Below are 46,169 nucleotides of genomic sequence, written 5' to 3'. Positions count from 1 at the left end.
CTAGTAGATTCAGATAATGAATCACAATTGGTATTTTGGCATAAGTTTACAACCTTTAATTCAGGACTGCCTCACGAGCATGGGAAATCGGGTCAAGATTTAATCAATCATGCAATTGAAGTAACCGGATTAATATTTGGTGGTGCTGCGACGACCAATTTAGATGACTCTGAAGTAGCTATAGCCTATTCATTAAGTGATAAAAATACATGGAAAGGTGAAGTAGTTGGTTTTGAAACAGAATGGGAGCAACCAGGGAACTGGACCGCAGGTCATGTGCCACTTGCATCCGAGGAAGTTTTAATTCCTGGAGGTTTAACCCATTATCCATCACTAACGGCTTCATCGAATGCAGTTGTTGGTACGCTTGAAATTGAGATAGGTGCATCTATTACAGCAAATTCATATATGTTAACAGTAAAAGGATCTGGTGGTGCTTGGAATAATCGTGGAGATTTTATTGCAGGTACGGGGAAAGTTTTGTTTGATCATGGAGTCCCAGCAGAGATTATGACCATAGCAGGTTCTACGGATTTCTATGATATTGAAGTTGGTCCAAACACCACAATGAAACCTGTTCCCGGGAATATATTAAGAATAGAAAACGTAGGTTCTGCTGATATGACTAGTATTGTCGATTTTTCTTCTGTTGATAATACAGTCGAATGGAATGGAGCAGACCAAACCATTGTTAATCCAAATGGAATTGATGGCAACAGTGGTTATTATAGACTTATCCTTAGCGGAAGTGGAACCAAAACAATGCCAACTACAGCCATGAATATTACTGATGAATTGGTTTTGAATGGGCCAATAAGTGCAACTGCTCAATCATCAATATCTATTGGAAATGAACTAGAAATTTTGGGAGGAGCTACATTTGCTACTAGTGCTTTTAATCACTCGGTAGGTGGTCATTTCGATGTAGGAGGTCACTTAAATGAAGGAACATTTATACCCACAGCTGGCTATTCAATAACTCTTAATGGTAGCGAAGTTCAACATATTTATGGTAGTAATGAGATTAATTTTGAAAATTTAATTATTGATAATAGCACGAGTATTGAAGTATTTACAGATATAACACTAAATGGAAATCTTACTCTAACTAATGGAATTTTGGATGTTGGAGCAACCAATTTAACAATAAATGGAGGTCTTATGAAGACATCCGGTTATATTGAAGTAAATTCATCATCTTCTTTAACCTTCGGAGGGACAACAGCTTTAACTTTACCAGCTTCTTTGTTTTTTTCAACTCCATCAGTTAATAATTTAACCGTTAATAGAACAGGTGGTCTTATCTTAAATTCCAATTTAACAGTACATGGTGTTCTTAACCTTGAAAGTGCCAATCCTTTAAGCACCATAGGGGCTCTTGATATGGGAGCCAGTACCCTAAGTATGGATGAAAATGCTACAACAATAGGAATAGGCGATGTAACAGGTATTGTAAAAAGGGAACATACATTTAATGTAAATACAGAATATTCTTTTGGAAGCCAATTTACAACTGTTGATTTTACAGATGGAAATACAGCTCCAACTTGGATTAGTGTTAAAATTTCTATTGGCTCTATCCCAACTTGGACTCCGTGGTCACCATCACCTAATGGAAAGATTAAAAGGCTTTATCAGTTTGCCTGTTCAGATAATTCATCAATTGCACAGACAAATATAAATATGCGATATCTTTTATCTGAATTAGATCTAACCTACAATAATGAGGAAGAACTTATTTTTTGGCATAAATTGAGTACTTATGACAGCGGTACACCGCACGAACACGGGAAATCTAACCAAGACATTACAAACCATATTATGGGGTTGACAGGACTTATTTTTGGAACTTGGGCAACAGATGATTTGGATGATTCTCAAATAGCAATGGCTTATACTTTAACTGCTAAAAACACATGGAAAGGAGAGGTTTTAGGTTACGAAACGGAATGGGAACAACCACAAAACTGGACTGCAGGTTATGTACCATTATCAACTGATGATGTGCTAATACCAGGAGGATTGAGTTATTATCCTTCGCTTACTGCTTCTGCAAATGCAGTAGCACAAAGTATTGAAATAGCAGTAGGAGGTTCTATTTCTGCCAATTCGTATACCATTACTATTTCTGGATCAAGTGGTGCTTGGATTAACCAGGGGACATTTAATGCAGGAACAGGAAAAGTGCTTTTTAATCATGGTGTTCCATCAGAGATTGTTACAATAGCAGGAACAACCAATTTTTATGATATCGAAGTAGCCGAAAATACTACGATGCAACCTACTCCTGGAGCAATTACACGAATCTCAGGAACAGGGACTGCTTATATGACAAGTTTAGTTGACTTTTCAACAGTGAATAATACCGTAGAATGGAATGGAGCCAATCAGACCATCGTTAATCCTACTGGAATTGGAGGGGGAAGTGGCTATTACAATTTAATTATTAGTGGTACCGGAACTAAAACGATGCCTACCACGGCTATGACAATTAACGGTGATTTTAGTACATCAGGAACTGCGAGTATTATGGTTGCTGATTCACTTTATATAAAAGGTAATACAACAATTAGTTTAGGGTCAATTTTCGAAAATGGAAGTGAAACCCATATCCTAGAAGGAAATTTTGAAAATAACGGAACATTTACGGCGGCTTCAAACGGAACAATTATATTTAGTGGAGAGACAGCTCAAACAATTTCAGGGAGTTCAATAACGAACTTTGATAAATTAACTATCAATAATAGTCTTGGAGTCACACAAGAATCTGATATCAACGTAAATAATGTGCTTACATTTAATGATGGAAACTTAAATGTTGGAGCAAATACACTAGGTATTAATGGTACAATTAGTAATCCATCAGGAAATATTGAAGTAAGTAGTTCATCATCATTATCATTTGGAGGAACAACTGGCCTTACTTTAAATGACAACTTGTTTAACGGTAATCCAACAATAAATAATTTAACCATTAATCGTTCAGGTGGTGTTACTCTTGGAAATGAAAGCATCACAATAAACGGAACACTAGCCTTAACTGTCGGAACAATAACAATTGGTGAAAATACTTTAACGCTGGCAGGAGCTTCGCCAACACGCACAAGTGGTACTATTGATGCCAGTAACTCACAGGCTACTTTGGCATTCGAAAACTCAGCTGCAATTACGCTTCCGGCATCTCTTTTTAGTACTGATGTAAATAATTTAACCATTAATGGTTCCGGAGGTATTACGGCAGGAGATGATATTACTATAAATGGTGTTCTTGATTTACAAAGTGCTAATCCATCTGCATCAAAAGGGAGTTTAGATATGAGTAGCTATACGCTGGATATGGAAGAAGATGCAACAACAATTGGACAAGGTGATGTGTCAGGGATTATAAGAAGAACAAGTATTGTACCCAATAAAACATACTCATTTGGACATCAATATTCAACAATTTCTTTTCCGGACGTTGGAACATTACCTACTGAGATTAGTTTAAAGGTGACTTTAGGTAGTGCGCCATCCTGGAGAACTGGTGCCATTGAGCGGGTGTATGATCTTATTCAAACAGGAGGAAGTGGAACACAGGCACTGATAAAAAACCATTATTTGGATTCGGAACTGAATGGTAGAAATGAGAATTCTCTTGGAGAATGGATGTATATTATTCCGTCAACTTTTACTATCGATTATGGAAGATCAGGTAGTAATACCAATGAAAACTGGATTACTATTTCCAATGTAAATATTGGGGTGTTTGCAAGCGTTTTTGGGGTTGTTGAAATTGGTATGGACGAATATGAAAATACAAATCTAACTTGGAATGGTTCTACAAGTACTTCTTGGGTTACGGCATCAAATTGGACACCAATGGGAGCTCCTTCAGATGATACCGTGATAACAATTCCAGCTGGAACACCAAATGACTTATCCATTCCGGAAATAGCTATATGTGGGGAAATGATCATAGAAACAGGAGCCATAGTAAACTCAATAAGTGGTGGGCAATTAACCGTAACAGGTTCTGGCAGTGCTTGGGTAAATAATGGAACATTTAATCCTGATACTGGAACTGTAATTTTCTCTCATGGTGACGAAACTGAAACGGTGACGATTTCTGGAACCACCAATTTTAATAATTTAGCTTTAGCAAACAAAACATACCTACAACCTGATACAAACTGCATCATTGGTATAGCTGGATTAGTCAGTGCTGATAGCCGTTCGGTCTTCGATTTCGATACATATCCAAATACAGTAGTATACAATGGAGAAAAAGAACAAGATATTATCAACCCAGGAGGTGGTCATAATTATTACAATTTATCTCTTAGTGTTGATGGTACAAAAATACTACCTGCAACTGATTTTCAAATAGTAGGGGATTTCAGTTTATCTGGAAATGCAAATACCACGTCATATTACGATTTAACGGTTGGTGCAGATCTTAATTTATCTGAAACTTCGATATTAACAATGGATGCTGTAACATCTCTTACAGTCTCAGGAGCAATTGTGAATACAGCAGGAAGTGAAGGATTTATTTTACAATCTAACATAAATGGTACAGCTTCTTTAATTCATTCTTCAGATAATGTTCCGGCAACCATTGAACGTTATATTTCTGGTGTTGAGGAGGATTGGCATTTTTTATCATCACCAGTATCAAATCAAACGATTATTGGTTCAAATTGGGTTCCTTCAGGTACGTATGGGAATGGAACAGGGTATGATTTATATGTTTGGGATGAGCCAACACCTTGTTGGGTATATCAATTAAATACTACAACCACTCCAAATTGGCCAACGGTGCATCCTTCAACTAGTTTTGTTCCAGGTAGGGGCTATTTATACTCAGTTCAAGATTTGAACCCTACAAATAATTTTGAAGGAAATTTAAATAATGGAACTATTAGTTATCCTTTAACAGCGAATAATTCTGAAGATCTAACATTGACAGGTTTTAACCTTATAGGGAATCCGTATCCTTGTGCAATAGATTGGAAAGCTTCTACTGGTTGGACTCGTTCAAACTTATTGGATTCAGGAGGAGGATATGACATGTGGATATGGAATCCAGCAGCAAATAATTATGGTGTGTTCAATTCAGCTGGTACAGTTGGAACAAATGATGTAACACAATATATTGCTTCAATGCAAGGTTTCTTTGTTCGAGCGGAAAGTAATGCAAATATAGTTATGACAAATGAAATTAGATTGCATACAGGAGCGAGTAATTGGATGAAGTTAAGTAATACTAAGCATTCTGTTAGTAATGTAAAAGTTAAAATTGCTTCAGATTCTGGCTTTGGTTTTGATGAGGTGTTACTTCAATTTGGACATTCAGAAAATATGGCTGGAGCAGCGAAACTATTTAGTACGGCTGATAATGCGCCATCAGTCTATATGCTTAAGGGAAAAGAAGAGTTATCAGTAAAATATGTAACTGATACCATTGATAATCCTTTCGTTCCATTGGTTTTTAAACCTGGTAGTGATGGAGATTATTCGTTAAATATAGATGTAGATGATATTAATTTTGAGTATGTAATTTTAGAAGACAAGAAATCGAAAAAAGTTCATAATTTATTAGAAAACCCTATATATCAATTTAATAGTTCAATAAATGATGATCCAAACCGATTTGTAATTCACTTTACGAATAAAGTAGTTAGTTCGGATGCTAATTTATCAGCACTTGTTTATTATGATGGAAACGATATTATTGTAGATCTTTCAATAGTACCTGAGCAAACGGAAGTTGTTATTTATGATATGCTTGGCCGAAGCGTTATAAATGAAAGCCTACAAGGTGAAACGATACATAGATTATTTATTCATTCAAAAAATCAGATTTATATTGTTTCAGCTAAAAGCGAAAATAAAATTATAAGAAAAAAAGTATTGGTATATTAAATTTATACAATTAATTAAGTATCCATATAGTAAGGTTTAATATTGATGCAAAAGTAACCCACAATAAGTATGGGATTAGTAAGTATGCTGCAACTTTATCTATTTTATAAAATGCTTTTATTGTTAAGAATATGAGTATCCAAAGAAAAATAATTTCTATAAATGCCATTTCTGGACTCATTATTCCAAAGAATAGAATAGACCACAATAGGTTTAATAACAGTTGAAGTCCATACAGCCATAGTGCTTTTTTAACTTGAATTGTTTTTCGCTTTCTCCAAATCATAAAGGCCGCTATTCCCATTAGAGCATAAAGAAGTGTCCAAACGGGGCCAAAAACCCAAGATGGTGGATTCCACACTGGTTTGTTTAATGTTAGATACCAATTATTTACAGAAGACATTGTAAAATAAGCTCCAGCACCTCCAATTATTTGAGGAATTATAATTGAGAGAAGTAAGCTGAATGTATATTTTGGTACTACTTTACCTGTTGTTTTTTTGTAGGTTTGATACTCCACTGAATTTCCCCATTTTTCTTGATGCTTTTGTTCTAATAATGGGATACCGCTAATAAATAAGAGTAGAATAATTATAAATAAAGGGCTAATTAAACCTATAATAGCTTGGTTTTGACTTAACGTATGGAAGGTTGTTATAAAAAGTCCAATCCATACCAATATTTCACCAAGATAATTAGGGTGTCTGCTATATTTCCACAATCCATGTTCAGGCCATTTATTGGCATTGGCTGCTTTTAATTTGAATTGAAATTTTTGATTATCAGCAAAGGCTTCAATAACCAATCCAGCTGCCCATATAAAAATTCCAAAAAATGATATACTAGTAAACGATACATCTTTACTTAACAAGAAAAATGCACTAGGTATACTAATTATAAAAACACTGATTCCTTGTAAAAGCCAAAATCCAAAAAAGCTCCAAAATTTGCTTCTCATTTCATCAAACCTTTTATCTCTGCCCATTTTATGAATTCTATTTAATAGATATCCACCTAATCGTATTGCCCAAATGGCAATCATAGCAAATACTACTAATTTTTCTATATAAAATTCTTCTTTAAAAAGTGCATATGTTGCTATTGCTAAAAAAGTTAAAGAATAGGATATATCAGTTAATTTATCTGTTTTATACAAATAGGCAGGTATAAACATCAATAAATTAAAACCAATTGAAAAAAGAGCTAGAATAAGAATTTCTTGTAATACCATTTTATTAAATGTTAGCTATTAAAAAGTGAAAAACCGATGAATAAAACTTATTCACCGGTTTAAAATTAACTAATTAAACTTAAAATCCATTAATATTCAATTTGGAATATTAATTAGAAGGTAAAAGAACTTTGTTAATTACGTGAATAACGCCATTTGTAGCGTTTGTATTTGTTCCAACAATTGTTGAATTGTCATTGATAGTTAAAGTTCCTAGGTCAACTTTAAGGTTTGCACCATTTGCAGTTGGTAATTCGTTATTGCTATCTAAAGCTCCTGCTAAATCAACATCATATGCTCGTGCTGGTACTACGTGATAAGTTAATACTGCGATTAAAGTTTCTAATGGAATGTCTCCAAGTCCGTTCCAATCAGCATTGCTATCTAATAATGCTTGAAAAGCTGCATTTGTTGGAGCAAATACTGTAAAAGGACCGTCACTACTTAAAACTGTTAATAAATTTTGTGCTGGTGTTCCTTCATTTGCTGTACGTTGTAACGCTGCAACTAATGATGTAAATTCTCCTGATGAAGTTAACCCAACTGCTGTATCTACTAAATTTCCTGTTGGAGGTAATAATACTGAGTTGATAACGTGAACAACTCCAGTTCCTGATTCGATATCTGTAGCTATAATTTCAGTATTACCATTTATAAAGTTTCCTGAACCTGTTAATGAAAAGAAAATATTATTTCCGTTTACTGTTGGCGCTTGTGCTGGAATTCCAGAAGCAAAAACTTTAGCACCAACAACGTGATATGTTAACACAGGTGCAAGCGTCGCTGCATCTAAGTCCATTGGGTTAATTCCAGAGGCTACAAAAGCATCATTCGTAGGAGCAAAGATTGTTAGATTAGGTGTATTTAATAGCGTTGATACTAAATCTGCTTTTACAACTGCCTCTACTAATGTTGAAAAATTCTCGTTAAAATAAGCTGGCTCTAAAACTGAATTTACGAAAGGAGCAATTGTTGGCGGTACCAATACTTGATCAATCGTATGTACAATTCCATTTGTAGCAACTACATCGAATGGATTTATAACATTTACTCCATTCACTTGAATTCCGTTTGTTGTAGAAAGCGTAAGATCTTCACCTGATAAAGCAGGTACTTCACCATCGCTTACCATTGAAGATGCTACATCACCACTTATAACGTGGTACGTTAAAATACTTTGTAATACAGAAACAGGTACATCATCTATACTTGTTTGTCCAATTGCTGCCAATAAATTGTCAAAAGCCTCATCTGTAGGAGCGAAGACAGTAAAAGGTCCAGTTCCTTGTAAGGCATCTACTAGTTCTGCTCTCGTTAGAGCGGCTGCCAAACTATTGAATCCATTTGCTACTGCAATTTCAACAATATTTTGCGTTGGTGTCATTACTACAACATCGTTATCGTCGTCGTTGCAGCTTTCTAAAGTAAATGCGGTTAAAGTCGCAATTGCTAAAAATGTAAAAAATTTTTTCATGATTTTGTCTAGTTTATAGTTATTAATACTAGACAAAGATATAAATGTTTTTTAATTGTCTAACATGTTAATAAAAAATTTAGACAAATTTTAACATTTAATTGAATTTCTCTATATTTTACGTATATTTGTCGAGTAAAATTTAATAATTTTTTAGACATGGAAACCTATTCAACCTCACAAATAGAAGTCTTAACTGGTATAAGCGCACATAAATTAAGGATATGGGAGCGTAGATATACTTTCTTAAAACCTATGCGTACAGAAACGAATATTCGTTATTATACTCCTGATCAATTAACCAAATTATTAAATGTTAGCATTTTAACAAGAAATGGTTATCGAATTTCGAAAATTGATAAAATGCAGGATAATGAAATTAATGAGAATGTTATTGATATTCTTATTAATGGAACCTCTGAATTTCAAGATGAGATTAATGCTCTTATACTCCATATGATGGATTATAATGAAAAAGAGTTTAATAATATTTTTCAAAGATCGATTTTACGAAGAGGGTTCTTATCCACTATAATGGATATCATTTACCCGTTTTTAAATCAAATTGGCATTTTATGGGGTACAAATAAAATTATTATATCCCAAGAGCACTTTATGTCGAATTTAATTCGTCAAAAAATTATTACCGCGATTGATATGTTGCCAATGCCGTTAGATAATGCACCTTCTATAGCTTTATTTTTATTAGATAATGAAGATCATGAGATAGGGCTGTTGTTAACTTATTTTATTGCGAAAAATTTGGGATGGAAAGTTTATTATTTTGGTCAAAGAGTGCCTTCTGATAATATTCAAAGTATGGCTGAAAAAGTTCAACCAGACGCCATGGTAACATTAATAATAAATCCTAGGAGTAAATCTGAAATTTCTCAAATTGAACAAGTCTTTTCAACAATATCTCATATTCCATTATTGGTATCTGGAGGCGTATTTTCTAAAAATATATTTGAAGATTGTTCTCAATGTGTTTATATTGATGGGCCTCAGGATTTAATAAAATTTTTAAAGTCGAAACCCATAAAGTAGTAATTATATGAATATCATTAATTACATCCAAACTCACATATGGCTTTTACTTTTTTTAATCTGGGGATTTCCATTATCATATTATAGAAGTAAATTCAGAAAGCTTGTTTATGATACTACAGATTGGAAAATAAATATTAAACCTATTTTTAAAAAGGAAATAAAAATTTTATTGGGTGTTTCAAAAGGAGTATCTGATGTGATCAGAAAATACAGAAATTTTTATAGGGTATACCTTATTATATATATACTACTTTTTATAATTTATAAAATTACTTCGTAAGTGCTGGTATTTCTTAGTGAATAGAACTAATAATGACTTTTCAGAATACGCTACTAAAACAATTGATTTTCTGTGTATTAACCTTTTTTAAAATTTATATATAGCCTTAGTAATAAGAACTATTGTGTTAAATTTATCACAAAACAATCTTTTTGTCTAGTATTTTAGTAATACTTGTTAGACAAAATAGTATCTTTGCTGTATAATTATTTAATAATAACTTAAAACAAATATTATGATTACTAGAAAAAATTTAAAAGCAACTTTAATTGCTCTAACATTATTTATTACATTTAGCGGAGTAGCGCAAGATAAAAACATTGTTGAAACTGCTGTTGCAACAGATGATTTTTCAACCTTAGTTGCTGCGGTTACTGCTGCAGATTTAGTTGATGTTTTGTCTTCAGAAGGTCCATTTACTGTATTTGCTCCAACAAATGCAGCATTTAACAAGTTACCTGAAGGAACATTAGAATCATTATTGAAGCCAGAAAGTAAAAAAACACTTCAAACAATTTTAACATATCACGTTGTGGCTGGGAATGTAAAGGCAGCAGATTTAATTGGTCTTATCAAGAAAAACAACGGAAAAGCAATGGTAAAAACTGTAAGCGGTAATATGTTAACTGCACAGTTAAAGGATGGTGCTGCATACTTAGTTGATGAAGCCGGAAACTGGTCTAAAATTACTGCAACTGATGTGAACACATCAAATGGTGTAATACACATTATAGACACTGTTGTATTACCAAAAATGTAATATTACTCATTTTGAAAGTCTTAATTTGAATGAATGTTTAAAAATACCTTTTGATAATTCAAAAGGTATTTTTTTAAGTAATATGTTGCCTAACATCTAGGAATATTATTACTAATTTTGAAATAAGATTTTTTTATCAAATGATTAAAATTGTTAATGGTCTTACGAAGCCTTAACAAATTGTTTTACACTAAAACTTTACAAATGAAAAAACTAGTATATTATTTCTTATTCTTTAGTATTATAGCCCATTCTCAAGAAATTAAACGCGAAAATATTAATGCAAAAATTATTGTTGAAGGTAGTAATATGGACGGTATAACTATTTATAACTCTTCCACAAAAGTTGGGGTAATAACTAATAATAAAGGTGAGTTTACTATTGCAGTAGCTCCGGAGGACCTTTTAGAAGTTAGAGCCTTAGGTTATCAACAATTTGATTTTGTTGTTAATGATGCGATTTTAGAATCAAGAAATATGAATATTATTTTAATAGAAGAAATTAATAAATTAGATGAAGTTGTAATTACAAATAAAAGGCTTACTGGTAACATTAGAACAGATATTAAAAATATAACAACATTTAGTCCAAAACAAGATGCTATGTATTTTGGAATAAAAAATAGAAACTCCCTTGACCTTAATGATGCTAATATTGATCCAAATAAAAGAATTGGCTTAGAGTCACAACCTAAAAGAATGATAAATGGCTTAAATATTGTAAATGTTGTGGATCAGTTATTACTCCCATTATTCAGATTTGAAGTGAAGGATAAAAAAGCTGCAGGTATTCCTGAAGTTCCTGTAGAATCAATTAAGTATTATCTTGCTTCTAATTTTTTAATTGACAATTTTAACATTCCTGAGCACCGTGTGGAAGAATTTATTAGATATGTTGAGGATGATGTTTTTGATGTTGATTTGTTAAACTATGGTCACGAATTAGAGCTTCTTGAGCTGCTTAATAAAAAAAGCAAAATGTTTTTAGTAACTAGTAGTGCTATGGATTAATAAACCGTAGTTCTAAATATTAACTTATTTTAAAAACTGCTATATTAATTTGTAGCGGTTTTTTTCTGCGCTATATGATATCTTTTAAAAACAAAAAATCCGTAACTTATTGATTTACAACGTTGTTACGGAAATTTTTTGTGGTACCTCCAGGAATCGAACCAGGGACACAAGGATTTTCAGTCCTTTGCTCTACCAACTGAGCTAAGGTACCATTGCCTTAGCGGATGCAAATATAAATGTATTTTTTAGACTTAACAAAACTATTTTTAAAAAATGTATCGTATTTTTGAGCTATATTATAAATATATATGAACTTAATAATAGATGTTGGAAATACAAGAACCAAACTTGCAGTTTTTAAAGAAAGTAAATTAATTCATAATGAAAGTATTAGCAAAGAAAATTTTTTAAAAGATACTTTTGAGCTTATAAAAAAATTCAATTGTAAACACGCAATAATTTCATCGGTTGGATTTTTAAAAAAGTCTCAATTAACAAAATTAGGATCAAAAATTAACTTAATTGAATTAAATTCGAATACTAATGTTCCTTTTCAGAATAAGTATTCAACTCCAACGACATTAGGTGTAGATAGAATTGCATTAGTGGCTAATGCAGCTTTAAAGTTTCCGAATAAAAACGTTCTTGTTATAGATGCTGGAACTTGCATAACATATGATTGGATTGATAGTAATGGAAATTATTTTGGTGGAGCCATTTCACCTGGAGTTCAAATGCGTTACAAATCTATGCATCAGTTTACAAGTAGTTTGCCACAATTAGAGCCAAAATATATTGATACGTTTACAGGAGATTCTACGGAAAATGCAATCCATATAGGTGTAGTTTATGGTGTTATAAGTGAAATTGATAGTTTTATAAATCTACATAAAGAAAAAAATGATGAATTAACAGTAGTTTTAACAGGTGGAGATACGAATTTCTTGGCAAATAAATTAAAAAATACCATATTTGCCAATCCGTTTTTTTTAATGGAAGGCTTAAACACAATTTTGATATATAATTTAAAATAAATGATAAAAAAAATAATAGTAGTGATTCTAACACTATTTGTATCTACCACAATTTTTGCTCAAACGAACAATACGTCAGCGTATTCTTTTTTTGGTATTGGAGACAAGAACAACATAAATACTGTTGAGCAATTAAGTATGGGAGGAATTGGAGTAGCATTGAATGATGTTTATCATTTAAATTTAACAAATCCAGCATCGGTAGCTTCATTATCATTTACCACATACACATTGGCAATTGAAAATAGAAATATAAGTGCAAAAGACAATTCGGATCAGCAAAGTGCTGCTGCTACATATCTGTCTTACCTGGCTTTTGGAGTTCCAATTGGTGAAAATGGAGGTTTAACCTTTGGTTTATTACCAAATTCTTCAGTTGGGTATTCTTTGGTTTCAAATGTTTTAAACTCTGATAGTGAAATAATAGATGCAACTTTATATGCTGGAGAAGGAGGAACCAATAGAGTTTTTATGAACTTTGGTTACAAACTGTTTAAAGGAGTTAGTGTAGGTTTGCAGGGAAATTATATTTTTGGTAAAATTGAAAACAGTATTATCAATCAAACAGGAGATGCTTCATTAGCAACAAAATATGAAACAATTTCAAATGTTAAAGGATTTTCTTTAAATTTAGGATTTCAATACGAAACAAAAATAAATAGTAAATTAGATTTAAATTTAGGAGCGACTTTTGATTTGGATAATACTATTGAAACTAATGGTAATGAGTATTTGTATTCAGTAGCATTAAGTTCTTTTGAATCACCAAGAGATACTATTTTAAATACCAATAGTGTTGGAGAATTAAAATCTCCCCTAAAAACAACTTTAGGAGCTGGGATTGGCGAAAAGAATAAATGGTTTGCTGCTGTAGATTATAGTTTTCAAAATGCGTTAGAATTGGAAGGTAGTGTATTTAATAGCTATTCTAAAATAAGTTATGATAAGTATAGTAAAATAGCAGTTGGAGGTTTTTACACTCCAAAATATAATTCTATTTCAAGTTATTGGGATAGAGTGACATATAGAGCTGGTTTTAAGTTTGAGAAAACAGGTTTATTGATAGATGGGGTAGGAAATGGTACAGATTTTACCGCCGTTGATGATTTTGGCATATCTTTTGGAGTAGGTTTACCATTGAGTCAGCAATTATCAAATTTGAATCTTGGATTTGAGTTAGGTAAAAGAGGTAAAACTAATAATAACTTGGTTCAAGAGAACTATTTTAATTTTAGATTAAGTTTTTCATTAAACGATAGATGGTTCAAAAAATTAGAAATATTTTAAATTTAAAAAGGATACGACGATGAGAAAAGCAAAACAAATTTTAGCTTTATTATTTTTAATAATTTCAGCGCCAGCAGTTTTTTCACAAGCTGATGCAGACTGTAATATTAAATATAATCTGTTTAAAGGAGATTATCAAGCAAAAAAATACGATGCAGCCTATGAAAATTGGATGTGGTGTATGGATAATTGCCCAACCCTTTCAGTAAACATATATAAATATGGAATTAAAATTGCTGAATATAAATTAGAAAATGCGTCGGCAGCAGAAAAAGCTGCAGCAGCAGATTTAGTGATGAGAGTTTATAACCAAAGGTTAGAACATTTCCCAAAAGACTTTGCTGATATATATGATAAAATTGCATCATTTAAAGCTGAACAGGGAGCTTCTGAAGAAGAAGTGTATGGTTGGTTAGAAAAGGCTTTTAAAGAGGATGCGACAGATATGTCTGCTAAAAATATCTACAAATATTTTGACATCATCTTAAACAAAAATAAAGATACAAATCCTCAAATAGTTTTTGATACGTATGATGAGGTAGGGGAAGGCGTTGAAGTGAAGCGTGAAGCATATTCTAAAAAAATTGAAGCAATTAATGCAAAAGATTCACTAAAATTAAGTTCTAGGGATAAGAAAAACAGAAGAATATATCAACAAATATTGACAAATTTATCAATTGTTGAAAGTGGTTTAGATTCAAAAATATCTGCAATATCTACTTGTGAGAATTTAATTCCTTTAAATAAAAAGTATTTTGAAGAAAAGAAAACCGATAAAGAATGGTTAAGAAGAGCCGTATCTAGAATGTTTAATAAGGAATGTACAGATGATCCATTTTATGATACTTTAGTAGAGGCTTATGTGAAAGCTGATCCATCTCCGCAAGCATCCGTATTTTATGCTGGTATTTTAATGAAAAATGGAGAAACTAATAAGGCAATGGATTATTTTAAGCAAGCCGTTGATCAAGAAACCGATACTTATAAGAAAGCCGGGTACTTATTAAAGGTAGCTCAAATTTTGAGTAAAAAAGGAAGAAAAAGTGAAGCAAGAACTTATGCTTACAGAGCTATATCTAATGCCCCAACAATGGGTAAAGCCTATTTGGTGATTGCTGGTATGTATGCATCAAGTGCAAATTCATGTGGTACAGATGTAGTTTCTAAAAGAATGGTATATGTGGCTGCTTTAAATAAAGCAATCAAAGCAAAATCTGTAGATCCAAGTATAAGTAGTTTAGCAAACAGATATATTAAGTCGTATACGAATAATTTACCATCTAAAAAAGATTTATTTGTTGCAGGTATTGCTGCAGGGTCAACTCATAAAATTGGTTGTTGGATTCAAGAAACTGTTAGAGTTCGCTCAAATGACTAGATTTAAACATTATAATTGATATATTTGTTCAATGACAAAATCAGTTGTGAATACTATACAGAGCATTGCTATCATAATTACGGTAGCAATGTTTTTTTCATGTACAAATGATGCAAAAGAAGTACGCGATTTTTTAGCAGATAAAAATTTACCAATTGGGGAGGCTTATTCTATTGATCATAAACACACAGATTCTGGACTGGTTAATGTAAAAATGAAGGCTCCAGTTATGTTAGATTTTGGAAACAGAACAATTCATCCTTATTCTGAGTTTCCTGAAGGAATTAAAATAACTTCAATTGATAAAAACGGAGATTCAATTACAATTGAAGGTGATTATGCAAAAAGTTATACTAAAACTGAAATTTCTGAGATAAAAAATAATGTTGTCATTCGAAATTATGCAGAAAATTACAAGTTGGAAACTCAACAAATCTTTTGGGATCAGAAATCACATTATTATTTTACAGAAGAAAAATTTACTTTTTATAAGTTAACAGATACAATTAAAGGAGTTGGTTTTGAAGCTTCAGAAGATTTAAAAAATTGGTGGGTTAAGAATCAAAGTGGAGTTATTAATATTAAAGAATAAGTAATGAATAAAATTTGGAAAATATTTGAGTATGGTTATTTAATTATAGCAATTGTATTTATTATTGAAACGGTCATACATTTTAGTGAAGGTGATAATAAGGCCTATTTATTTTTAGGGTTTTCAATACTTGCTGTTTTTATGTATTTTTTCAGAAAACGTTATAGAAAACGCTTTGAAAATAGAAATTCCTAATTAATGGAAATTCAAATTGCTGTTATATTAATTTCTTTACTACTATCGGCGTTTTTTTCAGGAATGGAAATAGCATTTGTTTCTGCCAATAAATTTCAAGTAGAACTAGAGAAAAAAAAAGAGGGTTTTATACCAAAAATATTAGGTAAAATAACTAAAAAACCTTCAAAATTTATTACCACTATGCTAGTTGGTAATAATATAGCATTGGTAATTTATAGTTTTTTCATGGGAGAACTAATAGTGCAGCTTTTGCCAATTACAGCGCTAAATGAATTCTCAATTTTACTTATTCAAACTATTATTTCTACACTAATAATATTAATTACAGCAGAATTTTTACCAAAAGCGATTTTTAGAAGTTATGCAAACGAGACTCTTTGGTATTTATCTCCATTCGCCTATTTTTTTTATGTTATATTTTATTTTATTTCAAGTTTTATTACCTCAATCTCTGATTTCTTTTTAAAAGTATTTTTTAATTCTTCCAAAACTATATTGCAAACCGAGTTTAGTAAAGAAGAATTAGGTAATTATATTACAAAACAGCTAGAAAACGCTAAAGATAGCGAAGAGGTTGATTCTGAAATTCAAATTTTTCAAAACGCACTTGAGTTTGACAATGTTAAAGCGAGAGAAATTATGATTCCTCGTACTGAAATTGTTGCAGTTGATATTCATGAAAAAATTAAAAATTTACGCGAATTATTTATACAAACAGGATATTCTAAAATATTAGTATATCGAAATTCTTTAGATGATGTTTTAGGTTATGTACACGCATTTGAGTTATTTAAAAACCCAAAAACCATACATTCAATGCTGTTGCCTGTAGAGTTTGTCCCGGAAAGTATGATGATAAACAATGTTTTAAATGTTTTAATTAAAAAAAAGAAAAGTATTTCAGTTGTTTTAGATGAATTTGGGGGTACATCAGGTATTATAACTGTTGAAGATATTGTTGAAGAATTGTTTGGAGAAATTATTGATGAACATGACACTTTAGAATTATTAGAAAATAAAATTAATGATAGGGAATTTAAGTTTTCAGCTCGTTTGGAAGTAGATTTCTTAAATGAAACATATAATTTAGGACTTCAAGAAAATGAAGCCTATGAAACGTTAGGAGGTTTTATTGTATACCATAATGAAGATATTCCAAAGCAAGATGAAATTATTGAAATTAGCAATATTCAATTTAAAATGTTGACAGTAGATTCCTCAAAAATTAAAGAGGTGTATGTTAAAATTTTAGATAAATTAGAATAATACTCCTCTTATTATAAAATAACACTATTTTCCGATTTAATTATAACTAATTCACTTTCATAATTAAATACTAAATTGTATTTTCGCACACTGTAATAAAAGAAAACTAAAATGGCAATATTATCAAAAATTAGAGATCGTTCAATGTTCCTAATCCTAATAGTAGGTTTAGCGCTTTTCGCATTTGTTCTTGATCCAAGTTCAATTCAACAATTTTTCAGCTCAGATAAGGTAAACGCTGTAGGCCAAATTAATGGTGATGATGTAGATAGAGATGAGTTTGCTCAGCAAGTAGAAGCATACAGATCTCAAAGTAATGGTAGAGCTACTCAAATGCAGGCTGTAAACGCTGTTTGGAATAGTATTTTAGGTGAAAAAGTGTACCAATATCAATTAGAAAAAGCTGGTATTGTAGTGGGTGAAAAGGATATTTGGGAAGCAATGATTGCTTTACCAGAAATTCAAAATTCTCCACTATTCAAAAATGAAATAAATCTTTTTGATGAGGAAAAGCTAAAAGAATATATTGCGAATATGAAGGATGAGGCTGATGCAGGAAATACGCAGGCTTGGATGAACTGGTTAGCTACTGAGAAAAGTATAAAACAAAACTTAGAGCGTCAAGCTTATTCTTCTTTAGTAACGGTTGGATTAGGAGCTTCTTTAGCAGAAGGAAAAAGAGATTATCTTTTTGACAATACAAAAATGGATGCAAAATTTGTTTATGTTCCTTATACAACTATTCCTGATAGTATCAGTTTAGTTTCAAAAGATGAAATTCAAGCATATTTAAAAGAAAATTCGAAACGATTTAAACCAGAGGCATCTCGATCATTAAAATTTGTGAAATTTGATATTGTTCCTTCAGAAAATGATGATGCTGAAATTAAAAAATTAGTTCAAGGTTTTATTAATGATAGAGAAGAATATAGTAATGCTGCTAAAAATACAGTTAGCATTGCAGGATTGAAAAATGCAACAGATTATGAAGCTTTTTTAAATGATAATCAATCTGATTTGTCAATTGATAATGGGTATAAATATAAAAATCAATTACCTGCAACTATTGGTAATGCAATTTTTGATGCTTCAGTTGGTGATGTTGTTGGTCCTTATAAAGATAATGGATATTATAAAATTTCTAAAATTGTAGAAGCATTACAATTGCCAGATTCTGTAAAATCAAGTCACATAATAGTGCCTTACGCAGGTACAACAAGATCTACTTCCACAAAAACAAAGGAAGAAGCTAAAAAAACAATTGATAGTGTATTTAGGTTAGTAAGAAATAACAAAGCAAAATTTACTGAAGTTGCAGATGAGATCAACTCAGATGGAACTAAAGGTAAAGGAGGCGATATTGGTTGGGTACGAAAAGACCAAGCTTTTTCTGCTGGTTTTGATAAAGATTTTGCAGATTTTATTTATAAGAATAAAACAGGTAGTATTGATATTGTAGAAACTGCATTTGGTTTTCATATTATTAGAGTCGATGAGCAAACTAAAAACCAAGAAGCTGTTAAATTAGTTACTTTTGCTAGACTTATTGAAGCATCTGAAGAAACAGAGAACACTATTTTCGAGCAAGCTGAGACGCTAGCAGCTGATTTATCTGGTGATAAAAAAATAGAAGATTTAGCTGAGGAATCTGGATACAAAATTCAATCTGCAATGAATTTAAAAGCAATGGCAGAAAGTATTCCAGGATTGAGTAATCAACGTCAAATTGTGAATTGGGCTTTTAATAGTGATCGTGAATTGAATGATTCTAAACGTTTTGATGTGGACGTTTTTGGAAAAAGAGCCTATGTAGTTGTTTCTTTAAGCGGAATTACACAAGAAAATGGAGTAGTAGTAAGTTCAGATGTTTTATTAAATATTCGTCCTGAACTTATGAATAAGAAAAAGGCTGCCCTTATTAAGGATAAAATGTCAGGAGCAACTTTAGAAGAGATTGCAGCGAGTATGAATACAAATGTAAGAAGAGTAAATTCTGTAACTTTAGCAAGTCCGTTACTTTCCGGTGTTGGAAATGAGCCAGCAGTTGTTGGAGCCATGTCTACGTTAAGTTTAGATCAAGTTTCTGATAAAATTGATGGACAAAAAGGTGTATTTGTTGTGATGGTTACAAAACGTGATACGTCAATTGAATTGGACAATTATGAAACGTTTCGTAACAAAAAAGTAACTGATTTAAAAGGAAGAAGTTTTCAATTATTTCAAGCGTTGCAAGATGCGGCAGATGTAACAGATAACAGAAGCAAATTTTACTAAAATATAGAGTCATTTAAAGTGCTTTAAAGTCATTTTTATAATGATATATGTACATAGAAAAAATACCGTTCTAATTAATTAGAACGGTATTTTTTTATCTTAATATGTACGGATTGATTTTAGAGGTTATTCCATAAAAAAATGCGAGCTCTCAATAGCTCGCATTTTAATGTTATAATTGGGAATATGAACTTAACCGTTCATAGAAATTAAAAATTCCTCATTTGAATTGCTATATTGAATCTTTTCTTTAATAAACTCCATAGCTTCAACAGGGTTCATATCTGCTAAGTATTTTCTTAAAACCCACATACGCTTCACAGTTTTAGGATCAAGCAGTAAATCATCTCTACGAGTACTTGATTTTACAAGGTCAATAGCAGGATAAATTCTTCGATTAGAAATATTACGTTCTAATTGAAGTTCCATATTACCAGTTCCTTTAAATTCTTCAAAAATTACTTCATCCATTTTAGAACCTGTTTCGGTTAATGCAGTAGCAATAATAGAAAGTGATCCACCATTTTCTATGTTTCTAGCTGCACCAAAGAAACGTTTTGGTTTGTGAAGTGCATTGGCATCAATACCACCTGATAAAATTTTACCAGAAGCTGGAGCAACAGTATTATAAGCTCTAGCTAAACGAGTAATAGAATCTAATAAGATAACTACATCATGCCCACACTCCACTAATCTTTTAGCTTTTTCTAAAACAATATTTGCAACTTTTACGTGTTTATCTGCTGGTTCATCAAAAGTTGAAGCTACAACTTCTCCTTTTACACTTCTTTGCATATCTGTTACTTCCTCAGGTCTTTCATCAATTAATAAAATAATTTGATAAACTTCAGGGTGATTTGATGCTATTGAATTTGCTATATCCTTAAGAAGCATTGTTTTACCTGTTTTTGGCTGAGAAACAATCATTCCTCTTTGGCCTTTACCAATAGGAGAAAATAAGTCCATAATTCGTGTAGAAAGTGTACTTCCTTTTCCAGCCAAATTAAATTTTTCGTCCGGAAACAATGGTGTTAAATGTTCAAAAGATACCCTGTCTCGAACAATATTAGGATTTAGCCCATTAATTTTAGATACTCTAATTAATGGGAAATATTTTTCACCCTCTTTTGGAGGTCTTACAACACCTCTCACCGTATCACCTGTTTTTAAACCAAATAGTTTAACCTGTGATTGAGATAAGTAAATATCATCTGGAGATGATAAGTAATTATAATCTGATGAGCGCAAAAAACCATATCCGTCAGGCATCATTTCTAAAACACCTTCACTTTCAATAATACCATCAAATTCATAATCAGGATCTCTATAACGATTGCTATTATTAGTTCGTTGACCTTTACTGATATTATTTTGTTGAGGTCGTTGTTTATTTTGTTGATTGGAAGAATTTGACTGCTTATTTTGATTAGCAGAATTTTGTTGTTTTTTTGGTTGATTTGGTTTATGAACCGCTTTATGTTCTGGCTTTTTATGTTCTGATTTTACAGGAACATTTGTGTCTGTATTCGTCTGTTCTTTTTTGACTAAAGGTTTTTTAGATTCATGTTTCTTGGAATCTTCAACAATATTATTTTGCTTCTTTGGCGGATTTGTATCTAATGCCAATTCTTTTTGAACGGACTTTGCTTGGACAACCTTCGCAGGCGCAGCTTTACGTTCTTTAGATTCTTGTGCAGAATTTGCTTTTTTTACAATTCTTTTCCGCTTCGGTTTTTCACTATTATTTGCAGGAGAAACCGTTTTGGTAATTTTTGAAGGAGTTGCAGCTTGGATATCTAAAATTAAATATACTAAGTCTAGTTTTTTTAATTGACTGAATTTTTTTGCTCCAATAGATTTTGCTATTTCTTGTAATTCTACAAGTGTTTTCTCCTTTAGTTGGGAAATTTCAAACATTATGTTAATTTGTAAATTTTTGTTTATGTATAAATACGATTTTAATATTCAGTAAAGAATTTTATCGTTAATTGAACTTTGTGGTGAATAGTCGTTTCAGTTGTAGTTTCCTTATGTAACTAATTGTAAGGTTATTGCAAATATATAAAATTATTTTATAAAACTAATCTTTTATTCTTTAAAAAGAAAACGTATTTTTGCTATCCGTTATTTAAAAAATATGATTCAAAGAATACAATCAGTTTATTTATTAATTGCGACGCTGCTTTCTGGAGGTTTAATTTTTATGTTAAAACTTTGGGAAAATGAAGAAGGTTTAGACTTTTTTGTGTTAGATTCTTTTAGTTCTAATAGTTTATTGCTTAAGTCTATGGCAGTATTGTTTTTTGTTTCAGCTTTTTTAACATTTATTGCTATTTTTCAGTTTAAAAAGAGACAATTGCAATTTGTGTTAGGACGATTATCAATTTTGATCAATTTTATTATTTTAGGTATTGTTGTATATTTTTCACAAAATTTATCTGGAGAAATTTCGGTTTCGGAGAAAGGTATTGGGCTAATGATTCCAATTTTAACTATTTTATTTGTGGTTATTGCAAATAAGGCAATTAAAAAGGATGATGAGCTCGTAAAATCTGTTGATAGATTGCGATAACCTATTATCTTAGTATATTTAGTGCAAAAAAAACCATTTCAGTTATGAAATGGTTTTTTATTTTATCAGGTTTTAATCTACAAGGATTGATATACTTTAAACTTTAGAGTTCTTCATGTTTACTTAACATATAAATAAGAGTTATTTACTCATATTTTAAATAAGTGGCTACTTCAATTTTTACCTCACTCCAAGTTTTAGAAATACCATCTGGACCAGAATGTAATTCGTAACAAGCAACATTTAATGCTTCTAAAGCTAATTGAGCTTGCCAATTATCTAAATCCATCAAAGCTTCAATAGTAACCATTTGGTCACTAATTACATAGGTGATTGGTAAAACTTGAGATACACCATTCATTGTTAATTCAACAGACCCAGATGTTTCATTATTCATTGAAATTGTTCCCTTAATAGAGTTGGTGTCTTTCATAGTGCCGAAAAAGAATTTTTTCAATTTTGAATCTCTAAGAGTATCTTGAGTAAAAATACTGCTTACAGGAATGTCAAATTTTAAACCATTTAAAGCTTCCTGGGCTGTAGCTGATTTTTTAGAATTTTCAATGCTTACTTTTGTAAATTGCCCTTTTACAGGAACCTTACTTGTTGTTTTATAAGCTATCCAATTGATAGTAGTTGTTTTTGCCTCTACGGTAAACCCTTTCTCTAAAGTTGCTTTTTCTTTTTTCTCTTTTTCCTTACAAGATGAGAAACTAATTATTGTTACTAATAGTAATGTAATAGTAAATACTTTTTTCATGATTATTTCTAGTTTTTATTTTTTAGATGTTTATTTACAAGGTTTATATATTCTTGCTTCGCTTCAGCTTCTGTTAAATGGTTTAATTGAAACCAAGCGTTTAATTTAAATGAATTTCTTAATTGAATATTTCCTGACGGTTGTTCGTAATTATTTCCTTTTGTTGCTTGCTTGTAATATCCATAAAAAGCGAGCATAATATCAGGAGCTAACTTAATATTTGTGTTGCAGGCAAAGGTATAAGCCTCTTCAAATTCTTGATTTAATTTATTGCTCATAGCTATGAAATTTGCATATTATAAAGTTGCAATTATTCGTTCACCACCTTTAACTGTATCATTTAGTTTTATATTAATTTTAGCGTCTAGAGGTAAAAAGAGGTCAACTCTTGAGCCAAATTTAATAAAACCAGCATCTTCGCCTTGAATTGCTATTTCATTAGGTTTTGCATAATTAACAATGCGTTTTGCTAATGCCCCAGCTATTTGCCTATATAATATTTCTCCAATGTTTTTGTTTTCCACAACAATAGTCGTTCGTTCATTTTCTTCAGAAGCTTTTGGATGCCAAGCCACTAAATATTTACCAGGATGATAAGTGCTATAATTTATTGTTCCACTTATTGGATATCTGGTAACATGCACATTTAATGGAGACATAAATATGGAAATTTGTAGTCTTTTATCTTTAAAATATTCTTTTTCGTAAACTTCTTCAATCACCACTACTTTTCCATCAACTGGAGCAATAATATGATGATCGTTTACTTTAGTATATCTTTTTGGATTTCTGAAAAATTGTAAAATTATAACGTAGAAAAATAATAAAGTTAAAGAAAGGACTTTGTTTAACCAATTTAATGAAATCAAATTTTCTATTAAAATAATTCCAACTCCCAGTATGATTGTTGAAATTATAATTATTCTATAGCCTTCTTTATGAAACATAATTATTGTACAAATTGTAAATATATAAATATAAAGGGTGCTGCAAATATAACACTATCAAACCTATCTAAAAAACCTCCGTGACCAGGAATTAAATTACTGCTGTCTTTTACGCCCGCTTGTCTTTTAAACATAGATTCTATTAAATCGCCCAAAACACCAAAAACACTAACAATTCCGGCAATTACAATCCATTGAACTAATGAAAGTGTTACAAATTTTTGTGCTAGAAAAAAGCTAAGGATAAAAGTGAAAATCATTCCTCCTATAAATCCTTCTACTGTTTTATTTGGTGAAATACGAGTTAGTAGCTTTTTTTTACCGAAGTTTTTACCTACCAAATAAGCAAAACTATCATTGGTCCAAATTAACAAAAAGACACCTAATATAGTTGTGTTTACATAGTTAAAGTCTGCATTAAGGAAAGGTATTTTTACGATCAATGTAAAAGGAACTACAATATAAATAATTGACAAGAAAATTTTACCTAAATGACTAATTACTTCTTCTTTTTTTGCAAATAAAATTGATGCGAATGTTATAAAAATAGTAAGAAAAAGAACCACACCTACATAATCGAATATCATTTTTTTTGGAATATCTTCAACCCCTAATATATTTCCAAAAACAAAAAGTAATGTTCCTATTAAATAAGGAAACACACTTTTTAGTTGAATCATTTTTTTAAATTCATACAGACAAAACATCATTAAAATAAAAAATAGTACGATGAAGGAAATTTTACTGTAAAGTATTGAAAATATTAAAATACTTATAAATATAAAACCAGAAAGTAAACGTTTAAAAAAATTACTCATAAATTATAAATCTTCAAATAGTAGCAAATATAAGTTTTTTGCATTGGTGTTTCCATAATTCATAAAATCAATATTATTAGAATTTGGATTATAATTTTTTATTGCACTTATATTACTAGGGATATTTCCTTGATAACGTGTTTTAATTCCAGTTAAACTATCTCCATTATTTTTAACAATTTGACTCGTGGTTGCGTAAACAATAAAATGTTCAGATAATTCAGGGATTTTATATTCCTTCAATTGGTTTGAAGAAAATAGAATACTTCCATTTTGTGCAATTAAATGTTCACAGCTGCAAAGAAAAGGATACTCTTTATTATAGTTTTCAATCGTTTCTACTTGAATAGATTTCGTTAGTTTTATTAAATCACTATCATTACACGTTATTTTTTCCCAAGAATTTTCTTGAATAATGTTTTTTAAGTTTGAAATTACATCTTGTAATGATGTACAATAAAGAAATTTACCATCATTCTTTATAAAATTTTGTACGAAAATTTGGTCAAGAGGCAAGTTTTCAACTTCTAAAGGTTCTTCTTTAGAATCATTTTTTTTAGGTGAATTAAATAGCTTTTTAAAAAAACTCATTATTTTTTGGAATAAATTCAAAATTATAAAAAAGATATGAATTTATTCTACTCTTTATTATGAATTTTCTTCCTTTGATTCGTTATTCTTGGTTTCAGTTTCTGTTTCAGTTTCTGTTTCAGTTTCAGTTTCTGTTTTTTCTTCAATTACAGGGATCTCTTCTTTATCAAAAGGTCTTTTACCAAAAATTCTTTCCAAATCTTTCTTAAATATTACTTCTTTTTCTAGTAATAATTCAGCCAAGGTTGTTAGTTTATCTTTATTCGCTCTTAATATTTCGATGGCTCTTTGGTATTGCGTTTCAATTAATTCTGAAATTTCTTTATCTATAATTTTTGCCGTATCCTCACTATAAGGTTTTGTAAAATTATATTCAGATTGACCAGATGAATCATAATACGTAATATTACCAATTTTATCATTTAAGCCATAAACAGTTACCATTGCTCTAGCTTGTCTTGTAACTTTTTCTAAGTCATTAAGAGCTCCAGTTGAAATTCTGTCAAACATTAATTTTTCAGCGGCTCTACCAGCTAAGGTAGCACACATTTCATCTAACATTTGATCGGTATGTACTAATTGTCTTTCTTCGGGTAAATACCACGCTGCACCTAGTGAAATTCCTCTAGGAACAATAGTCACTTTTACTAGCGGAGCGGCATGTTCAAGCATCCAACTAGCGGTAGCATGACCTGCTTCGTGATATGCAATTGATCTTTTTTCTTTTGGTGCAATAATTTTATTTTTCTTTTCAAGTCCACCCACTATTCTATCAACAGCATCTAAAAAGTCTTGATGATGCACTGCTTTTTTACTTTTTCTAGCGGCAATTAGAGCAGCTTCATTACATAAATTGGCAATATCTGCACCTGAAAAACCAGGAGTTTGTTGAGATAGAAATTCTAAATCAACATCTTTATGCAGTTTAAGTGATTTAATATGAACTTTGAAAATTTCAGCTCTTTCGGTTAAATTAGGCAAGTCTACATAAATTTGTCGATCAAAACGACCCGCTCTTAACAAAGCTTTATCTAATACATCCGCACGGTTTGTAGCAGCTATTACTATTACATTGGTATCGGTTCCAAATCCGTCCATTTCTGTTAGTAATTGATTTAATGTATTTTCACGTTCGTCATTTCCTCCAGTAATATTACTTTTACCTCTAGATCTACCTACAGCGTCAATTTCATCAATAAATATAATAGATGGCGCTTTTTGTTGTGCTTGTTTAAATAAATCGCGTACACGAGAGGCACCAACACCAACAAACATTTCAACAAAATCTGATCCAGAAAGAGAGAAAAACGGCACACTTGCTTCTCCAGCAACTGCCTTAGCCAATAATGTTTTACCTGTACCTGGAGGTCCAACTAGTAATGCTCCTTTTGGAATTTTACCTCCAAGAGATGTATATTTATCAGGGCTTTTTAGGAAATCTACAATTTCTTGTACTTCTTCCTTAGCACCTTCTAATCCAGCAACATCTTTAAAGGAAGTTTTTACCTTTTGATCTTGATCAAATAATTTAGCTTTTGATTTTCCAATACTAAATATTTGACCACCACCTCCTGAACCACCGCCAGACATTCTTCTCATAAAGTAAATCCATAAACCAATTAAAAATATAAAAGGTAAATAAATAAACAGCTGATCTATTAAATTTGTTCTTTCTTCATTTTGTACGTCAAAGTCCAACTCATAAGCTGCTTTTTCTGAATTCAGCTCTTTTTCAAAATTTTGCAAATCACCAAATGAATAATTATACATTGGCGTATTTGCAGAATACAAAGAACCTTTGTTCTTTTTATGCTTTTCTTTATCTGAAGCTTCACTTTTAATGTAAATGTTTGCAATACTTCTGTTTACAATTACAATTTTATCAATGTCATTTTCGGTTAAAATTGTTTTAAATTCATTTTGACTTAGACTTTTAGCACCTAAATTACCACTATTAAAAAACTGATAACCAATAATTAATACAATGATAGCGCCATAAATCCAATAAAAATTAAATTTAGGTGTTTTAATATTCTTATTATTTGGTGTATTTTTTTTATCCTGATTCATCTATCTTTTTGATTTCAATAATTATGTAAAATTTTAATTAGCTGAAGAAGAGATTGTAGTAATTTTTGCATCTCCCCAAAGGCTCTCAATATCGTAATATTCTCGTACCTGTTTTTGAAAAACATGTACTACAATATTAACATAGTCTAATAAAATCCATTCAGCATTTCCTTCGCCTTCAATATGCCAAGGCTTTTCCTTTGTTGCTTTACTCACTTGTTTTTGTACAATGCCAGAAATTGCATTAATATGCGTATTCGATGTTCCTGTACATATTACAAAATAATCACAGACTGTATTCTCAATTTCTCGTAAATCTAATAGTTGAATATCTAACCCTTTAACTTCATCAATTGCTTTTAAAATTGCTGCAATTGAGTCGTCTGCGCTTACATTATTTTTTGTCATTAATTATATTTTTGTTCCGTGCAAAGTTATTACTTTTTTATGATAATTTAGGTTTTATGTAACTTTGTTAAAATTATCAACATTTTTATGCATATAATCAAACTTAATGCCATTGATTCTACCAATTCTTACTTAAAGAATCTTGCTCTTAACAATACTCTAGATAATTTTACAGTGGTTACAGCAACCAGTCAAATAAAGGGGAGAGGGCAATTAGGAACATCTTGGATGTCTGAAAATGGTAAGAATCTTACATTCAGTGTTTTAATAGATTTTCCTAATTTTAATATAAGTAACCAATTTTATTTAAGTATGGCTTGTTCTTTAGCGGTCTTAAAAACTGTTAAAATGAATGTTAAAGTTTCAACATTTGTAAAATGGCCTAACGACATTTTGGCAGAGAAAGACAAAATAGCTGGAATTTTAATTGAAAACTCAGTTAGTGGGCGCTACATTAAACAATCAATTATTGGAATTGGGATGAATGTAAATCAAACGAATTTTCCAAAAGCAATTGGTAATGTTACTTCGTTAAAGAATCTTGCTGGAACTGATTTTGATACAAATGAATTATTGCATAGTATACTTAAAAATTTGCATTACTTTGTACATTTAATTTATAATAAAGAGTTTGCTACATTGAAGGAAAAATATATGAATGCTCTTTATCAATACAATAAACCGACTATGTTTGAAGATTCATTGGGTGAAGTTTTTTTAGGTAAAATAGTAGATATATCTGAGGAAGGAAAACTAGTTATAGAAATACAAAATGAAACGACTCGCAAATTTAGTTTGAAAGAAATTAAATTTGCGAGTCGCTTGCACTAAAACATGTTGTTATAATTTTTCAGCTTGTTCTGTTAAAGTATCAATAAACTTTTGAAGCGGTTTTTTAACCATCATTGCCATCATTGGATTAAATTCGCCTTCAAAAAGTAATTGAGTTTCACAGCTATTTTCTGAAATACTATCAATAATAGCCGTTAAAGAAAAATTTAATTTACTGCTAGCAGCACCTAAAACAATTTTATTAAATTCTTGTTTTTCTTTCATTACCAACCGTATTTCTGGCATTCCTTTCAAACTGAAAATAAATGATTCACCATCAACTTCAAATTTTTCATTATTTTCTGGCATTATTTGTTCAAAATTTTCAAGATGACTTAAAAATTTAAAAAAATCTTTTTGGGATTTATTTATAACTGTTTTTTTACTTTCTAAATTCATATTCGATTATTTATTTTTTCCAGGTACTAGGGTTCTCTCTCCACTGCTGAAGTGTTTCTAATTCTTTTTCTGTAATATACTTGCTATCTAACGATTGTTCTAATAAATGATTATAATCGCTTAATGTTTGTAATTTTAAATTGGCATCTTCAAAGTTTTTGGCAGCGATATCAAATCCATATGAAAAAATAGCAACCATTCCTTTCACATTCGTTCCTTCAACTTCTCTTAACGCTTTTACAGCATTTAAACTGCTTTTACCAGTACTTATTAAATCTTCAACAACAACAATATTTTTATTTTTTTCAAGTAAACCTTCAATTTGGTTTTTTCTTCCGTGTTGTTTAGGTTCTGGTCTCACATAGATAAAAGGAACATTGAGTTGCTGCGCAACTAAAATACCAATAGCAATTGCACCAGTGGCAACACCAGCAATTACATCGGGTTTACCATATTCTTCTTCTATTATTTTGGCTAAATTTTCACTTATATAATTCCTAATTTTAGGAAAAGAAAGCGTAGTTCTGTTATCGCAATAAATGGGTGATTTCCAACCTGAAGCCCAAGTAAATGGATCTTTAGGCTCTAATTTTATAGCATTTATTTGTAATAATAATTCAGCGGTTTTTTTTGCAGTATCTTTGTTCATAATCATACTGCAAATGTATAAAGTTTTTGTGAATGACTGTCCAATATTATTGACAGATACTAAGAAAGTTATAACAAGTTTACATCAAATTGATTTCGATGGTGCTTCAATTGAAACTATTATTGAAAATTTATTGCATAATAAATCAAAAGGTATCTGTTTGTTATGTACTAATTTAGAAGTGTGTTGGGAGATTTTTCAATCTAAATTTACAATTCAAAAGGCTGCCGGTGGTAAAGTTTTTAATGAAAAAAACGAAGTGCTTTTTATTTATAGATTCAATACTTGGGATTTACCCAAAGGAAAATTAGAAAAAGGGGAATCCATTGCTGAATGTGCCATTAGAGAAGTGGAAGAAGAATGTGGAATTACTAATTTACAAATTGAAAAACCACTGGATACAACCTATCATATTTTTGAGAGAAAAGATAAAATTATTTTAAAAATTACGTATTGGTTTTTAATGAATACCACTTATGATGGTGAATTAACCCCTCAAATAGAAGAAGGAATAGAAAAAGTTTGTTTTAAAAATCGCGAATCAACAAAAGCTGCACTTCAAAACACCTATGAAAATATAAAGCTGCTTTTTTAGCATCTATATTGTGAATCATATTTAATAAACACAAACATTGAGGCATAGTATTAAAATCTCTAAATTTAAAATACTTATATTTGCCGCTTTTTGAAAATGACTTACTATGACTGAATTTATTAAAAAGCAAACAGCAAATTTTAGAAACGATGTATTATCTGGTATCACTGTAGCTTTGGCTTTAGTTCCAGAAGCCGTTGCTTTTGCCTTTGTGGCTGGAGTTGATCCATTAGTTGGGTTGTATGCTGCGTTTATGGTTGGTTTAATTACTTCAATTTTTGGTGGTCGACCTGGTATGATTTCGGGCGCAACAGGTGCTTTGGCGGTTGTTATGGTTACATTGGTGGCTAGAGGAAATGAAATGGGAAGTCCAGGTGAAAATTTAGGGTTGTACTATTTGTTTGCTACCGTTATTTTAATGGGAATTATTCAAGTATTAGCTGGAGTTTTAAAATTGGGAAAATTTGTTCGTTTAATTCCACATCCTGTAATGATGGGATTTGTAAACGGATTGGCAATTGTTATTTTTCTTTCTCAATTGGGAATGTTTAAAAAAACAATAAATGGAGAAAAACAATGGTTGGCAGGGAATCAACTGTATTTAATGATTGGTTTGGTGGGATTAACTATGTTAATTATGTGGGGACTTCCAAAAATTAAACAATTAAAAAAATTACCTGAAGCTTTAATTGCCATTTTGGTGGTAAGTACCATTGCAATTTTAGCAAATTTTGATGTTGCTACCGTTGGGTCATTTATTAGAGATGGAGGAGGAGAAGGCTTAAAAGGAGGCTTGCCAACACTAAACTTAGAGACATTTTCAAAAGTTCCTTTTACAATGGCTTCAATTAAGTTTATTTTACCCTATGCTTTAATTTTAGCTGCTATTGGATTGATAGAATCATTAATGACATTGAATTTAATTGATGATTTAACAGAAACGCGTGGAAATGGAAACAAAGAATGTGTTGCCCAAGGAAGTGCAAATATTATCACTGGTTTGTTTGGTGGTATGGGTGGTTGTGCCATGATTGGTCAATCTATTATTAACATTAAAGGTGGAGGTAGAGGACGACTGTCAGGAATTGTAGCGGCTGTAATGTTGTTGTTTTTTATACTTTTTGGTTCGTCATATATTGAGCAAGTTCCTATTGCTGCATTGGTTGGAGTGATGTTTATGGTAGTTATTGGTACGTTTGAGTGGAGTAGTTTTAGAATTTCAAATAAAATCCCTAGAACCGATTTATTTGTATTGATATTAGTGTCAGCGCTAACTGTAATTTTTGATTTAGCCATTGCTGTTATTGCGGGGGTTATTGTAAGTGCCTTGGTTTTTTCTTGGGAAAATGCCACTAGAATTAGAGCTCGAAAATCAATTAGAGAAGATGGTACAAAAATTTATGAAATTTGGGGACCTCTTTTCTTTGGTTCTATTTCAACATTTAATGAGAAGTTTGATGTTAAAAATGATCCAGACAATGTAGAAATTGATTTTATGGAATCTAGAATTAGCGATCACTCAGCACTGGAAGCTATTTTTAATATTGTTGAGAAATACGAAGCAGCAGGAAAAGTAATTCACCTAAAACATTTGAGTGAAGAGTGTAAAATTTTACTCCATAAAAGCAATCCTAAATTTAATGAAGTAATTATCAATGCTATTGATGATCCTCGTTATCACATTGCTGAAAATCCTGAAGCGTTTAATTAATCTCGTTTATAATAGAAATAATGTTATCTCATATTTGCCCATAGAAAATGCTATTGTAATGTGTTATAATTGAAGTAATTTAACCGGTTGGGTACAATTTGTTTGTGATTTAATTTTTTTGTCAATTCAATTGTCAATTCAATTGTCAGTTCGAGCGCAGTCGAGAACTATATTATGATCTCGACTGCGCTCGAACTGAAAAAAAGTAAAAAACAATTATTAAAACGATTCTCAACATTTCTCTATCGGATTAACGGGCAGTTTTAAAATAATGTTCACAAAACATTTTTTAAAGTTCTTCTCCGTTCCGTTTTTCTAAAAAACGCTAAAAGAAAACAAAGGTTACTTTATTAGTTATAAAATATTGGTTTCTGCAAAAGCATTTAACCCAATTATTTATAAAATAAACTAAAAGCGAAATTTCATATAGTTAAAAAGCGCCTCCTATATAGAAGCGCTTTTTATTTATAAAGTATTTATTGTTAAAATCTAAACTATTATGGGCAAGGTGTTGTTGAATACGTTGCACCATAAGTATTCCAATACGAAGGTATATTATTAAACTGGTCTTGACTTACTTGTATACACTGAGATGGATTAGGGTTTATACTAGCATACGTATTTAAATTAGTTAAAGCCGGGCAATTACTAACATTTAAACTAGTAAGAGCAGTACGATACGCATATATGTAATATAAAAGAGGGTGACTACCTAATTCTAAATTAGTAAGCGAATAATTATATTGGCAATAGAAATAACGTAAACTTGTTGCACCAGCTACATTTAAACTAGTTAATTGGTTCGAACTAACATCAAAGTACTCTAACGAAGTATTAGTACTCAAATCTAAGCTAGTTAATTGGTTGCTATGGACATATAAATAATACAATGAAGTATTGCTACTTAAATCTAAGCTAGTCAATTGGTTGCTTTGTAATTGTAAATAACGTAAAGCTGTTGCTCCATTTACATTCACACTTGTAAGCTGATTGTAATATGCGTATATACGCTCCAAATTAGGGTTCGTACTTGCATCTAAGCTATTAAGCTGATTAGAATCAACATATAAATATCTCAAATTAGATTTATTACTTATATCTAAACTAGTCAATTGGTTGTTACGAAGATGTACATAGTATAAATTACTACTAGTACTAAAATCTAAACTAGTCAATTGGTTGTTATAGGCATAGAGCCAGTATAAATTAGGAGTATTACTTAGATCCATACTAGTCAATTGGTTATTATGCACATATAAATCTCGTAAATTCGTATCATTGCTAAGGTCTATACTTGATAAGGAATTATTGCTTGCAGATACATATTGTAAATTTGTTAATCCACTCAAATTTAAACTAGTTAACTGGTTATACGCAATACTTAAATTGTACAAAGAAGGACTACCACTTACATCTAAGCTAGTCAATTGGTTGCTATAAGCACTTAAATATCTTAATGCAGTATTAGTACCCATTACCAAACTAGTCAATTGGTTATTATCGGCATATATAGTTTGTAACGCTGTAGCTCCACTAATATCTAAGCTTGTTAGTTGATTATTTTGAACTTGAACGTAGTCTATAGAAGTATTTTGGCTTAAATCCAAACTAGTAAGTTGGTTGCTATATAAATCCAATCGATACAAATTAGGAGTTCCACTCAAATCTAAGGTAGTAAGCTGGTTATCACCTGCATATAAATATCGCAAAGCAGGATTATTACTTACATCTAAACTAGTTAGGTTGTTATTACCAACTTGTAATCTATACAATTTAGTATTTTTACTTACATCTAAGCTTGTAAGATTATTGTTATATACATCTAAATATTGTAAGTTGGTAAAATCTTCAATCCCAGTTAAATCTGATAAATTATAATTATAATTCATATATAAAGAAGTAATATTATCAATGCTATTGGTACGCACATAATCGTCTAGTACATCATCACGGCCTATATTAATCAAATATTGTTCAAAATTATCATCTGGTACATAGGTAAACTGAGATATTGAACATCCATTGGCATCAACTACTTCTCCAATAGGTGTATTAGGGCATAAATCTATCGCATCATTATAACCATCATTATCGGTGTCTTTTTGGCTATCCGCGCATCCATTTGAATCAACATTGGCACCATACGGTGTATTTGGACAATCATCATTGACATCACTTACACCATCATTGTCTTCATCTTTTTGAGATTCGGAACAACCGTTAGAATCTACATATTCACCAATTGGAGTGTGATGGCAAGCATCTCTATCATCAGTCACACCATCATTATCACTATCTTTTTGGTAATCAGCACATCCATAGTAATCAACTGAAACTCCATCTTGTGTATCAGGGCATTGATCTCTATGATCATTTACGCCATCACCATCTGAATCTCTTTGATAATCAGCACAACCTTGAGGGTCAACTGTATATCCCGGTGCAGTATAACATTGATCATCAGCATCGTTTACACCATCACCATCTGAATCTCTTTGATAATCAGCACAACCATTACCATCAACATCATGTCCACGTCTGGTATTATTACATAAATCTCTATCATCTGGTACACCATCACCATCAGAATCAGGCGCTACATATTGAAAGAGTGCAGTTACATTTTTATTTGAATCTAATTGCACATATAAGGTGTTATCAAATTCTGAAGGAGTTGTTTGATTTCCAATAATCCAACCCTGAAATTCATAATCTTGCGCAGGTATTGCGATTAATTGAACAACATCACTATTAGGTTGATTGATAGTTGCTATAGTTCCAGAATTTGCAGGCACAACACTTGTTGAAAGATTATAGGTCATGATAGTCTCTTCTGGAGCACATGAATAAACAAACAACAATAAAAATAATGCTTTAAAATAAGTTTTCATAGATAGTTCTAATTTGGTTTTTTAATAACTAAACATACTTTTTTCACACCAAAGCGTAAAGTACAAATATAGAGGTTATTTTTAATGAATTGTTATAAATTAGAAAAAAAATACATTTTTAGAAAACAACTTAAATTATGTTTAGTAGTTTGATTAAGAGATTGATTTATAAATTTTTAGAATCCTAAAAAACGTAAAACAGTTAGAAAGATTCTTCGTTTATGATTAAATGATAATTATGCGCTAATTTTTTGCTAATAAATTAGTCAAAAAGTTGATGAATTTTAGAGTGGTTGTACGAATATTTTAAGTGGTAATTTAGCTGAACTCTTTATAGTTCATTAGAGTTATTTATATATGTAATCCACTCTTTTTTAGTGTTTAAATTCCGTATACTATTGGTGTCTAAAACTGTAATGGTTGAAATTTGGGATGGGTTTACTTTTTTTATTTGAAAATCTAACCTAGCATCTATATCACTAATTTTTAAAGGAATTAATTTTTTCCAGAAAAGTGTATCCATTTTTATAGGATGTCCATTTTTACCTTCAAAATTTGGGATTACAATGGTGTTTTTTGCGTCAATAATTTTTTGAAGTTCAACTGAATTTACCATTGGAATGTCAATATGACTTACAAGAATACTGCAGTTTGGGGCAATTATTTGTAAAACAGTTTTTAAGGTAGAAAACGAGCCTAGTTCAGGGTGTTGGTTAATGATAACATTTATTTGTAGTCCTTGAAAATCTGTAGCGGTATGAACAGCTTTTTTAAGCCACGGAATGGCATTAAAATAATTTTCATAATGATATCCTAAGCCAATATAAACTGTTTTAATGGTTGTTTTTGAGATGCGGTTGAGTTGTTCTAAAATCCAAAAAGTGTGTTGATATTTGAGTAATCCTTTATCAACACCCATTCTTTCTGATTTTCCACCGGCTAACAGTACAAAAACAGTGTTATTTTCCATAGTATTCTTTCAGTAATTCAGCTGCAATACTAATGGCAATTTCTTTTGGTGTATGCCCTCCTAAATCTAAACCCACTGGGCAATGAACAGGTGAAATGCCCTCCTCAAAATTTAATTCGTTTCTAAGCATATTATTGAATTTATTCTTTTTGGTTTTACTACCAATTAAACCAATATAGTTAGTTTCAGAATGTAATGCCAAGGCAGTAATTTCAAAATCTAGTTTATGGTCGTGTGTCATAATAACCACATAACAATTTGGACCCCAATTGATATATTGTTTGTACATATCAAAATCTATGCTTGAAAAAGTAATATCTTTATCAATTGTAAGTGTTGATCCCCAATTTTCTCGAGTATCTAACAATGTAATATGAAAAGGCGTGTCTTTTAACATATGACAAAGTTCAATGCCAATATGACCTGCGCCGCATAAAAATAATTCAGGAGTTTGATTCATAGGTTCAATAATTAATTCAACTTTACCACCACAACATTGTTCAAATTCAGGTCCTAAAGTGTATGTAAATTCTTTTATTTTATTTTCACGAATTGCAGTTACAGCTTCATCAATTACTTGAAATTCTAATTTACCACCTCCAATGGTTCCAAAAATTTCTTTTTGCAACGTAACAATCATTTTTGAAGCTACCTTGCAAGGAGCAGAACCTAAGACTTTAGTTATGGTAACAAATGCAATGGGCTGTTTTTTAGATTTAAAATCCTGTAATAATTCAATCCAATTCGTCATAAAAAATTTAAGCTAAATTATAATCAGATAAAGGCAAATTATAATACCTTTTACCAGTTAATTTGTAAATAGCATTCACAATAGCCGGAGCAATTACAGGAACACCTGGTTCCCCAACACCAGTTGGTCTTTCTGAGCTTTCAATTATTTCAACATGAACATTTGGAGACTCATTGATGCGAACCATTGGATAATCGTTGTAATTACTTTGTTCAATTGCACCATTTTTGGCTGTAATTTTACCATAAAAAGCGATCGACATTCCAAAAACTGCAGAACCTTGCATTTGAGCTTCAACTGTATTTTTGTTTACAACAGTTCCACAATCAATAGCAGTAAAAACATTGTGTACTTTAACTTTACTATTTTCAATAGAAACCTCCACAATAGAAGCAACATAAGAGTAAAAGCTATAATGAACGGCCAAACCATATGCGTGACCTTCAGGTAATTCTTTTCCCCATTCGGCATTTTTAGCCGCAACCTTCAATACATTTTTAAGTCGAGCTGTATCATATTTTATCGGATCTTGTGTATCTTCAATTCTATCCTTGCCAATTAAATTTAATCTAAATTCTAATGGGTCTTTTTTAGCAGCAAAAGCTAATTCGTCTGCAAATACATTTTCTGAAAATCCGTGAGGAATATTTATAACTGATCGTAACCAACCAATTCTTACATGAGCCGGTGCTTGACCCACTTCAACTTTTATATTTTTAATATCAAAAGGAATATTTGCAGCACTCGCAATTTCAAAACCAGCCGCATAATCAACACCAGGCATAAAAGTAGATGTTATTGATGGTAATGCAAATCGATGTAACCAACCAGTAACATTGCCATTTTTATCTAATGATGCTTTTAAATATTGAGCACTTGTGGTATGATAATATCCGTGTTTTATATCATCTTCTCTAGTCCAAACAACTTGCAAAGGCCCGTTTATTTCTTTTGAAAGCATAACAGCTTCAACAATATAATCTGGTTTCGATTTTCTTCCAAATCCGCCACCTAGCAACGTTACATTGATGGTCACTTTTTCTTCAGTTGTTTCTAAATAATCAATCACTTCTTTTCGAGTCGTTTGCGGCGCTTGTGTTGGAGCCCAAACTTCACAACTATCTCCTTGAACCCAAGCTATTGCATTTGGAACTTCCATAGGAGCGTGCGATAAATGTGGTAGTTGAAAGGTGCTTTCTACAATTTTATCAGCATTTTTAAACGCCTTAGTAACATTTCCAGCATCTTTTCCAACTTTTCCTTGTTTATGAACATTTTCAGTCATTTGATTCATGAAAATTTCAGAATCATACGATTCATTATCTCCATAATTCCATTCAACTTTCAATGCTTCTTTTCCTTTAAAAGCAGCCCACGTATTTGTTGCAATAACGGCAACGCCTCCTAATGCACCAAAAGGTTTTTCAATTCTTGGAATTTCAATAACAGCTTCAACTCCAGCAATTTTTAATGCAGCTGTTTTATCAAATGATTTTACCGTTCCAAAAGTGACAGGACAACGGGCAATTGCAGCAAATTTCATATCAGGAATGCGCTTATCTAAACCAAAAACAGCACTTCCATTTGAATAGGCTTCGGCATCCACACTTCTTAGGTACTTTCCAATATATTTAAAATCTTTTGGATTTTTTAATTGCACATCTGTTGGGATTTCTAATGTCTTTGCAATATCAACTAAATCTCCAAAAGCTATTTTTTTATCACTTGAATGCAGGACAAAATGATTTTCCGCAGTACATTCATTCTCTGGAACTTGCCATTCTTGAGCAGCTGCTGAAATTAACATGGCTCTTGCCATGGCACCCATTTGGCGCATTGTTTCATATAAATAGCGAATACTTCGAGAACCATCTGTATTTTGATCGCCATACTTTGCATCACCAGTTGCTTGTTTTACAATTACTTTATCCCAATCTGCATCCATTTCATCAGCAATTACTGAAGTTAATGAAGTTCTAACTCCATTTCCCATTTCAGAACGCGAAGCAATTAAAATTAAGCTTCCGTCAGAATTTAACTGCACAAATAAGTTTGGGTTAAAATCAACTAAATTTTTAATATCTTGCTTTTCTTTGTCTGAAAATATAGAGGTGTTACAAGCTAAAATTAATCCACCAGATGCCAAACCAATACTTCTAACAAAAGTTCTACGACTTATATTTTTTATAGTACTCATAATTAGTTTTGGTTTTTTAGTTCAACAGTTCTATGTATCGCTTTTTTAATGCGTTCGTAGGTTCCACATCTACAAATATTACCAATCATGGCTTCATCTATGTCTTTATCAGTTGGATTCTCATTTTTATTTAACAATGCCGCAGCTGCAATTAATTGCCCAGGTTGACAAAATCCGCATTGCGCTACATTTAGTTCAACCCAAGATTCTTGCAATAATTGTAAATTCTCAAATTCACCCTCAATGGTTAAAATATCTTTTCCTTCAGCAGCAGAAACAGGAATCATACACGATTGAACAGGAGAATTATCCATTAGGACTTTACACGAACCGCACACGCCAATTCCACATCCATATTTTGTTCCGGTGAGTCCTACAATATCTCTTATTGCCCAAAGTAATGGCATATCTGGAGCAACATCTAAGGTGTGTTTTTCTCCATTAATACGAAGTGTAATCATATGTTATAAGTTGTTAATTTTGATGAACAATGTAAGAATTATTTTGCAAATAGCATTTTATTCAATTTTGTTTAACAGAAAATAAAGGAAATTTATAATAAATCAGTTTTTTCAATTACCTCTCCGGGTTGCATATTAGAAAGTAGAATAGTTCCAATTCTAACACGTACCAAACGTAAAGTTGGAAAACCAACAGCAGCTGTCATTTTTCTAACCTGTCTAAATTTTCCTTCTCTTAAAGTAATTGAAATCCAGCTTGTTGGTCCGTGCCTTTCGTCTCTAATTTTTTTAGCTCTCTCTGGAAGTTGAGGAGCTTTACTTAACTTTTTTACCCTACAATTTTTTGTAAAATAAGGACCTATTTCACTACTAATTGTTACACCGTTTTTTAAATTTTCAATCGCTTCAGATGTAATTTCGCCATCAACCTGAGCGTAATATTCTTTTTCTATTTTATTACTTCTTATAAATTGACTTACTTTTCCATCAGTTGTAAGCAACAATAAACCTTCAGAAGCTTCATCTAAGCGTCCAATAGCCATGGTGTTTTCTGGAAAATCATATAATTCACCTAGCATTTTTTTGTTTTTTCGTCTGGTTTGATTTGTTACAAATTGACTTAAAAACCCATAAGGTTTAAAAATAATAAAATGACGATGCGTTTTTTTAAGCTGTTCCATTTATAATTTCGTAAACCAATTCTTTAGTAAGGGGTTTCCCTGCTGCATTTTTTCTGATATCATCAAAACTGAAAATAAAATCGCACCCATTTTTATAATTACTGCAACCGTAAGCAGATTTCCCTTTTAAAATAGTTCCTTTTTTACATTTAGGGCATAGTAGTGTATTAGGTATTTTCTTGTCAGTTGATTTTTTCTCTTCTAATTTTAAATTATAATTTTCATCGAAGCGAACCAAACCTTCAACAGTTCCAGCGCTAGTTTTAAAACCTTTTAAATTAACGGTACAACCTTTTTGGAGTAATCTAACGTATTGATTTTCAGATATTTTTTTATCTAAAAAAGTGAATGGAAGCCTTAGGTTACATCCATTTTTATAATCGCTACATCCATAAGCAGTTTTTCCTTTTATGATTGTTCCTTTAGCACATTTAGGACATTTTATAGAAGAAATCTTAGATTTTTTAGTGGCTGTTTTTGAAGAAGTTGCTTTGGCTTGATTTGTATTTACTACTGCTGAGATATTAGCTCTCACAGTTTCAGAACGAACTTCATAAACTAAGTTATCCACCATTTTTTTCATATTTTTTATGAAGGTTCCGGCATTATAGTTTCCTTTTTCAATTTCTTTTAGTTGTTTTTCCCATAAACCAGTTAACTCAGCAGATTTCAATAACTCGTTTTGTATTGTATCAATTAATTGAATGCCAGTTTGTGTTGGTAATAATTGTTTTTTATTCCGCTTTATATATTTACGTTTAAAAAGTGTTTCAATAATATTAGCGCGAGTAGATGGCCTTCCAATCCCATTTTCTTTCATTAATTCTCTCATTTCGTCATCATCTACTTGTTTTCCTGCGGTTTCCATGGCGCGTAAAAGTGTTGCTTCAGAAAATTGGTTAGGAGGTTTCGTTTCTTTTTCTAAAAATGATGGAATATGAGAACCTTTTTCACCTTTTACAAAAGTTGGTAATATTCCTGCTATATTTTTCTCTTCTGTTTTGGAAGATTCGAAAACAACCCGCCACCCTTTTTCTAATATTTCTTTTCCTGTAGTTTTAAAAGTAACAACATCAGCTTTTCCAATTACGGAAGTATTTGAAACCTTACAATCATCATAAAATACAGCAATAAAACGTTTGGTAATGATATTATAGACTTGTTGCTGGTTGTATTGTAAATTTATTTGAACTCCAGTTGGAATAATAGCGTGATGATCGGTTACTTTTTTGTCATTAAAAACTCTACTCGATTTTTTTATTTTTTTTGAAAGTAAAGGTTGAGTAAGTGCACTGTATTTTGTTAAATTTTTTAAGATTCCAGCCACTTTCGGATACACATCATTTGGCAAAAACGTGGTGTCAACTCTTGGATAGGTCACTACTTTTTGTTCGTATAATTTCTGAACAATTTTAAGCGTTTCATCGGCTGAAAATCCAAATTTATTATTGCAATAGACTTGCAAACCGGTTAAATCAAATAATTTTGGAGCGTATTCTGTTCCTTTCTTTTTGGTTATAGAAACAATTTCAAAATCACTTTCTTTAACTTTATTGGCAAAAAGTTCACCTTCCTCTTTTTTTAAGAATCGACCTTCTTCACAATTAAACAACATTTCTCTATACAGTGTTTGTAATTCCCAATAGGGTTGAGGTTTAAAATTTTCAATTTCGTTAAATCTATTTACCAACATTGTCAATGTGGGAGTTTGTACTCTTCCAACCGATAACATTTGTTTGTAACCACCGTGTTTTACGGTATACAACCTAGTTGCATTCATTCCTAATAGCCAATCACCAATGGCTCTTGAAAAACCGGCATAATATAAATTATCGTAATTTTTTGAGGGTTTTAGATTTTGAAATCCTTCTTTAATGGCTTCAGTAGTAAGCGACGAAATCCATAAGCGCTGAACTTCACCTTTATAATTCGCTTGATTGATTACCCAACGTTGAATTAGTTCTCCTTCTTGACCAGCATCACCACAGTTTATAATAACAGTTGCTTTATCAAATAAACTTTTTACAATATTGAATTGTTTTTGAATTCCATCATTTGCAACTACTTTAGTTTGGAATTTTTCGGGAAGCATTGGTAAATTATTTAAATCCCAACTTTTCCAATAAGGTTTGTAATCGTTAGGTTCAAACAAAGTACATAAATGTCCAAAAGTGTATGTTACAGCATAGCCATTGCCCTCAAAGTAGCCATCACGTTTTGTGTTTGCTCCTAAAACGGCAGCAATTTCGCGTGCAACACTTGGTTTTTCAGCAATACATACTTTCATGGATACTTTTGAATTTGAAGTTCGAAAATAAGCAATTTTGATTAAAATAGAGCGGAAAGAATTTATCATTTCCATGAAACGTTTGAATAAAAAAATAATAGAACTCTACAACTCTAATTTTAATAATATATCTTAGCAATTACACCAACAATAGTTTTTTTAAATAACTGAAAATCAACATGAATGAAATCATATACAATTAAAGAGATCAATGCTGTTTTAAAAGGTGAAATAGTTGGGAGTACAAATCAAAATATTAGTGGACCAGAAGAATTACAAAAAGCTACTATTGATCAAATTAGTTTTATAGGAAGTCGAAAATATGTTCATTTATGGAAAACTTCAAAAGCAAGTGTTGCGATAGTTAATGATAATTTAAGTATTGATCCAGAGGAGAATAGAGCTTTAATTAAAGTGAAAAATGCCGATTTGGCTATGGCGAAAATTTTGGAATTATTTAATCCAAGTCCTCCAGATTTTGAAATTGATGTGCATCCAACAGCAGTTATTCATGCATCTGCACTAATTGGTAAGGGGTGTAAGATTGGTGCAAATTGTTATGTAGGAAAAGATGTTGTTTTAGGAGATGGAGTTGTTTTATATCCAAATGTTTGCATTTTTGATGAAACCAAGATTGGCAATTTTACAGTTGTTTGGTCAGGTACTGTCATTAGAGAACGATGTGAAATTGGAAGTCATTGTATTTTCCATACAAATGTTAGTATTGGTGCTGATGGTTTTGGATATAGGCCTAGTGATGTTGGGCGAGGATTGGTTAAAATTCCTCAAATAGGAAATGTTATAATTGGTAACTATGTTGAAATTGGTGCGAATTCTACAGTTGACCGTGCAAAATTTAGTTCCACTGTAATTGGTGATGGTTGTAAAATAGATAATTTAGTTCAAATTGCTCATAATTGTATTTTAGGACGTTCTTGTATTATGGCAGGAAGTAGTGGATTGGCGGGCTCTGTTACTTTGGGCGATGGTGTTATTATAGGCGGAGGTTCCTCAATAAAAGATCATTTAACAATTCATTCAGGCGCAGTTGTTGGTGGAGGTTCTGGTGTTATGAATGATGTTGCTGCCGGTAAAACGGTTGTTGGTTATCCGGCAACAGATTCAAGAGATATGTTTAGACAATGGGTGGCTTTAAGGAAACTTGGAAAAAGTTAATTTTTAAATTCATATATAATTAATGAATTTTATATACCAGGATAATAAATCTATATAACATTATGAAAATAGCATTAAAAGAAATTAAACCAGGTTTTGGTCTTGGTAATTTAAAATTTGGGATGACAAGGGCAGAAGTTAAACTAATGCTTGGTGAACCCTCATTTATTGATAAATATTCTCATTCAGATTCTAGCGATGATTTAACTGAATCTTGGGAATATGATGAATTAAAGCTATCACTTAGTTTTGATGAAGAGGATGATTGGAAACTAATCATGATCTCTATTTATTCTAATTTTTATGAATTGAAAGGTAAAAGTTTAATTGGATTAGATTCAGAAAATTTACAAAATGAATTAGAAGAAATGAAATTTGGAAATTTGACACTTGAAGATTGTTCCGATTTTGATGGACAAGATCAAGAGGTTATTGAAATTGATGAGAAATCAATTAATTTTTGGATAAATGATGGTGTGTTAGATGAAATACAATGGTCGCCATTTTTTATTGATGATGATAGGATAAAATGGCCTGAGTAATTTACTTCCACCACACAATAAAAATTTTATAAACTTCACCATTAGGTTGTTTGACCCAACAAAGTGGTGATGTTTTTTGTTCCATTAAGTTTTCAATTTCAGGTAAAATAGTGTTGTAATTTTTCCAATTTATTTGAATTTGAATTTCTTGGAGCCAATTGACTTTAGTTGGAATAAAAAATTTAAATGTTTTAAATTGATTTAATTCTTTAAAATTAATATAAAAACCTTTATTACACTCATTATTTATGAGGGGAAACAAATTATTTTTTAAATGAAATGGTACAAACAACTGAGCTTTAAAATAAACTTTTTGTTGTACAGAAGCTATATTTAGATTCAATTTTGTAAAAAGGGGAAGCGCTTCAGGTCTAAAAATTAGCGGTAATTGTTTTTCTTTTAATTTGGTTAATTTTTGTGTTAAACTATCTTTTCTATTAGGCCCAATCCAATGTTCTATTTCTGAACTTCCAACAGTTTCATCATACAAATAAAATTTGTAAACAACTTCTAAATGAATAGGAATGCTATTTTGTTGAATTATAAAATCAATTTCTCCAATAGTTGTTTTACCATTTTGAATCTGAATATTCTCAGCTAAAATTTCAATCCAAGAATATTGCTGTAATTCGTGACTTATAAATCGCTCCACCCGTTTTCCTAACCGAAGATTTTTTGTAATAACACTATTAAAAGTTGTTGAATTTTCTTTAGGAAGGTTGAGCTGTGCTAAACCCAAAATAGTATCAGATTTCCATAATAAAGGTGTGTTTAAAAATCCTTTATACTGTAATTGAATATCTTTTGTATTTAAATCCATTTATAACAGTATTACAAAATAATTAGGTTGTGTAATTAATTATAAATTTTATAAACAGGCAATTTTAAATGCGCTGCTTCATAATGAGGAGAATGTTTATAAATAAAATCTAATTGAGCTCTTGGGTTTGCCTCAAAACGTTTATCCGTTTTTATTTTTAAATACAAGGAATCTTTCAAAGCAGGATTTTCATTTAAAAACTGTTCTGCAATATCTTCAAAAACATACCCTGAATACCCTTCTTTTTGCTGAAGAATAGTATCGAAAAAATTCCAATTAAAAAAAGAATCTGTTGCTTCTGCTTCTAATGTTTCAAAAAGGTAACGAGCTCCTGGTTGATTTACAGGAATGTATATATCACCTTTTTTAAATTGTATGTCTTTTTCATATGAGGATATAGTTGTATTAAAATGTGGGTAATGCCCTTCGTAAGCGCGTGTTCTTGTTTTGTAATCGGTTATATATTGTTCTTCAACAGTGATAGTCGTATCTTGTTTAAAAACTGTAAATTCTATACAGTTACCCTTTAACCGTTCTAAAATTTTCCACCATCCTTGCTTTAAAATATAAGCTTTTGGTATGGTAATTTGTTTTGAAGCTTTAAATTGATTGTAATATTTTACAGGCTTTGAAAATGGTTTGTCTCTGTCGTAAAATAAGCGTTTGCCGTTGGTAACTTTGCTGTCAATATAATCTCCTTCATACCCTTTAAATTGTAATGTTGTAAATGTAGTTTTATCTACTTCATATGAAATTGGATAGGTGTTTTTTTCTAATATTTGTTGAACAGCATTTTTTCTAAGCTCCTTTATTTTAGTACCATTTTTTAAGGTGAATTCAATAGTGCTTTCCATAAAACTATAGGTTTGTTCAACTCTTTTTTTATAGGGTTTTAACATATGAGTTTCAACCATTAAGCCCAAAGTATTGAATAATGTTGTATAACCACTTGAATAACGAGGGGAATCAAAAAATTGACTAAATCCTTCTTCTGGAGTTTTACCCCAAACATTTACGTAAGGTGTAATAGGAATGTTTTTTTCGAGTAAAGAAGCTTCAATACTAGGTCTCATGGTAGTTTCAAGAAATGCTCCTAAATTATTTCCTAATTTATTATGTTGGGTAAATAAGTGCGTAATCGCATATTGATAATCAGCTCCGTTACTTACGTGATTGTCAATAAAAACATCTGGATTTAATAAATGAAAAATTTCAGCAAAAGATTGTGCATTTTTGGTATCTGCTTTTATAAAATCTCTATTTAAATCAAAATTTCTAGCGTTTCCTCTAAAGCCATA

38 protein-coding genes and 1 tRNA gene are annotated in these 46,169 nt (G+C 31.1%); 17 read left to right on the top strand and 22 right to left on the bottom strand.

The features are described 5' to 3' along the window. The first annotated feature begins 27 nt into the window (after positions 1–27). Entirely contained in the window at positions 28–5,907 is a 5,880-nt protein-coding gene (locus HKP59_RS06655) for a hypothetical protein (protein WP_291804767.1), read from the top strand. 10 nt (positions 5,908–5,917) lie between these two features. Here the strand turns inward: HKP59_RS06655 and HKP59_RS12830 are convergent, their stop codons facing one another. Together HKP59_RS12830 and HKP59_RS06640 are read right to left on the bottom strand one after the other, a co-directional pair. Then, positions 5,918–7,138, bottom strand: a complete 1,221-nt coding sequence (locus tag HKP59_RS12830; RefSeq protein WP_363288936.1) for a DUF1295 domain-containing protein — start codon at positions 7,136–7,138, stop codon at positions 5,918–5,920. A 109-nt stretch (positions 7,139–7,247) separates the two neighbouring features. Beyond that, entirely contained in the window at positions 7,248–8,612 is a 1,365-nt protein-coding gene (locus tag HKP59_RS06640) for a fasciclin domain-containing protein (protein WP_291804764.1), read from the bottom strand. Positions 8,613–8,771: 159 nt separating this feature from the next. Here HKP59_RS06640 and HKP59_RS06635 point away from each other — a divergent pair, with 159 nt between their 5' ends. The 3 genes from HKP59_RS06635 (at position 8,772) to HKP59_RS06625 (ending at position 11,713) form a co-directional block, all read left to right on the top strand. Next, positions 8,772–9,659: a MerR family transcriptional regulator gene (locus HKP59_RS06635; RefSeq protein WP_291804762.1), complete on the top strand. Its 888-nt coding sequence runs from the start codon at positions 8,772–8,774 to the stop codon at positions 9,657–9,659. A gap of 518 nt (positions 9,660–10,177) precedes the next feature. Next, complete coding sequence (locus HKP59_RS06630; RefSeq protein ID WP_291804761.1) at positions 10,178–10,702, top strand: fasciclin domain-containing protein; 525 nt, start codon at positions 10,178–10,180, stop codon at positions 10,700–10,702. Between the two features lie 204 nt (positions 10,703–10,906). After that, positions 10,907–11,713: a carboxypeptidase-like regulatory domain-containing protein gene (locus tag HKP59_RS06625; protein WP_291804758.1), complete on the top strand. Its 807-nt coding sequence runs from the start codon at positions 10,907–10,909 to the stop codon at positions 11,711–11,713. Positions 11,714–11,854: 141 nt separating this feature from the next. Here HKP59_RS06625 and HKP59_RS06620 read toward each other — a convergent pair. Continuing rightward, positions 11,855–11,927: transfer RNA gene (locus HKP59_RS06620), tRNA-Phe, on the bottom strand. A gap of 97 nt (positions 11,928–12,024) precedes the next feature. Here HKP59_RS06620 and HKP59_RS06615 point away from each other — a divergent pair. The 7 genes from HKP59_RS06615 (at position 12,025) to HKP59_RS06585 (ending at position 19,745) form a co-directional block, all read left to right on the top strand. Then, positions 12,025–12,750: a type III pantothenate kinase gene (locus tag HKP59_RS06615; RefSeq protein ID WP_291804755.1), complete on the top strand. Its 726-nt coding sequence runs from the start codon at positions 12,025–12,027 to the stop codon at positions 12,748–12,750. Continuing rightward, positions 12,751–14,037 (top strand): hypothetical protein, encoded by a 1,287-nt coding sequence (locus HKP59_RS06610; RefSeq protein WP_291804753.1) that lies wholly within the window; start codon positions 12,751–12,753, stop codon positions 14,035–14,037. Positions 14,038–14,056: 19 nt separating this feature from the next. After that, a complete protein-coding gene (locus HKP59_RS06605; protein WP_291804751.1) occupies positions 14,057–15,415 on the top strand; it encodes a hypothetical protein in 1,359 nt (452 codons plus the stop codon). Positions 15,416–15,446: 31 nt separating this feature from the next. Then, complete coding sequence (gene lptC, locus HKP59_RS06600) at positions 15,447–16,007, top strand: LPS export ABC transporter periplasmic protein LptC (protein WP_291804748.1); 561 nt, start codon at positions 15,447–15,449, stop codon at positions 16,005–16,007. 3 nt (positions 16,008–16,010) lie between these two features. Next, on the top strand, positions 16,011–16,202 hold the full coding sequence (locus HKP59_RS06595) for a hypothetical protein (RefSeq protein ID WP_291804746.1): 192 nt from the start codon (positions 16,011–16,013) through the stop codon (positions 16,200–16,202). Between the two features lie 3 nt (positions 16,203–16,205). Then, complete coding sequence (locus HKP59_RS06590; protein ID WP_291804744.1) at positions 16,206–17,471, top strand: hemolysin family protein; 1,266 nt, start codon at positions 16,206–16,208, stop codon at positions 17,469–17,471. A 111-nt stretch (positions 17,472–17,582) separates the two neighbouring features. Beyond that, positions 17,583–19,745, top strand: a complete 2,163-nt coding sequence (locus tag HKP59_RS06585; RefSeq protein ID WP_291804742.1) for a peptidylprolyl isomerase — start codon at positions 17,583–17,585, stop codon at positions 19,743–19,745. A 192-nt stretch (positions 19,746–19,937) separates the two neighbouring features. Here HKP59_RS06585 and rho read toward each other — a convergent pair whose 3' ends face one another. After that, complete coding sequence (rho, locus tag HKP59_RS06580; RefSeq protein ID WP_291804739.1) at positions 19,938–21,662, bottom strand: transcription termination factor Rho; 1,725 nt, start codon at positions 21,660–21,662, stop codon at positions 19,938–19,940. Positions 21,663–21,882: 220 nt separating this feature from the next. Between rho and HKP59_RS06575 the strand changes: the two genes are divergently transcribed. Further along, positions 21,883–22,317, top strand: coding sequence for a DUF4293 domain-containing protein (locus HKP59_RS06575; protein ID WP_291804737.1), 435 nt, complete (start codon positions 21,883–21,885; stop codon positions 22,315–22,317). Between the two features lie 145 nt (positions 22,318–22,462). On the opposite strand, the gene HKP59_RS06570 is transcribed toward HKP59_RS06575, so the two are convergent. Genes HKP59_RS06570 through rsfS form a run of 7 tightly spaced genes read right to left on the bottom strand, consistent with a single transcriptional unit; the run spans position 22,463 to position 27,911 of the window. Then, a complete protein-coding gene (locus tag HKP59_RS06570; protein WP_291804734.1) occupies positions 22,463–23,077 on the bottom strand; it encodes a YceI family protein in 615 nt (204 codons plus the stop codon). A gap of 8 nt (positions 23,078–23,085) precedes the next feature. Beyond that, on the bottom strand, positions 23,086–23,355 hold the full coding sequence (locus HKP59_RS06565; protein WP_291804731.1) for an acyl-CoA-binding protein: 270 nt from the start codon (positions 23,353–23,355) through the stop codon (positions 23,086–23,088). A gap of 18 nt (positions 23,356–23,373) precedes the next feature. Next, positions 23,374–24,024, bottom strand: a complete 651-nt coding sequence (locus HKP59_RS06560; RefSeq protein ID WP_291804728.1) for a phosphatidylserine decarboxylase family protein — start codon at positions 24,022–24,024, stop codon at positions 23,374–23,376. Positions 24,025–24,026: 2 nt separating this feature from the next. Beyond that, on the bottom strand, positions 24,027–24,842 hold the full coding sequence (locus tag HKP59_RS06555) for a phosphatidate cytidylyltransferase (RefSeq protein WP_291804725.1): 816 nt from the start codon (positions 24,840–24,842) through the stop codon (positions 24,027–24,029). Positions 24,843–24,845: 3 nt separating this feature from the next. Next, on the bottom strand, positions 24,846–25,433 hold the full coding sequence (locus HKP59_RS06550; RefSeq protein WP_291804722.1) for a hypothetical protein: 588 nt from the start codon (positions 25,431–25,433) through the stop codon (positions 24,846–24,848). Between the two features lie 57 nt (positions 25,434–25,490). Further along, positions 25,491–27,503, bottom strand: coding sequence for an ATP-dependent zinc metalloprotease FtsH (gene ftsH, locus HKP59_RS06545; protein ID WP_291804719.1), 2,013 nt, complete (start codon positions 27,501–27,503; stop codon positions 25,491–25,493). A 33-nt stretch (positions 27,504–27,536) separates the two neighbouring features. After that, entirely contained in the window at positions 27,537–27,911 is a 375-nt protein-coding gene (gene rsfS / locus HKP59_RS06540; protein ID WP_291804718.1) for a ribosome silencing factor, read from the bottom strand. 87 nt (positions 27,912–27,998) lie between these two features. Between rsfS and HKP59_RS06535 the strand changes: the two genes are divergently transcribed. Next, a complete protein-coding gene (locus HKP59_RS06535; protein ID WP_291804716.1) occupies positions 27,999–28,742 on the top strand; it encodes a biotin--[acetyl-CoA-carboxylase] ligase in 744 nt (247 codons plus the stop codon). Between the two features lie 9 nt (positions 28,743–28,751). Here the strand turns inward: HKP59_RS06535 and HKP59_RS06530 are convergent, their stop codons facing one another. Both HKP59_RS06530 and pyrE read right to left on the bottom strand, forming a co-directional pair. Then, positions 28,752–29,141, bottom strand: a complete 390-nt coding sequence (locus HKP59_RS06530) for an SRPBCC family protein (protein ID WP_291804714.1) — start codon at positions 29,139–29,141, stop codon at positions 28,752–28,754. A 10-nt stretch (positions 29,142–29,151) separates the two neighbouring features. Then, positions 29,152–29,796 carry an orotate phosphoribosyltransferase gene (gene pyrE / locus HKP59_RS06525; protein ID WP_291804710.1) on the bottom strand — a complete coding sequence of 215 codons (645 nt, stop codon included), beginning with the start codon at positions 29,794–29,796 and terminating at the stop codon, positions 29,152–29,154. 7 nt (positions 29,797–29,803) lie between these two features. Here pyrE and HKP59_RS06520 point away from each other — a divergent pair, with 7 nt between their 5' ends. Further along, positions 29,804–30,385, top strand: a complete 582-nt coding sequence (locus HKP59_RS06520) for an NUDIX domain-containing protein (protein WP_291804707.1) — start codon at positions 29,804–29,806, stop codon at positions 30,383–30,385. 106 nt (positions 30,386–30,491) lie between these two features. Further along, positions 30,492–32,096 (top strand): SulP family inorganic anion transporter, encoded by a 1,605-nt coding sequence (locus HKP59_RS06515; RefSeq protein ID WP_291804704.1) that lies wholly within the window; start codon positions 30,492–30,494, stop codon positions 32,094–32,096. A 497-nt stretch (positions 32,097–32,593) separates the two neighbouring features. Here HKP59_RS06515 and HKP59_RS06510 read toward each other — a convergent pair whose 3' ends face one another. The 7 genes from HKP59_RS06510 to HKP59_RS06480 all read right to left on the bottom strand — a co-directional run bounded on the left by HKP59_RS06510 (position 32,594) and on the right by HKP59_RS06480 (position 42,333). After that, a complete protein-coding gene (locus HKP59_RS06510) occupies positions 32,594–34,987 on the bottom strand; it encodes a leucine-rich repeat domain-containing protein (RefSeq protein ID WP_291804700.1) in 2,394 nt (797 codons plus the stop codon). Positions 34,988–35,318: 331 nt separating this feature from the next. Continuing rightward, positions 35,319–35,957, bottom strand: a complete 639-nt coding sequence (locus tag HKP59_RS06505; protein WP_291804697.1) for an NTP transferase domain-containing protein — start codon at positions 35,955–35,957, stop codon at positions 35,319–35,321. Next, positions 35,947–36,708 carry a xanthine dehydrogenase accessory protein XdhC gene (gene xdhC / locus HKP59_RS06500; protein WP_291804695.1) on the bottom strand — a complete coding sequence of 254 codons (762 nt, stop codon included), beginning with the start codon at positions 36,706–36,708 and terminating at the stop codon, positions 35,947–35,949. The genes HKP59_RS06505 and xdhC overlap by 11 nt, the downstream gene beginning before the upstream one ends. A gap of 7 nt (positions 36,709–36,715) precedes the next feature. After that, positions 36,716–38,905 (bottom strand): molybdopterin cofactor-binding domain-containing protein, encoded by a 2,190-nt coding sequence (locus HKP59_RS06495; protein WP_291804692.1) that lies wholly within the window; start codon positions 38,903–38,905, stop codon positions 36,716–36,718. A gap of 2 nt (positions 38,906–38,907) precedes the next feature. Further along, complete coding sequence (locus tag HKP59_RS06490) at positions 38,908–39,366, bottom strand: (2Fe-2S)-binding protein (RefSeq protein WP_291804690.1); 459 nt, start codon at positions 39,364–39,366, stop codon at positions 38,908–38,910. 92 nt (positions 39,367–39,458) lie between these two features. Beyond that, entirely contained in the window at positions 39,459–40,046 is a 588-nt protein-coding gene (locus tag HKP59_RS06485; protein WP_291804688.1) for a pseudouridine synthase, read from the bottom strand. Continuing rightward, positions 40,033–42,333: a type IA DNA topoisomerase gene (locus HKP59_RS06480; RefSeq protein ID WP_291804686.1), complete on the bottom strand. Its 2,301-nt coding sequence runs from the start codon at positions 42,331–42,333 to the stop codon at positions 40,033–40,035. The genes HKP59_RS06485 and HKP59_RS06480 overlap by 14 nt, the downstream gene beginning before the upstream one ends. A gap of 183 nt (positions 42,334–42,516) precedes the next feature. Between HKP59_RS06480 and lpxD the strand changes: the two genes are divergently transcribed. Both lpxD and HKP59_RS06470 read left to right on the top strand, forming a co-directional pair. After that, positions 42,517–43,509 carry a UDP-3-O-(3-hydroxymyristoyl)glucosamine N-acyltransferase gene (gene lpxD / locus HKP59_RS06475; RefSeq protein ID WP_291804684.1) on the top strand — a complete coding sequence of 331 codons (993 nt, stop codon included), beginning with the start codon at positions 42,517–42,519 and terminating at the stop codon, positions 43,507–43,509. Positions 43,510–43,571: 62 nt separating this feature from the next. Next, positions 43,572–44,051 (top strand): hypothetical protein, encoded by a 480-nt coding sequence (locus HKP59_RS06470; RefSeq protein WP_291804682.1) that lies wholly within the window; start codon positions 43,572–43,574, stop codon positions 44,049–44,051. Between the two features lies 1 nt (position 44,052). Here the strand turns inward: HKP59_RS06470 and HKP59_RS06465 are convergent, their stop codons facing one another. Both HKP59_RS06465 and HKP59_RS06460 read right to left on the bottom strand, forming a co-directional pair. Then, positions 44,053–44,871 carry a DUF1853 family protein gene (locus tag HKP59_RS06465; protein WP_291804679.1) on the bottom strand — a complete coding sequence of 273 codons (819 nt, stop codon included), beginning with the start codon at positions 44,869–44,871 and terminating at the stop codon, positions 44,053–44,055. 35 nt (positions 44,872–44,906) lie between these two features. Next, a partial coding sequence (locus HKP59_RS06460; RefSeq protein WP_291804677.1) for a hypothetical protein occupies positions 44,907–46,169 on the bottom strand: 1,263 nt, incomplete at its 5' end.

Source organism: Lutibacter sp., assembly GCF_013041805.1.
GTDB lineage: Bacteria > Bacteroidota > Bacteroidia > Flavobacteriales > Flavobacteriaceae > Lutibacter.
The sequence above is the reverse complement of the archived record's forward strand: the minus strand, read 5'-3'. Positions and strand labels throughout refer to the sequence as shown.

Coding starts and splice junctions, on each gene's coding strand:
- HKP59_RS12830 (WP_363288936.1), bottom strand. CDS start 7,138: ATGGTATTACAAGAAATTCTTATTCTAGCTCTTTTTTCAATTGGTTTT.
- HKP59_RS06640 (WP_291804764.1), bottom strand. CDS start 8,612: ATGAAAAAATTTTTTACATTTTTAGCAATTGCGACTTTAACCGCATTT.
- HKP59_RS06635 (WP_291804762.1), top strand. CDS start 8,772: ATGGAAACCTATTCAACCTCACAAATAGAAGTCTTAACTGGTATAAGC.
- HKP59_RS06630 (WP_291804761.1), top strand. CDS start 10,178: ATGATTACTAGAAAAAATTTAAAAGCAACTTTAATTGCTCTAACATTA.
- HKP59_RS06625 (WP_291804758.1), top strand. CDS start 10,907: ATGAAAAAACTAGTATATTATTTCTTATTCTTTAGTATTATAGCCCAT.
- HKP59_RS06615 (WP_291804755.1), top strand. CDS start 12,025: ATGAACTTAATAATAGATGTTGGAAATACAAGAACCAAACTTGCAGTT.
- HKP59_RS06610 (WP_291804753.1), top strand. CDS start 12,751: ATGATAAAAAAAATAATAGTAGTGATTCTAACACTATTTGTATCTACC.
- HKP59_RS06605 (WP_291804751.1), top strand. CDS start 14,057: ATGAGAAAAGCAAAACAAATTTTAGCTTTATTATTTTTAATAATTTCA.
- lptC (WP_291804748.1), top strand. CDS start 15,447: ATGACAAAATCAGTTGTGAATACTATACAGAGCATTGCTATCATAATT.
- HKP59_RS06595 (WP_291804746.1), top strand. CDS start 16,011: ATGAATAAAATTTGGAAAATATTTGAGTATGGTTATTTAATTATAGCA.
- HKP59_RS06590 (WP_291804744.1), top strand. CDS start 16,206: ATGGAAATTCAAATTGCTGTTATATTAATTTCTTTACTACTATCGGCG.
- HKP59_RS06585 (WP_291804742.1), top strand. CDS start 17,583: ATGGCAATATTATCAAAAATTAGAGATCGTTCAATGTTCCTAATCCTA.
- rho (WP_291804739.1), bottom strand. CDS start 21,662: ATGTTTGAAATTTCCCAACTAAAGGAGAAAACACTTGTAGAATTACAA.
- HKP59_RS06575 (WP_291804737.1), top strand. CDS start 21,883: ATGATTCAAAGAATACAATCAGTTTATTTATTAATTGCGACGCTGCTT.
- HKP59_RS06570 (WP_291804734.1), bottom strand. CDS start 23,077: ATGAAAAAAGTATTTACTATTACATTACTATTAGTAACAATAATTAGT.
- HKP59_RS06565 (WP_291804731.1), bottom strand. CDS start 23,355: ATGAGCAATAAATTAAATCAAGAATTTGAAGAGGCTTATACCTTTGCC.
- HKP59_RS06560 (WP_291804728.1), bottom strand. CDS start 24,024: ATGTTTCATAAAGAAGGCTATAGAATAATTATAATTTCAACAATCATA.
- HKP59_RS06555 (WP_291804725.1), bottom strand. CDS start 24,842: ATGAGTAATTTTTTTAAACGTTTACTTTCTGGTTTTATATTTATAAGT.
- HKP59_RS06550 (WP_291804722.1), bottom strand. CDS start 25,433: ATGAGTTTTTTTAAAAAGCTATTTAATTCACCTAAAAAAAATGATTCT.
- ftsH (WP_291804719.1), bottom strand. CDS start 27,503: ATGAATCAGGATAAAAAAAATACACCAAATAATAAGAATATTAAAACA.
- rsfS (WP_291804718.1), bottom strand. CDS start 27,911: ATGACAAAAAATAATGTAAGCGCAGACGACTCAATTGCAGCAATTTTA.
- HKP59_RS06535 (WP_291804716.1), top strand. CDS start 27,999: ATGCATATAATCAAACTTAATGCCATTGATTCTACCAATTCTTACTTA.
- HKP59_RS06530 (WP_291804714.1), bottom strand. CDS start 29,141: ATGAATTTAGAAAGTAAAAAAACAGTTATAAATAAATCCCAAAAAGAT.
- pyrE (WP_291804710.1), bottom strand. CDS start 29,796: ATGATTATGAACAAAGATACTGCAAAAAAAACCGCTGAATTATTATTA.
- HKP59_RS06520 (WP_291804707.1), top strand. CDS start 29,804: ATGTATAAAGTTTTTGTGAATGACTGTCCAATATTATTGACAGATACT.
- HKP59_RS06515 (WP_291804704.1), top strand. CDS start 30,492: ATGACTGAATTTATTAAAAAGCAAACAGCAAATTTTAGAAACGATGTA.
- HKP59_RS06510 (WP_291804700.1), bottom strand. CDS start 34,987: ATGAAAACTTATTTTAAAGCATTATTTTTATTGTTGTTTGTTTATTCA.
- HKP59_RS06505 (WP_291804697.1), bottom strand. CDS start 35,957: ATGGAAAATAACACTGTTTTTGTACTGTTAGCCGGTGGAAAATCAGAA.
- xdhC (WP_291804695.1), bottom strand. CDS start 36,708: ATGACGAATTGGATTGAATTATTACAGGATTTTAAATCTAAAAAACAG.
- HKP59_RS06495 (WP_291804692.1), bottom strand. CDS start 38,905: ATGAGTACTATAAAAAATATAAGTCGTAGAACTTTTGTTAGAAGTATT.
- HKP59_RS06490 (WP_291804690.1), bottom strand. CDS start 39,366: ATGATTACACTTCGTATTAATGGAGAAAAACACACCTTAGATGTTGCT.
- HKP59_RS06485 (WP_291804688.1), bottom strand. CDS start 40,046: ATGGAACAGCTTAAAAAAACGCATCGTCATTTTATTATTTTTAAACCT.
- HKP59_RS06480 (WP_291804686.1), bottom strand. CDS start 42,333: ATGAAAGTATGTATTGCTGAAAAACCAAGTGTTGCACGCGAAATTGCT.
- lpxD (WP_291804684.1), top strand. CDS start 42,517: ATGAAATCATATACAATTAAAGAGATCAATGCTGTTTTAAAAGGTGAA.
- HKP59_RS06470 (WP_291804682.1), top strand. CDS start 43,572: ATGAAAATAGCATTAAAAGAAATTAAACCAGGTTTTGGTCTTGGTAAT.
- HKP59_RS06465 (WP_291804679.1), bottom strand. CDS start 44,871: ATGGATTTAAATACAAAAGATATTCAATTACAGTATAAAGGATTTTTA.